The organism is Acinetobacter bereziniae LMG 1003 = CIP 70.12, from assembly GCF_000368925.1.
Taxonomy (GTDB): Bacteria; Pseudomonadota; Gammaproteobacteria; order Pseudomonadales; family Moraxellaceae; genus Acinetobacter; species Acinetobacter bereziniae.
On sequence record NZ_KB849756.1, the window covers coordinates 1,183,285 to 1,240,955 of the forward strand.

Here is a 57,671-nt window from a genome sequence, read left to right on the forward strand (position 1 = left end):
CCCTGCACCAATTGCTCTGAAACTTGTCTGCTATGTCGAACCAATTGCTGAATATCAAACTCAACTGCACCCAAACGAAAACCAAATTGCTCCGAATGTTTAAACTGTTGCGCCAATCCTGCTCCACTTAACAATGCTTTCGTGGGAATACACCCCCAATTGAGGCAAATCCCACCCAAATGTTGTTTTTCAACAATTGCGGTTTTTAAGCCCAGCTGTGCTGCACGAATCGCAGCAACATAACCACCTGGACCTGCACCAATCACGATAAGATCAAATTGTGTCTCTGACATATTTAATCTCCTACACTAAAATCAATGCAGGATTTTCAACAAACTGCTTAAATGCTGCCAAGAATTGCGCCCCCAATGCACCATCAATCACACGGTGATCACAAGACAAGGTTGCGGTAACCATTTGACGAATCACAATCGAGTCTTGTTCAATGACCGCACGTTTTTCTGCTGCACCTAACGCCAATATTGCACCCTGAGGTGGATTGATAATGGCATCGAATTGCTGAATGCCGAGCATGCCTAAATTAGAAATACTGAAACTCCCCCCCTGAAATTCATCAGGCGCTAATTTTCCAGTTTTGGCACGTGTCGCCAAATCACGCATTGCATTTGAAATTTGTGCCAAAGACTTACTATCGGCCGCTTTAATAATCGGTGTGATTAATCCATTCTCGATCGCCACTGCAACTGAAATATCGGCTTGTGCAAACTGTAAAATCTGTTGATTCTTTTCATCATATTGTACGTTGACTTGCGGTACTTTCATCAAAGCAGCGGCAGCAGCTTTAATCAGCATATCGTTAATCGACAACTTCACTTGGGGGACAGTGCTATTGATTTGCTGGCGTAACGCTTGGATTGCTTCAACATTGAGATCTACAGTTAAACGGAAATGTGGTGCATTACGTTTTGCTTCCTGTAATCGTGATGCAATGGCTTTACGCATACCGTTCATGGCAATTGTGGTAGGTTTTGCTGATTGCGTTATATTGTCCTGATCGCATTTTTGTGTCTGTACAGGGTTTTCACGCTGATAAACGGCTTCTACATCTTCTTTACAGACTCGACCTCTGGTGCCTGATGCGCGACAATCATGCAGATTTATGCCCCATTGTTTAGCTAAACGGCGTGCAACAGGTGTTGCTAACACTAGACTGTCATCTGCTTTAGATTTCGCTGCTTTAGCACTGGCTTGCTGGCGAATATCTGGCCATGAGCCTCCAGCAGCTTGAACGGCTTGTTGAATATCATGGACACTGATACGCCCTTGTCGTCCTGTACCAGTAATTTTTGCCAAATTGACCTGATGCTTTTCAGCCAATTTCAAAGCATGCGGTGTCGCAAAAATCTCTTCACGCTGTTGATAACCTTGCAATACGACGGGAATTGAATAACCACCTTGAGCAATAGATTTCTGAGTATTTACAGCATTATTCTGTTCAGTCAAATTATTCGGTTGAGTCACAGTAGCGACTGTTGTTTCAACCTGAGTCGCAGATACTTTTTCTGATATTCTTTCTGATGCATTTGTATGGGATTGCTTTTCACTGACTGTCGATGTGCCCGTTAAAGATTGGGCAAAAGCATCAATTTCTGCATCTGAAACTTGTGAATCAGCACAAATCGCAATTAATCCGCCCACCAGCAAAGTATCGCCTGCTTTGGCAATGATTTTACGCAAAGTACTATCAAAGGGCGCTTCAAGCACGTTGACGATTTTGGTGGTTTCAATTTCACAAATTTCTTGTCCTTTGCTAAATGGCGTCCCCTCTTCAATCAGCCATTGCGCAATCGTCCCCTCTTCCATGGACAAACCCCATTTTGGGATTTCTAAAGTTTTGATTTCGCTCATCCTAAGCCTCCAACGTTTTACGTACAGCCTGTTCGATACGCTCTACACTTGGTAACCATTCTTTTTCCAAAACGGGTGAGAAAGGTACAGGAGAATGTGGTGGTGTCACCAACTCAATCGGTGCTTTCAAATAATGAAAACCTTTTTGCGCGATCAATGCAGCAACATCATGCCCAAAACCACAGCGCGCAGCCGACTCGTCCACAATGACCACACGACCTGTAGACGCGACTGACTCTAAAATCCCATCCTCATCCAAAGGTGAAATCGTACGTGGATCAACGACTTCAACAGAAATGCCTTCTTTTGCTAATTTATCAGCAACCTCATTGGCGCGATGTACCATTAAACTCAACGCAATAATGGTAATATCCGTCCCTTCACGTGTGTAGTTGGCTACACCAAATGGAATGCTATATGACTCGTCTGGCACTTCTCCCTTGATGTCATAAAGCAACTTATGTTCACAGAAAACCACTGGATCATCATCCCGAATGGCTTGAATCAGCAAGCCTTTCACATCATAAGCACTGGATGGTACAACCACTTTTAAACCCGGCACAGCGGCAAACACGTTGTAAGGTGATTGTGAATGTTGAGCAGCCGCAGAAAAACCTGCTCCGATCATGCCTCTTACCACTAAGGGTGCTTTGGCTTTTCCACCAAACATATAACGGAATTTAGCGGCTTGGTTATATAACATGTCATGACAAACGCCATAGAAATCCATAAACATCAGATCTGCTACAGGGCGTAAACCTGTTGCTGCGGCACCTGCTGCCATTCCAATAATGGCTGACTCAGTGATTGGCGTATCAATTACACGTTCTGAACCAAACTCAGTCCATAAACCTTTGGTGACACCCAACACACCACCAAAACCTTCAAGCTTATTGTCATCTGTGTTTTTGCCACCATGACCACCACGTACGTCTTCACCTACCACAATCACCGTGGGATCACGACGCATTTCTGATTCAATCGCTTCTTTAATCGCGTTTCGATAACTTTTATTTGGCATTGTTTTACTATTCCTTTAGTAAGAGACGTAAACGTCAGTGAGAAGTTGAGAAGCTTCTGGATAATTGGCTGCACGTGCTTTTGCTACCGCTGCATCCACATTGGCTTTTGACTCTGCATCAATCGCATCCAGTTTGGCGTCCTCTATTTTCCCTTTGACTTTTTCACGAAAAATTTTCAGTGGATCTTTATGCTCTTTGACATAATCAAGTTCTTCTTTTGAACGAATTAAGCCAGGATCACCTTCAAAGTGCCCGTAAAAACGATTGGTAATGGTTTCGATCACACTCGGACCTTCGCCACGACGTGCACGCTCAATGGCTTTTTGAGCGACTTCATAAACAGCAAAGAAATCTGTACCATCAACTTTTTCAGCAGGCATGCCAAAAGCAGCTGCACGACCCGCAATATCCTTGCTACCAACGGCATAGTCATGTGCTGTGCCTTCACCAAAACCATTGTTTTCAAAAACAAAAATAACAGGTAATTTTAAGACCACTGCCATATTCATGGCTTCAAAAGTTAAACCTTGGTTAGAGCCTCCATCACCTGTAAAAGACAAACCGATTCCACCTGTTTTTAAAGTTTTAGCAGTCAAAGCTGCACCAATTGCCAAAGGAGGTCCTCCGCCCACAATACCATTGGCGCCAAGCATGCCTTTGTCTAAGTCAGCAATATGCATTGAACCGCCCTTACCTCGACAAAGCCCATCATCTTTGCCAAAAATTTCCAACATCATCCCGTGAATATCACAGCCCTTGGCAATACAATGCCCATGCCCACGATGTGTTGAGGTAATAAAATCTTTGTCCGTCAAGTTTTCACATATTCCAACGGCTACAGCTTCTTCACCACTGTAAAGATGAATAAAGCCGGGAATATCACCTGTATTGTTTTCATCGTGCAGTCGATCCTCAAACTCACGAATATCTCGCATCCGTCGGTATGCTGCTAGCAATTGCTCTTCCGTTAATTGCATATCCTTAATCCTTAATGTTCACGTCTAGAAGTAAAAAACCAGATATTTAAAATTAAAAATCGGTATTTAAAACCTGTATATTTATATAAAATTATTTCAATAAAAATTAATATTAGACTAAAAAAAATTAGTTTAAATCCAACACTAAAAAACATTAAAAACAATGACTTGAAAATCAAAAAATATTTGTAATTTTTTATAATTTTCAAAAACTTAAAAAACCAAACCTTTAACCAACCTTTATTTTATAATATTAGTATTTTGCATATATTTATTCACAGTTAAAATATTATAAATATAGTTGACATATTAAATAAAAATGTCACTTTATATTTATTATTTCATTTAATGGACTATTTAAAATGGATTTAAAGCGTTCAATCACCACAGGTGAAAAATTACGAGGTGCTGATAAACTGGCACGTATTCCAGTTAAAATCATCACTACAGAACAAATCCCTCAGAAACCAGAATGGATTCGTGCCAAAATCAGCCATCCAGAAGAAATACAACGCATTAAAGACTTATTACGCCAACAAAAGTTGCATACTGTCTGCGAAGAAGCCGCTTGTCCCAACCTACCGCAATGCTTCGGAGGTGGAACAGCAACATTTATGATTATGGGAGACATCTGTACACGCCGATGTCCTTTTTGTGATGTTGCGCATGGTCGCCCAAATACTTTAGATCCTGATGAACCCAAACATTTGGCGGAAACTGTTAAAAACTTAAATTTGAAATATGTGGTGATTACCTCTGTAGATCGAGATGATCTTAAAGATGGTGGCGCGCAACATTTTGTCGACTGTATTCAAGAAATTCGCCAAAGTAGCCCAGATACATTGATTGAAATTTTAGTTCCTGACTTTCGTGGCAGGCTAGATCTTGCACTTGAAATTCTCAGTGAAACACCACCAGATGTATTTAATCATAATATTGAAACTGTACCACGCTTATATCGGGCAATGCGTCCAGGCTCTGACTATCAACATTCTCTTGAGTTGCTTAAAAAGTTTAAACATTTGCGTCCTGATATCGCGACTAAATGTGGTTTGATGGTGGGATTGGGAGAGGTAGAAGCAGAAGTCATTGTTCTACTCAATGATCTCAGTGATCATTTGGTTGATTATGTGACGATTGGTCAGTATTTACAGCCGTCAAAGTCCCATGCCCCCATTCACCGTTTTGTGTCGTTGAAAGAGTTTGAACATTATCAGACACATGGACAATTATTAGGATTTAAAAATATCTGGAGTGCACCTATGGTGCGTTCGAGTTACTTTGCCGATCGTCAATATAAAGGCGAGCCTGTTCCTCAGCCATTTAAACGTGAAAATATCTTAAAAAGTGGCTAAAACTCAGCATCTTTGATCAAAGTTGAATAGCTTTGGATGGGTAACTTTATTTAACATTTATGCGCAGAAAACTCATTTTAAATTGAGCCCTGACATTTTAAAGTGGATGCAGATCAAGACAAAAATACCCGAATTTTAATGCCATCATTTTGCTGGATTTAATATGTCTTAAATGTGATGTCAAAACCAAACTATACAATGAATACAACATATTAATGGCGATAACCGCGCATCATAAAGGAATATGATATGAAGCTATTGAATCAATCGCGTAATCAAACATCAACATTACAAACCACACATTTATTCAATATCGCGCCAATGAATGCTGCGCCACTTTTAAGCCTGCCCATGGAGCAGGAACAATCATTATTTCGCCGTTCAATCCAACATAACTATGCAGATTTATTGAAAATTGCAGATGACTCAGAAATGGCGATTGGGATCACTGACCATCATGGAACATTATTATGGACATGGAGTAGCCGTTCTATGCTTTCGTCCGCAGAACAAGTCCATTTTGTTGAAGGGGGTCATTGGTCAACTCAAGCTGTTGGTACCAATGCAATCGGTCTAGCGCTGAATAATCATATTTCCAGCTGTGTGTATTCTCATGAAAATCAAATGAATAGCGTACAAGATTGGGTTTGTTATGCAGCGCCAATCGTTGACCCTGTTTCTGGTCAATTTCACGGCATTATTAATTTATCCACCAAATATAAAAAACATACCTCGCTTGGTGTATTGGCTGTCGAGCGATGTGCCGAATTGGTTCAACGCGCAATCCAGTTTGAACAAAAAAATATGCTGTATCTGAAAGTTTTTGGTACACCTAAAGTACAGTTCAATCAACAACTTCTAACACTGACTCACAGACAAATTGAAATTTTGTGCATTCTCATTTTGCATCCAGATGGAATAAATTTAGATGAATTGCATTATGCACTGTATGGCGATCGTGACATCAGTGAAAAAACCTTAAAGGCAGAAATGTCACAACTCAGAACCTTGCTTCCGAATTGTATTTTATCACGTCCCTACAAACTGATTTGTGAAATTCAAACTGACTTTATCCGAGCAGAACAGTCACTCAATGCTGGTTTTCTAGCCAGCACATTTTCATTGTACAAAGGTAGTTTCCTCGCAAAATCAGAAAGTCCATTATTGACCACATGGCGAGACTGTTTCGATGCTCGCTTAAGTCATTTGATCTATCAAATGCAAGATATTGATCCATTACTCAAAATTATTCGCCATATGCCAGAACGAATTGATGCCATACAACGAGTACTGGAGTTATTGCCACAGGAAAGCCAACACCGTGATCGTTTTTTAAAACTGCTTTGACCTGACCTGTATAACATCAATATGATTCAATATGCTGTGCTAAGCGTTGAATATTAAAGCGGATTTCCTCAGGGCTATGCGCAGCATAGCCAAATAAAACTGCTGCTTTTTGAGGAGGACTTTGGCAGTAACGAGATAAAGGCTGTACAGCTAAATCAACTTCTGCGCATATTTTTAGGAAATCTTGTTCTGTCCATCCTTGATTGAGCCAACACACCAAATGAATCCCGGAATCTGTTGGCTGTACAGTCAAGACATTCGCAAGTCGTTGTTGGATTTCTGCAATAAGCACCTGCTGTCGTTCATAACAAGCTTTGCGTACTTTTCGTACATGCCTCGCATAATGCCCCTCTTGAATAAACAATGCCAAAGCAACTTGTTCCAGATAAGCGCTTCGTGTATCGGTGTAGTACTTGGCGAGACTAAATGTCTCAATCAATGCTTCTGGAACGACCATGAATCCTAAACGGAACTCTGGAAACATCATTTTTGAAAATGTTCCAGAATAAATCACTCGTTGATGTTGATCTAAACCTTGTAAAGCCTGAATAGGATGCGTGCCATATCTGAACTCGCTGTTATAATCATCCTCAAAGATCCATTTTTGCTGACTCACTGCCCATTCCAGCAACGTCAATCGGCGACTCAAACCTAAAGTTCCTCCAAGTGGAAACTGATGTGATGGTGCCGTATAAATAAGCTGACTGTCTGGATAATGTTGAATGATTTCATTGATCTTCATTCCATCATCGTCACTCGCTATTGGATTTACAGTCATGCCAAAGCTGCGGAAAATATTCAATACTGCATCATAACCAGGCTCATCCAAACAGACTTGGTCTTGCGCTTGCAATAAAGCATATGCAGCCAAATGAATCGCCTGCTGTGTGCCATTGACCACAATAATCTGCTGTTCATGGCAGTTGAGTCCTCGAGTCGAACGGACATAGTCACAAATGGCTTGGCGTAAAGGTAAATAGCCTCGACAATCATGAAACTGCCCCAACTGTCGGTAAGACTGACGCCATGCTTTTCCCAGCAACTTTCCCCAGAGTCGGTGTGGAAATAAATCAGTACAGCCCACACCGACATGAAAGATTTTCTCTCCCTGTCCAGAAACATTTTGTTTTTGCCATGCGGGCAACAAATTTGCGATGTGCGGATTAACCTTTAATTGCTGAGGAGGCTGGACTGAAGTTGAATTTGTATCCAAGGGTAAATTGATCAAATGATCAGGGATAATTTCAACAACATAGGTTCCAGAACTCGGTCTGGTCTGCAAATAACCTTCATCCAGTAAACGTTCTATCGCAGCCAGAACTGAGTTTCTAGAAATAGACATCATCTCTGCCAAAGCACGGCTTGAAGGCAGTTTGCTTCCTGCCCGCAAACGCCCATCCAAGATAGCATCACGCAAAACACGATATAAGCCATCTTTGATCTGTCCTTCTGGCAAAATCAAATGTGGAAAAACAGCTGAAGATGGTGAACGCATAAGAAAACTGGTACTGTCAAAAATATCAAAAGTGTACCTTATAAAAATACCACAATCAAAACTACACTCAATCGGACCATTCCAAATCATTGAGAAAAAAGACATCTTTTACTCAAGTGATTGGGCTCTAAACACATGATTAAAAATCTTTGGGGTTGACTTATGCACGCTCAACAGCGCCCATTTCGAGTATTTTCTTCTGATCTGATCCATCCTGTTGTCGCAGGATTGATTTCGGTGATTGTCAACTATGGTGGTACTTTTATTCTAATCTTTCAAGCTGCACAAGCAGCAGGATTAAGTGCTGAACTGACTGCTTCATGGGTTTGGTCTATTTCCATTGGTGTTGGGATTTCAGGCATTCTACTAAGTTGGATCAGTCGAGAACCGATCATTACGGCGTGGTCGACACCAGCAGCCGCCTTTTTGATTACAGCATTAGTCAGCATTCCTTATGCTGAAGCTATCGGAGCTTATCTGATTTCTGCACTGGCTTTTGTGATTTTAGGCATGACAGGATATTTTGAAAAACTGATTGCTTATATCCCTCCAAGTATTTGTTCAGGTCTGCTCGCTGGAATTTTATTACAATTCGGCATTTCTGCATTTTCCAATATCAGTATTGATCCCGTCTTAGCGATCAGTATGCTATTTGTTTACATGCTGACTAAACGAATTTCTGCTCGCTATGCTGTTGTCAGTGTACTTGGGCTAGGTTTGATATTTTTAATTTTACAATCCCGTATTGACTTCTCAGCATTTGAACTGCAATTGGCTGCGCCTGTCTTTACCGTACCTGCATTTTCAGTCAATGCACTTTTGAGTGTGGCACTGCCTTTATTTTTAATCACACTCACAGGTCAATATATGCCGGGCATCTTGGTACTTAGAAATGATGGTTATCAAACCAGTTTAAAACCGATATTTACGATCACTGGTTTGGGCTCTTTTTTAATGGCTCCTTTTGGTTCTCATGCATTTAATCTTGCCGCAATCACTGCAGCGATTTGTACAGGGAAAGCATCTCATACTGATCCGTCTAAACGCTGGATTGCAGGTATTGCTGCAGGTATATTTTATATTTTGGTTGGAATATTTGGGCTAACGCTTGCAAGCCTCTTTAGTGCTTTCCCGAGTGTTTTTATTGCAACGTTGGCTGGACTTGCTTTACTGGGAACGATTGCAGGAAGTTTGGCAAATGCAATGCATGATCAGGACACACGGGAGTCTGCACTGATCACCTTTTTAGCCACTGCTGCAAATATTCATCTGTTGGGCATTGGAGGGGCTTTTTGGGGACTAGTCATTGGATTAATGTCCTATGTGATCTTAAATGGAAAATTTAAAAGATAAACCATTGTTTTACCATTACACTTTTATCGTGCCCACTATTTGCCATAGTTGTGATTTAGACATTATGGAATTCTATGACATACCTGACTAAAACAAGGGAGACTAAGACTCCCTTTTTTAGGTCTCAAAGCAACTGGTACTCTCAAAAAGATCAAAACTGTATCTTATGAAGATACCACAATAAAATTACACTACTTTCTCTGCTTTCAAACTTATACCGACTGGAGAATACCTGTGGAAAATTTATCAATTCAAATTGTACCTGTCACCCAAGTGGACTACACACAGTGGTTAGGGTATTGGTTAGCCTATCAAGAATTTTATCAAGTCAGTTTATCAAGTGCAGTCACTCAAACCACATGGCAACGTTTTTTTTCTGATGCCGAACCTGTTTATTGTGCTGTAGCAAAACATGGAGACACTGTATTTGGCTTCGTTCACTATGTCATTCACCGCTCGACATGGGCTGAGCAGGATTATTGTTATCTTGAAGATCTCTATGTTTCACCAAAATCCAGAGGTCAACAGATCGGTAAACCCCTAATTGAAAATTTTTACCTAAAAACTAAATAATCCCGTTGTATACGGCCGTATCGGAACCCTCAACAGGGTAAACATATCGTTCATAAACTGTATTTTTGGGTGGCAGTGTGCCTTGGAGTTATTGAGTACCGTATGCTTTTTATTTCTTTTATAATGCTTTCTGTTCAATTAAGACATGAATCAGTTCAAAACTAATCAGTCTATTTTCATCCTTCCCTCACTGACTTACGATATTTAAATTATCGACGAAGCTGTAATTGGTCTTGCGGCAATCGTTCATGCGGGCTGCGGTAAGCTCCGGGTGCTCCACCATCAATATATATTCATCGATCATGACTTAATAAATTTAGGCGTTTTCTAGGTGGTTTGCGCATCTATAATTAGTACTGCCAAGCTTTTTCGCGAATGTGCAAAGTTCTCGCCGAGTGCGATGATCCACTATTCATACAGGAGTTTCGACAATAGGCTGTCGTAGAGCGAGGGGATCAACCGCTATCCTCGCTAAATATGGAGACAACCGTGTAGCCTAGCAGGGTAGCCAGGCATTAGCATTCACAAAGGAGCAGATACATGACAGGCCCATATCCCTTGTCTGACTAACCTGACGGGTTCTGGGTATACGCTCCCATCAAGGTTTGTCCTGGGGCTCAGTTGCAAACATCCTATCCATAAATAAGGTACTTTGTAGAAGCCCTAACTGTGTGATTCGGTTATTCATCGTGCTGCTTTGGTTTGCTCTAAACACTATACGTTTGTCGCTTTAAAAATCTAATGGCTCACTGTTGAGTAATCACAATCAGCGTTTTGACAGCCAGTCGTCAAAGGTTGATTCCGACTCACTGAATTCTAAATTGTGCAAATTTAATGTAGGATCAGCACTAAACATCTGGATACTCCAGTGAAAAGCGTGGTCCTTAGTCCCCTAACTGTAAAATCCATTAATGTTGATTAGTTCTCCAAGACAATCTCGGTTGTCACGAGGGTGATAATCGTACTTCATGATCTAGGAATGAGGTTTCAATATGCTCGATGCGACCACGCTAGAACGCAGGATGTCTTGTGGAAAATTGCATCCAAGTAAGATGTTGGGCTTTTGCCGCGCGAAAGTGGATCAGTATACTTGGAGTTGCAATGATACAATGTTGAGTCACTTGTTGATGATTTCATCTGAAAGGTTGATATTCGAGATTAGGCCATGAGCGTAAGTCGCCAACTAAACGAGATCAACATTCTACTTTATTTACAAGGCGTGTCAGTACTGCCGCTCTGAGTTAAAAAACAGCTGAGCTACCTCGTTGTGAGCGACGCGGTGATCGCGGAATTGGTGCTCTAACTACAAGCGTTTTTGCAGTTTACCCAACCTGAACATTTACAACTCAAAGCTTCCGTTTATGTGCCATAAAAATAGAGTATTCCAACAGCGCAGATATTTAATTTGGAGATATCTGGCGTTCATCTTTTCGGCCTGAAATGTGAACTGCGCATATGTGCTTAGCGGTTTCTGCTAAAAAAGAAGGCGCTTTACTAAATCGTTGCGTTATATGTTACCTTTTAATTAGTAAGTTCACATACACGTACCTATCAACTTTCGATAAACAGATCGATTCGACAAAAAGGCTGTCGTACTTTTCAACTAGCAATCTCTTCCAAGTACAACAAAATCCAACAAAATCACAGCTATAGATAATATAACCCAGCAAAACCGTGTACTATGATCTGTTTAAAGTTGAAATACCGCTTGTAGTCAACAGTTTTTTACCAAAAATTGAATTACATCTGTTAGGCTTTTCAACTGAATTAACCCTGTGCTGTTACTTATTAAAGTTTGAAGATTGCTGATTTCACTTACATTTTTCACATATCAATTTTGTTTTCTCATCGGACGATCATAAGAAATACAGTACATAATGTTGCAGAGAATAATGGGAAGATCAATCGAACGATAAATTTCCGAAAGAAAATCCGGCTCAATCTTATAGCCTTTGACTTGGCGAATTGGATTTCGTTTCCTTAGAATGTACTTTTGAAGAAGCGAAATGAAGCTTGAATTTGGCAATTCTTGGGGGAATGAGGCGAAAATTTATGAGTCATCGTCGTTAGATGATACAGCGACGGTTACAGGCACAACAGTAAAAAGAAAAATTGATCAGTACGTTGTTCTTTTATACGTCTACACAACGAAGTGTAATGATCAGAATTACAAAGATTATGATTAAAAGTTGAATTATTCTGAGCGCTAACCTTGTAGGTATCCGGATTACCGCAGGCGGCTCTACGACTGTTGCTAATTAAAGTTTGCAAGTGCGGTCTTTAACTTTATGACATGACTATAAAGCATTAGTATATTTGAATCACTTTTATGCAGGGAAAGTGTCTTTAACTCAATGCGAGCATAGACTTGATGCAGTTGGTGAATCATCTGTAGGAATATTGTACTTAGAGTTATTGTCTGATTGAGTAAAACAGGGAGGTCTTGTTGATATATATAGGAGCGATCGATTTTAGTATTGAACTATATAATTATATAAACGAGTTGGAAGTTTTGATCAGTTTTTGACCCAAATGTACGTTTCAACACAGCAGGTGCCTAAGCATTTACTCAATAGGGCTTTATTGGTTTGGCTGCAAACTCGTCCGACACAATCCTTTGGGACATAACAGAATCATTGTCTTGATATTTTTCATTAATTATAAAGTATCTGGTTTGCTTCTATATATAAAATTTATATATCATCTCACAACTGCTATTATCTTTATAATTAAAATCAAAAAGACATAAATTAATGGGGTGAGCAGAGTGGTTGTCAATTGTATACAGATCATTGATGGCTCGAAATTCGCTCATACCTTCCCTTTAAAAATAACAGGTTATAATAACGTAAATATAAAACTCATTCTTTACGACAAGGGTCCGTTTCTTGCGACACTAACAATTAAAAGGGGTTTCGAACATGAATGTATTATATGATAATTATTTTCTATATGTATGGTAAGCTGGTTTATCTGTTTTCCTCTAGTTTTTTTCCGAACTTTGGCGATCTAGTTTACTGGTATATCTTCAATCATGGTCATATCAACAATTACTTAGACTTGGACGGAATTAGATAGCATCTATTACTAACATGATTTTTAACTTACGGGCCACGGATGCAAGGATAAGTATTCAATTATGCGACTAAACAATAGACGCTAACTTCAAAAGGCAGTGTACTCAACATTCAACCTCAATCAGTCAATTTCAGTGAGAATCTCCCAGCACGTGTACAAGCATTCCGTACGGCTGAAATTCGCCCCCAAGTCGGTGGTATTATTGAAAAAGTGTTATTCACTCAAGGCAGTGAAGTAAAGGCAGGACAAGCACTCTATAAAATTAATTCGGAAACATTCCAAGCGGATGTAAACAGCAATCGTGCATCGCTCAATAAAGCAGAAGCGGAAGTGGCACGTTTAAAAGTCCAGTTAGAACGCTATCAACAATTGCTACCGAGCAATGCCATCAGTAAGCAAGAAGTCAGTAATGCTCAAGCAGAATATCGACAGGCACTTGCAGATGTAGCACAAATGAAAGCCTTACTCACACGTCAAAATCTCAATTTACAATATGCCACTGTTCGCGCACCGATTTCAGGTCGAATCGGACAATCCTTTGTCACTGAAGGAGCCTTGGTTGGTCAAGGTGATAGCAATAAAATGGCTACAGTACAGCAGATTGATAAAGTCTATGTCGATATTAAACAGTCGATCAGTGAATATGAACGCTTACAAACTGCATTGCAAAATGGTGAACTGTCTGCAAATGATCAAAAGACTTTCCGAATTTCCAACAGTCATGGTCAACCCTATAACGTTACAGCAAGAATGTTGTTTGAAGACATCAATGTAGATCCTGAAACAGGTGATGTCACTATTCGTATCGAGGTCAATAATCCTGAAAGAAAATTACTCCCTGGCATGTATGTTCGTGTAGACATTAACCGCGCTTCTGTTCCACAAGCTTTACTGATTCCTGCTCAAGCCATTCAACGTAATATCAACGGCGAACCGCAAGTCTATGTGATAAACGCCAAAGGTACAGCTGATATTCGCCCAATCGAGCTGGGACAACAATATGAGCAATATTACATTGCCAATAAAGGTTTAAAAGCCGGAGATAAAGTGGTGGTTGAGGGTATTGAGCGTATCCAACCTAACCAAAAACTTGAGCTAAGCGTATGGAAAGTTCCTGTCAATACAACAGCGAATACCTCTGTACATGCCGAATCAGCTGCAACACAAGGAGCTCAATGATGATGTCACAATTTTTCATACGCCGCCCTGTGTTTGCATGGGTGATAGCGATTTTCATTATTCTATTTGGGGTACTGAGTATTCCTAAATTGCCGATTGCACGCTTTCCAAGTGTTGCTCCGCCGCAAGTCAATATCAGTGCGACCTACCCAGGGGCTACTGCCCAAACCATCAATGATAGTGTCGTCACTTTGATTGAGCGAGAATTATCGGGGGTCAAGAACCTGCTTTACTATAGTTCAACAACCGATACTTCGGGTACAGCTGAAATTTCTGCAACGTTCAAACCGGGTACTGACGTTGAAATGGCTCAAGTGGATGTACAGAACAAAATCAAGGCGGTGGAAGCGCGGTTACCACAAGTTGTTCGTCAACAAGGTTTACAAGTAGAAGCTTCTTCATCAGGCTTTTTAATGCTGGTCGGTATCAACTCACCCAATGGACAATACTCAGAAGTTGATTTGAGTGATTATCTGGTACGTAATGTGGTTGAAGAACTCAAGCGTGTTGAAGGTGTTGGTAAAGTTCAATCTTTTGGTGCTGAAAAAGCCATGCGAATCTGGGTTGATCCAAATAAATTAATTTCTTATGGTTTATCGATCAGCGATGTAAATACGGCAATTCGTGAAAACAATATTGAAATTGCACCGGGACGCCTTGGAGATCTTCCAGCGACAAAAGGACAATTGATTACCGTTCCTTTGTCAGCTCAAGGTCAATTGGGCAATGTAGAGCAATTTAAAAATATCAGTTTAAAAAGTAAAACCAGTGGTAGCGTGATTAAGCTTTCAGATGTTGCAGAGGTTGAAATGGGTTCACAAGCCTACAACTTTGCCATTTTAGAAGATGGTCAACCTGCTACAGCAGCTGCAATTCAGCTCAGCCCAGGGGCGAATGCAGTCAAAACTGCTGAAGGTGTAAGAGCCAAAATTGAAGAATTAAAATTGAATTTACCTGAAGGTATGCAGTATAGCATCCCGTATGACACTGCACCTTTTGTTAAAATTTCGATTGAAAAAGTGATTCATACATTACTTGAAGCCATGGTTTTGGTGTTTATTGTGATGTATTTATTCTTACACAATGTCCGTTATACCTTGATTCCAGCCATCGTTGCACCTATTGCCCTACTCGGGACTTTCGCAGTGATGCTCCTTTTGGGCTTTTCCATCAACGTTTTGACCATGTTCGGGATGGTGCTTGCTATCGGGATTATTGTCGATGATGCAATTGTGGTGGTTGAAAATGTCGAACGGATTATGGCGACAGAAGGCTTGCCACCCAAAGAAGCTACCTCTAAAGCAATGAAAGAAATCACCAGCCCAATCATTGGGATAACACTGGTGCTAGCTGCGGTATTTTTACCAATGGCCTTTGCCAGTGGCTCTGTCGGTATTATCTATCAGCAATTTACACTGACCATGTCTGTGTCGATTTTATTCTCTGCACTCTTGGCATTGATCTTAACACCTGCCCTATGTGCCACGATTCTAAAACCAATTGATGGTCACCATCAAAAGAAAGGCTTTTTTGCATGGTTTGATCGGAGTTTTGATAAAGTCACCAAAAAATATGAATTACTGTTACTCAAAGTCATTAAACATACCATTCCAATGATGGTGATCTTTGTGGTGATCACAGCAATCACCTTTGCAGGCATGAAATATTGGCCTACCGCATTTATGCCAGAAGAAGATCAAGGCTGGTTTCTGACCTCCTTCCAACTTCCTTCAGATGCAACAGCAGAACGTACTCGCAACGTTGTCAATGAATTTGAACAGCATCTAAAAGACAATCCCAATGTAAAAAGCAATACAGCAATCTTAGGTTGGGGCTTTAGTGGTGCTGGTCAAAACGTTGCGATGGCATTTACTACGCTTACTGATTTCAAAGACCGTACTTCTACGGCAACAGAGATGACCAATTCAGTCAATGCTTTCATGGCGAATAGCAAAGAAGGCGCAACCATGGCGGTGCTACCTCCTGCCATTGATGAATTAGGTACGTTTTCAGGTTTTAGTTTACGTTTACAAGACCGTGGAAATTTAGGTATGCCTGCATTACTGGCAGCTCAAGATGAGCTGATGGCAATGGCAGCCAAAAATAAAAAGTTCTATATGGTCTGGAACGAAGGTTTACCGCAAGGGGACAATATTTCTTTAAAAATTGATCGTGAGAAACTCAATGCTTTGGGCGTGAAGTTTTCTGATGTCTCTGACATTATTTCAACCTCAATGGGTTCAATGTATATCAATGACTTTCCTAATCAAGGACGGATGCAACAAGTCATTGTTCAAGTGGATGCTAAATCACGGATGCAATTAAAAGATATTTTAAGTCTCAAGGTAGCAGGCTCAAGCGGACAATTGGTTTCTCTGTCTGAAGTGGTCACACCTCAATGGAGTAAAGCACCGCAACAATATAATCGCTATAACGGACGACCATCTTTAAGTATTGCAGGTATTCCAAACTTCGACACTTCCTCAGGTGATGCAATGCGAGAAATGGAACAATTGATTGCTAAATTGCCCAAAGGTATAGGCTATGAATGGACGGGTATTTCTTTACAGGAAAAACAAACCGAGTCTCAAATGGCATTTTTACTGGTACTTTCAATGTTGGTCGTGTTCCTTGTATTGGCTGCACTTTATGAAAGTTGGACGATCCCGCTTTCTGTCATGTTGGTGGTTCCTTTGGGCATTTTTGGAGCAATTGTTGCGATCATGTCGAGAGGTATGATGAATGATGTGTTCTTTAAAATTGGCTTAATCACCATTATCGGTTTGTCGGCAAAGAATGCCATTTTGATTGTTGAATTTGCCAAGATGCTCAAAGAAGAAGGCATGAGTTTAATTGAAGCCACAGTTGCAGCAGCTAAACTCCGTTTACGCCCTATTCTGATGACTTCACTGGCGTTTACCTGTGGTGTGATTCCTTTGGTGATTGCATCAGGTGCAAGTTCTGAAACTCAACATGCATTAGGAACAGGTGTATTTGGAGGCATGATTTCTGCGACGATTTTAGCGATTTTCTTTGTCCCGGTATTTTTTATTTTTGTCTTAGGCGCAGTAGAAAAAATATTCTCTGCAAAATCACCATCAAAACAAGACCCGCAACTTTAATACAGCACAATAGATCAGAAGAAAACTGATGTTTTCCTCTGATCTTGCTGATGTTTTCACCTTTTATAAATGGGTAAAAATCATGCCTAAATCAACACTCCTATTGCGTGGATTGATTGCCTCCACACTATCCATTGCTTTGACCGCTTGTATGAATTTACAAGCACCAAAGCCTGTCATTCAATCTAATATTCCTGAAAATTTTACTCAAAATTCTGCTCTAAATCGCTCAGAAATCTCAATTGCCCATCAAGGCTATTCAGATTTCTTTTCGGATACCCGTTTATTGCAAGTCATTGAAATGAGCTTAGCGCATAACCGTGATTTGCATACAGCAACGCTCAATATTCAACGAGCGCAGCAACAATATCAAATCACTAAAAATGATCAACTTCCGACAATCGGTGCCAATGGCAGTGCGCTTAGACAAGTCAACCCAACGGTTAATCCCAATAATCCTTATTCATCATTCCAAGTCGGACTGGGCATCACAGCCTATGAAGTTGATTTTTGGGGACGTGTAAAAAGCTTAAAAGATGTGGCTTTAAATCAGTATCTTGCCACTCAAAGTGCGCAACAATCCACCCAAATTAGCTTAGTCAGTCAAGTGACTCAAGCTTGGTTAGATTATGCTTTTGCACAATCTAATTTGAGCTTAGCCAAGCAAACACTAATCGCCCAACAGGATTCTTACCATCTGAATAAAAAGCGATTTGATGTAGGGATTGAGAGTGAAGTTCCTTTACGTCAAGCCCAGATTTCTGTGGAAACAGCTCGAAATGATGTTGCCACCTATAAAACGCAAGTCGCACAAGCCCAAAATCTGCTGAACTTATTGGCAGGACAAAGCGTTCCTCAAAGCCTACTCCCCAATCAAGCAGTTGAACGTATCAGTACACAAGCTACTTTTGCTACGGGTTTGAGCAGTGATTTACTCAATAATCGACCTGATATCAAAGCTGCCGAATACCAACTTCTTGCCGCAGGTGCCAATGTGGGGGTGGCAAAAGCAAGACTGTTCCCCACGATTAGCTTAACGGGTTCTACTGGCTATGCTTCAACAGATCTTCAAAATTTATTTAAATCAGGTGGCTTTGTTTGGTCAATTGGACCTAGTCTGGATCTACCCATTTTTGATTGGGGGACTCGAAAAGCCAATATAAAAATTTCTGAAACAGATCAAATGATTGCACTTGCAGATTATGAAAAAGCCATTCAATCAGCATTTCGTGAAGTTAACGATGCTTTAGCAGCACATGCTCATCTAGACGAACGTTTAGATGCGCAACGTCGACTTGTCTCGGCAACGCAAACCACTTATCGACTTTCTTCGGCTCGCTTTAAAGCAGGAATCGACAATTATCTTTCAGTTTTGGATGCTCAACGTTCTGCTTATACTGCTCAACAAGGTCTACTCACATTAGAGCAAAGCAAATTGAACAATCAAATTGAATTATATAAAGCTTTGGGTGGAGGATTAGATCAAAAATAAAAAATGTTGGCTCAAGTAAAGTACGAAAATTAAGTACTAGAACGATACTTTCGCCATAAAAAATTCGGTATGGCTCAAGCCTTATTTTATTAATAAGGCTTGAGAAAATCAAAAGCTTGGTGAATAGATTAAATACATCTCTATGAATATCCATAAAAGCTAATAGTATTGATCATTTAAATAAAAAATTTATTTCGCTTAGAACCAGCAATATTTTGAATTTTAAAAACATCAACTTTACTGATCATTTTTTAATTTTAAAAGCAGAAAAATTAATGTTACAGTATATCATAACACTATACCTTATCTTTTCTTTATGTCTACGTCCCCTTCCCAGCGCTTACAAGCCATTGATGCATTAAGAGGTTTAGTTATCTTAATCATGATGGTTGATCATGTCAGAGAAACCTTTTATCTGCATCATCAAGTTCCAGATCCGATGATTATTTCAGCAACAGAAGAACCCTTATTCTTCAGCAGAATTTTGGCTCATTTATGTGCGCCTGTCTTTGTCATTTTGACGGGTTTATCGGCATATCTTTATCAAGCAAAAAATAATAGCCTTCAGATGACCCGTGAATTTTTAATCAAACGTGGGCTTTTTTTAGTTTTTCTGGAACTGCTAATAATCAACTTTGCATGGACTGGGAAATTTCCACCCGATGTCATTTATCTACAGGTGATTTGGGCAATTGGCATAAGTATGCTTGCTTTGGCAGCACTGATTGGATTACCGCAAAAACTGCTGTGGTGTATCAGCTTGATGATTATTTTTGGTCATAACCTACTTGATCAAATCTCTTTTGAAAATATCCCAGTTTTACACCAACTTTGGCTCATCTTACATGACCGTGGATGGATCGAAATTGGAGACATCGTTCGTTTAAGAACCTCTTATCCTGTTTTGCCTTGGATTGGTGTGATTACACTGGGATATTGTATTGGTCATCAGGTTTTTGCCCCATCCAATGATACGGCAAAAAGAAATCAGATCTTGCTCCGCTTTGGTTTATCCAGCATTGCACTATTTTTCATACTGAGAATCATCAATCTCTATGGTGATCAAGCATGGCAAGTTATGCCAGCATTCTCAGAAACATGGATGAGCTTTATGAACCTCACCAAGTACCCACCGTCGTTACTGTTTATTCTTTGGAATGCAGGTATGGGGCTTATTCTTTTGGTACTTTTACAAAAAGTTGAAACACAAAAATGGGTTAAACCGTTAATTATTTTTGGTTCAGTTCCAATGTTTTTCTACATCGTTCATTTATATCTTTTAAAAGTGTTGTATCTGGTTGCAGTGCAAATTTTCGGTACGACACAAGGTCAATACTATGGTGTAGATCAGGTCTCTACCTTATGGTTGATCTCCATACTATTGAGTATTTTGCTCTATCCATTGATGCTCAAATTTTCCAAGTTTAAACATCAAAACAAACACATCCCCATTTTAAAATATTTATAAAATGCGTTTGGGTTAAATCAGCACATATACATTCAACACACTGATGCTAAATGATTTTAGCATCAGTTTTTCTTAAAATACCACCAACGCATTAGAATCATAGCATCCCTTAAATATGGGACTCATCATGTTTCAGTGTTGGTTCGGATTTTAATTTCTGGGCGAGAAATTGAATAAATACTTCTATTTTTGGCGCTAAATAGCGTGTCGGTGGATAGAGTAACCACGCAGCACCACTGTAATAGGTTTTAAAATACCATTCTGGCAGAACTTGCAGCAAAGTATGGTTTGCCAAAGCCTGACGGGCAACAAAGTAAGGTAAACTTGCAATCCCCATATGATTTAATGCTGCATCTAAGCGTATACCAGTATGATTTGCAGAATATCTTCCTTTAACAACAACACTGGTGGTTTTATTGCCTTTTTGAAACTTCCACTTTGAGTCGCTGGCTTGCTCACCCAAATAGATACATTGATGATCCACTAAGTCCTGAGGCTTTCGTGGAATGCCATAACGTTTGAGATACTCTGGAGTTGCGACCAGTACATGATCAATCTGAATTAATTTTCTTCCCTTTAATCCCAATGCTGGCTCATTGGTAATCCGTATCGCCAAATCAATCTCATCATCAATAAAATCAACAATGCGATCTTCCAATAACAGTTGAATATCGACTTTGGGGTATCGCTCTAAAAATTCAGCAAGATGTGGATGAATCATATAGTGTCCCACTGCTTTGGGTACGCTGATTCTTACTGTACCACTGGGTTCACTGTTTAATTTTCCTGTGTTATCGATTACAGCCTGAGCAGCATTGAGCATTTCGAGACAATGTCCATAAATTTGCTGACCACTTTCGCTCAAACGTAATTTTCGTGTAGTTCTTTGCAACAGTCTGGTTTCTAGTGCCTGTTCAAGTCGAGTAATGGCCTTACTGATCGCAGAAGGTGTATTGCCCAGTTGTCGTGCTGTTTCTGAAAAACTTCCTGTCTCCACAACCTTGACGAAAATAGCCATTTCCTGAAGTAATGCAATGCTTTGATTTGTGCCCATGAGGAAAAAGTAAATTCATTTTTTACTAGATTATCATCAATAGGATTGCTTCATATAATTCTTTCTTAGAAATTTGCGTAGAAGTTAATATGACTCAGGCTTTATATTTATCTGACCAGACCAGTGCAGACGTTCAGGTTTTATCCTGCGAATTAAATCAAGATGGCTTATTTGCAGTTCGGCTAGAACAAACACCTTTTCATCCTCAAGGCGGTGGACAACCGAGTGACTTAGGTACAATCAATGATGTGAATGTCGTGCATGTTGTACAACAGGATGGTGATATTATTCATTATTGTCAGGGTGAAATTGCTCTGGGTCTGGCTTTTGCCCAAGTTGCCCAGAAACAAAGACATTTTTATAGTCGTCTCCACTCCGCAGGTCATTTGATCGGGCATATCATGCAAAGCTTTGGGTGGCATCCTGTGAAGGCACAGCATTGGCCTGAAGATGCAAAAGTGCAATTTACGCAGTCAGAAAACGCTCAAGATATCGATCAAATCCATCTTCAAGAGATATGTCAGCAATACATTCGCCGTGATTTGCCCCGTATGATGCAACAAAATGACCAAGGTTATCGTGAGGTTGGTTTTGGCGACCTGCCTAAATTTCCTTGTGGTGGAACACATGTTCAATCTTTATCAGAAATTGGCAATATCGAAATTACTGGCTATAAAATAAAAAAAGGCAAACTCACTGTTGCCTATAAAGTTACAGAGATGTGCCTATAATATTTAGGCATTTTATAAGTTGGCAATATTTTCCCTAAAAATACACCCCTCTAATTAGATCGATAGTATCCAATTTTCAGGCTGCAATTCATTCAAGCTTTCTTGGTCTATACCTTGTTCATCTACATACTTACCAATATCCAACATCATACGTGGAGTATCGAGTGAGGCTAAAAATTGTAAATGCGAAATGATAGGTAACTTACGTACATTTTCCAGCTTGGCTTGACCGCCTAAAACAAGAGCAGGTTCAAATCCAAACATTTCATTTTTCGTAAGTACTCCATATTTTTTTACAACACGTTCAAATAAAGGTTTATTTCTATAATCTTTTAAATCCAAATATTTTTTATTTTGTGTAGCAAAAAACATTTGAACCAAAAAATCCTCTTCATTTTTTTTCATTTCTTCCATATTTGGAAATATTTGATTCATTATGGAGGAAATTGTAAGACATCTTCCATGTAGAGTTCCCCATACCTCTAAATCTCCAAATGCACTTCGAGCAATGACAAAATATTCCTCATGTGGTTGGGTTTCGATATTTTCTAACCATACATCCAGTACATCTTGATATTCATCAGGGTTAACCAACCAAAATAAACCATTTCCCCAACCTGAAAAACCAAATGCTCTCCAATACTCTAAGAGTTGGGTTGGTAGTTTTCCTTTATATTTATTAATAATGCTATCTGAAACAGGTTCTGAAAATACAGGTGGACCAAAACCTTTATCATTATAAAAATAGTCAAAATCTTCATCTACTATAAATTCACTCATTTTTTACACCTTTTCAAATTTGCATTCATACTTTTACTAGCATTGATCAAATGAAGACTGACTGAATCGTTTGATGTTTAGTGTATATTGTTTGAGATAATTTCACTGTTTTTTAGAAAAAACTAGAGATTCATCTTTTCAGACTTACCACTTCAAGCATAGCTCTCGTCTTGCGCTCGTGCAAAGCGTTGCTTTGCTGACACGAGCTCACCCCATGCCTTTATATTCAGCTTTCCAAATGATCAAACCTGTATGGTCGGTCATTTCTTGCAGTGTACCCATTAAAAATAAGTGGTTACAAAAATAAACATATATAATTAATTTTAGTAGTGAGGATTCAGCGGATGCCCATGATATGAAAAAATGGTCAGGCTATTATCATAAAAGTTTAGTTGAAACCAAGATCAGGATTGTTAGGCACTATTAATACTTAGACTATAATTATATTATTAATTTAGACTAGCTTTCAAAAAAAAGATAGTTTTCTCTGAATCCATATTTAAACTTAATATATTCCAAAGCAGCCACATAACTAAATTGGCTTAATTTAAAAATGAGCTCAATCAAATCAGGCATATCAAAATTTTTATTAACAATATATATTTCTTCTTTATTCAAGCTATATATTTCCAAAAAAATACCAGCATCAGTATTCTTAATATTAAAGCATGGTGAATCAGCCAAGTCTTCTTGTTGAACAACAACAACTTCTTTATCCATTAAATTTCCACTATTCAAAAATGGATTCAGTTTAATACCATATTCATTGTTAAAATCTTCACCAGCTAAAATATAATAAAATTTATTAGACTCTGTTTGATATTTAAACTTTTTCCAAGGTTTATTTTTCATTAGTATTTTTTTCCATTAACGATTAGCCCCTTCTTATATAACAAATACACATTCTCTACTCCTCCTAGCTTATTCCAAGCATTCAAATGAGATGGTATTTCGGTTTTACCATTTTTATCGTTAAATGAATGACCTGGTGAATCATCTCGCCAACCAGAGCAAGGATTATCTCCTCCACTATTCTTTCCGATTACACCATACCATTACAAGACTTTGTTGCATAAATATGTAAACAATTTATTTTAATAAACTCAATTTCAGATCAAGAATAAAAATTTAAAATCAAATAGTTATGAAATTTTTATGCAACAAAGCCGTGAAAAATTAGAGATAACTACATAATTACAACCTGTAATTCGTATTACTAAACCTTTATTATCTTTTCACCTAGATTCAGTGAATTAACAATACCTTCTAAAGCAATACTAATTTTAAAATCATTACTTTCAATATGATTTACCAAATCTAGCGATACATGAGACATAAATTTATCAATTATTTTTGATAAATTACTTATTTTTTTCACTTCAAATTCAATCGTATCTAAACTTTCATTTTTTTTATTTAAATTAATTAAATTTACTGTAAGCTCATACTCAAAATCTAAATATATATCATTTTCAATTATAGGAATAATATATACATCTAAAATTAATTTATATCTAACTGATTTCACATCAACTTCACTTGACGCATAAAAAATATTTGTATAAAAGTATGCATCTATTACATCAAACTTCTCATCATCATCTAATGAATTCAACCATTGTAAATCTACGTTATATAGATAATTTTTTACAATCATCCAGTTTCTAGTCACTTTTAATGGAAGCAAAAAATTTTCATTTAAAAAAGCTTCATAACTCATACTTATTTAATCCTTTTACGATAATAACCATTATAACGTGCTTCTGATATTGGATGCCCATGAAAATCGTTAGTACTTGAAGAAGCTTCAATACGCATATATTGTTTTGGTTTTCCTTCATTGTAGCCAATTATTCTTCCGGCATCATAAATATAATAATGTGAACCTTTACCATCATTCTCATATTCTATGCCTTGTGATAAGCCTTCTTTTTCAATTTTATTTCTGAAAGCTGTAACTTGTGGTGTTGTCGCACTACAACCTAAACTATTCCCCAGTATTGAACAGTTTTTCCATAACTAGAATATTTTATTGCAGTATCTTTACATTTTTGCTTGTATATGTTTTAAATACACTCCTGATTTAGAATTTTCTCTACGTCGCCTATCTGCTTTTATTTCATCTAAACTTCTTTGTTTCAATCCTAGAGGGTCAACCCAATCTATAGGGTTATGTGTGTATTTATAAAAATTAAGACCACCAAATAAACCCACTGGATCTTTACTAACAAACCTCCCTACATAAGGTAAGTAATAACGATAACGGTTATAGTGTAAACCCGTTTCTTGATCCTTGCGCTTCAGACAGAGCAATGCTCTGTCTTTGCTCATGCACCTTGGAAGCGAATATTGTTTGAAATAATTTCACTGTTTTCAAAGAAATTCGACTTGGCTTTTTCAGCCTTACACTCACCCCAAGCCTTATATTGCGCTTTCCAAATGATCGAACCTGTGTGGTCTGTCATTTCTTGTGGTGTACCCAAATGGTCACAGTGGTAGAATCTTACGTCATCGAAACCTTTGCTTTGCTTAGTAGTTTTCGATAGCAAATTTTGGCGTACGTTATATGAATCATTAAAATAAAAATAAGCTCAATGAAGCTATCATTGAGCTTTGTATAGTTTGAAATAACTTAACTGATTTTAAATTTTATTGATTAGAAAAAACTACAATTTTCCCTTCAGGTAGATGGCCATCCCATCCACAAGAAAAACCACCATTTAAATATACTTCTAAAATTTCTTTCCAGATTGTAGGAAAATAGTCATTTGCATAACATTGAAATATTATACCTATATCTCTATACATTAACTCTACTATCAGACAAGCTTCACCCGTTATCCATTTTTCTTTAGCTCCGTTAAAGTCTTGATTTTCAAATCCAAAATAATTTTTTTGTTTTAGTTTATATTTAATCCGATCGCTCCATTCAAAGCTTTCTGGAAAAATATCGGGGGTATCAGTCACAGTTTCCCATTCATCAAAATCATCAAAATCATCAAAATCATCAAAATCATCAAAATCATCAAAATCATCAAAACTATCATTAGTCGCATAATCTATCCCTAAATTAGCATCAAAAATAATCTTGTAATCTTTTTCAGTACTAAACTTAGTATTATAAAAATTACCTTTTTCCAAAAAAGATATAAATTCAACTGCACCTTCTATTACTTGATCCCAAGTCTTCATTTATGTTCCTTTCACATGGTCTCTTATCGTATTATTGCCTTTACTCCTCTTCAAAAATATCAAATGAATGTAAATTTAAATTATCTAAACTCGCTAATTGTTTTTTCATAAATTCATACTTACTTTGTTTTTCTTTATTTTTTCCATTAAAAAAGCCCAATTTCAAAATAGTTTCTATTCCACCGTCATTTATTTGCAAGTCACCATCAGGTAACTTATTTTGCAATATTTTAAAATTATCACAAAATAATCCCTCATAAGAGTAATAATTTCCCAAATAATCGCTGCTATGTTCAATAAAAGAAATATCAAATTTTTTTTCAAAAATTCGAACTAAATCAATTGGGTTTAAGTTTGTCGTATATGCTAAAAAAAACTCTTTTTCATTTTACACCTTACATACAGTTTGCTGGAATTCTTGTACCTTCCGCTTTAGCTTTGGCACTTTCTAGACTATCAAATATCATAACATTTACATCCCGTCCTCCCGCGAGTTTTGACATCTTTTGAAGTACACCATTAATACCCTGATCCTAGCCAAAGTAATGGACACACTGTCCCTCTGAAGATAATGTAACGTTAACTTTGGAGATGTACACATGGCTAAACGCTTTAGTCCAGAATTTAAACAGCAAGCAATTGATTATGCACTTGCGAACTCACATGAATCATTAGCATCAATTGCGGTAAAGCTTGGTGTTGGTTACTCGACACTTGATAAATGGATTCGTACTGCTAATCCAGAAGGATCAAGCAAACGTCAGTTAACACCTGAGCAACAGCGAATATTAGATCTAGAAAAAGAAGTCAAACAACTCAAAGAGGCAAATGACATACTAAAAAAAGTGCATGTGTATTTCCTCACCGATCAAGGCAAGAGAAGTACACGGTAATCAAAGACTTTGCAATGGAAAAGGTTAAAGTCACTGTACTGTGCAAACAATTAGGTGTCAGTACTTCGGGGTTCTATGCATGGAGAAAACGTCAGGTACGTATAGCAAAGCAGTATGATGATTTACAAGCGGTGTATTGGCAGCACCACGCTCGTTTAGGTGCACCATCCCTCGTTCATGATATGCATGACCTAGGTTACAGCATGAGTGTGCGCACAATAGGTCGAATGCTTAAAAAACCAGGATTACACAGTAAAATTGCCCGTAAATATAGGCATACGACTGATTCAAATCATCGTTTGCCAACAGCACCAAATTTGTTAGATCAACAGTTCACTGTAACTGAGCCAAATAAGGTCTGGACGACTGATATTACGTATATTCGAACGAAGGAAGGCTGGTTATATTTATGCGTGATACTAGATCTATTTAGCCGACGTATCGTCGGTTGGCAGACAAGTACACGAATAGATCGTCAATTGGTATGTGATGCGTTTAACTATGCACTTGCACGTCAGGGTTATCCAACAGGCTTGATGATTCATTCGGATCAAGGCAGTCAATATTGCAGTCGCGATTTCAGAGCTGTATTACTGACAAATAAGGCAATACAAAGTATGTCACGTAGGGGAAATTGTTGGGATAACGCAGTAACAGAAAGTTTTTTCCATACATTGAAAGGGCATGTGGTACATGACAGTGTATTTTCTACAAGAAAAGAGGCAAATTCGGTCTTGTTTGAATATATTGAAGTTTACTACAATCGAATCAGAAGGCATTCTGCAAATGGTTGGTTAAGCCCTGAAGCTTTTGAGCAGAAATATTTTAAGAATTTAGAGGGAAGTACTGTCCACGATAGTGTCTAGGATCAGAGTTTCCCTAGTCAGGTGAATGAGATTCATGCACGCGTAGCAGTCTTGAATAAATTCACAGAATTAGGTCGCCCTCATACTCAAGTTATGCCTTAAATTTGAGTGACTTGGGTAAATATTAACTTTTAAATCTTTGTGCAACAAAGCCATTCAGAACTAATTTGGTGAGGAAACTTCATTTAAAACCTGAATCTACCAAAGGATTATCTCCTAAACATCAAAGTCTTTTCCTTTAATTTTTAATAAATAATATACAAATTTTCATTATTTTTTTTTGTATCCCCCATAATAAATATTAAATCTTTAAGTATTTTTTTCTCTTCAAAAAATTCATCCTCACTAAATTCTTTTAAATAATTATTTAAATTTTCTAAGATAACATTCATTTCATTGTTGAAAAATGTAATTGTTTCATAATCATCATTTTTATCTAAAAAAAATTCTCTTTTAATAGAAGGATATTTTTTTAGATTAATATGATTAACAAATATGGATTCATAAATAAAATCATCAATACTTGACTTCAAAGTTAAATTAGAATTTTCAAAAGGATTTGTCCCACTATAAACAAAATACATATTAGAACCTCAACTCTATAGGCATTAAATCACCAGTAGCAAAAGTACCTCCACCTTTTATTGCTTTTGTATCAGAATCAGTATTCTTTAATCTGAAGAAAGGTGCAACAGTTTTTCCTTTTGGTGGATAGCTTGCTTGTTTTTTGCATGTTAATAGTAATCATCACTACCTTTTCTATTAAGTATCCAATCTGTCTATTTAGTTAAAATACTTTCCAAAACTTCAAAAATACTGCGACAAAAATCATTTTCTAAAGATTCAGGTAAAACTAATGTATACTGAAATGAATTCTTTAATAATATCTTGTAAGAATTATATTCATCATTATCAAATTCTAAATCATCAGTATCTAAAGAAATTTTTCTAGTATTCACGTCCATAGAAATATTTTCATAACTATTTGAAATCAGTGAAAATGGACCATCCCCTTCTCTTGTTATTGAGTAAGCATGTTCATCAAAAAAAACTTCCATTTCATTATTTTTGATATATGTAATAAAACAATTCTCATCATTTAACTCTTCCATATAATGAGTTTGAACATTGTTCCACATTGATTTAATTCTATGATTAAACTCAATAACAGCAATATTTGGTGAAACATTAGATATAATTACGTAATCATAACCTGTAATCTGCATTATGCCCCCTTATTTATCAGTTTTCCCATGTGAAATAACACTAGTACGTGGAACTATTAAATCATGATCTATATAGTTTACATGTGAACTTCGTCCACCCTTAATTTTTTTCAGCTTACATTTCTCTATCTTAAATTTAAAATAATATTCCGATTTATCACTAGTTAGACCTAAATAGCTTTTAAAGCCACCAGGTTTATGCAAAAGTTGTTCAGGTGACATCGTAGTTACATAAACTCCTTTTGGATGACCTTTATCTGGTGCAGAAGATTTAAAAATATAAGGAGATTGTGAAGAAATAGCATTGTATCCTTTTTTGTCAGTATAGTGATAAACATCAACCATTTCAGGTAATTCACATACTTCTTGCTTTTGTTGCTGTCGCTGTAGACCTGAAGGATCAATCCAAAATATACTATTAGGAGCATATTGATATAAGTTATTGCCTCCATCAAGCCTAATTGGATCTTTACTTACAAACCGCCCCACATAAGGCGAGTAATAACGATAACGGTTATAATGGAGCCCTGTTTCTTCATCAAAATATTGACCTTGGAAGCGAATATTGTTTGAAATAATTTCACTGTTTTCAAAGAAATTCGACTTGGCTTTTTCAGACTTACCACTTCGAGCATAGCTCTCGTCTTGCGCTCGTGCAAAGCGTTGCTTTGCTGACACGAGCTCACCCCATGCCTTATATTGCGCTTTCCAAATGATCGAACCTGTGTGGTCACTCATTTCCTGTGGTGTACCTAAGTGGTCACAGTGATAATACCAGACATCATTAAAGCCTTTGCTTTTCTTCGTTGTTTTCCACAATGGATCACGATAAATGCTATAAGGTTTATCATTCCAATCTACACTCTGATGTACTTCTACCTTACCCAAATAAACCGCTTGAACTAAAGGAATAAAACTGCCTTTTTCATAAATATAATGTTTGGTGTAATCTTCAGTGGATTCAAAAGCAACTGAGTCACCATCCCATCCATAAATCACATTTTGTTCAGCGCCTGTATGATGATGCTTACTACGTTTTTGAATACGTCGACCTAAGGCATCATAACGATACTCTGCCGTATATTCAGAATTACGGCTTTTAATCAAACGACCAAATACATCCCATTCAAGATGTAAATCACCCTGAGCAGTCTTTTGACGAATGAGCTGCCCAAACTCATCATACTGATACTGTTGTTCTAAATATTCTTTAACAACGTTATTGACCAGACGGTTATAGCCATAATGTCCTTCTTCTGTATTTTGCTTAGATGACTTATCAGAAGCCATATTATAAGGGTCGATAATATTGTTGGCAGGGTCAAAACGGAATGTTTCCTTGCCTAATTTGCTCGTTGCATCCAATAAACGTCCGACAGGGTCATATTTGTAGTTAATATTCCCGCGACGTGTATCTTGAATACCTGTAAGCTGTCCTGTTTTATCGTACTGATATAAACGCTGAATCAGTTGCTGGGTTTTATTGATTGCATTATTTTGCTGTTGGGTAGGAGATTGATAACCAAATTCATGACCATTGACAATCCTTTGCTGTGTTAAGCGTCCGATATCATCATATTTCTGTTCTTGGCTAATTCCATTGGCATAGTGCCGTGTGGTTTCTCTGTGTAAATCATCACGCTCAAAGCTAACAACATCTTCACCATTTAAGATCAGGCTTTGAACATGACCACTGCCATAAGTGAGCCAGTCGATATTTTGCCCATCAGGTCGAATCGTCTGAATCCGCACATTCAGCTCATCGTAAGTATGTTTCCACACGGCTGTTTTATTGGTTTTTAAATCCTGATGATGTTCACGGATTTGATTACCAACCGCATCATAGAACCAGTGTGCAGCACTGTCTGCATTTCTTGCTAAGACAAGTTGCCCATTGCTGTCATAGGCAAACTCTTCTATTTGTTGCTGTTCAACTTCATGAGAGTCGTAGCCATAACCTGCAGTACGCTGTTCAAGTCGTCCCATACTGTCAAATACAAATTGCTGTATACGGTCTTTCTGTGCAACACGGTCTTTTAAATCCTGACCATAAGCAGATGCAACTTCGATACTGGTTGTCAGTTGTTTAGTTCTGTCATCGTATCTATAGACTGTTTCTTTTCCATCGAAATCAATTTCTTTCAGCAAACGCCCCATGACGTCATAGAAGAACTGGTAACTTGCACCATTTTCATTAATTAACCTTTGCAGGCGACCAAGCTGATCCCATTTGTACTTAAGCTTATGACCTAATGCATCTGTTCGCACAGTGATTAGACCCGACTCATCATACTCGTATCGGGTTTGTTGTTGATTTGGATCAAGGTGCGCAAGTAACCGCCCTTCGGCATCATGTACAAAATGTTCTTCAGTGCCATCAGCATGTTTGATTTTTTCAAGTTGTCCTAAAGCATTTAATGGAACGCCTTTAATAATGACCATTCTTTGTTCAGTGTCTGATCCAGTATAAAAGTATTCAACTTTTTGTTTTAATGCATTCTCGGCAAACTTAACCCGACCACGCTCATCATATCCCCATTTGGTTTCTTTGCCTGAACAATCCTGATAACTGAGTAAATTACCCTGTGCATCATATTTAAATGATTTCGAGCCACCTTTAGCATCAATAATACTGGTCGGTAATCCTTGAGCATTATAACAGTATGACGTTTCACGCTGTAACGGATCAATCTCTTTAGTTAATTGATCTTTGTCATCATATTCATTTTTCCAGATAGCCCCTTCAGCATTTTTAATTTCTACTGGATTACCATTTTCATATTTATATTCGACTGAACTGCCATCGGGATTGATAGATTCTAATAAATCCCCTTGATCGTTATACCGATAAATATAGACTTCGCCAGTCGTTGTAAAGTGCTGAGTGATTTTTGAATTACTATCACGGATAAACCATTCTTCTAGTTCATCAGGGTAAACAATACGATAATTATAACCTTCAATATCATAATGATACTGAGTTACGTTACCTTCGCCATCAATCACTAAGGTACAACGCTTATCATCTAGCCATACTAAAGATAATTCTTGGCTACCGTCGTCTGCCCATTCATGAAATGCTCTGGCTTCATATGTTTCACCATCCCATTCTAGATTTATTGCTCGATTTGTTAAGTCCGTATAACGGGTAAGTAAGTGTTTATGATAAGAATAGTGATAATTCGCATGATCCCGAGTGGTTGCCTGTATTAAATCACCTTGCTGATCATAAAAATAACTTGCTATATCCAAGCACTTACCATCTTTGTTTAGAATCAGCTTTTCAATTTTTTGATTTGAATTTTTTATGCATTCAATATAACAGTCCAGTTTTTTATCATAAAAAAACTCGATCTTATGTAATATACCTTCTTCATGCCCAATAAGTATGGTGCTTTGATCAGATTTTACAATTGCTTTCAGAATGTAGTGATCTTTATATTTTTCAAATAAATATTGTTCCTTATTTTTATACTCAATGACCAAATTATTACCAAGATTGGTAATATACAAATTTTCAGCAACTGATAAATAAGTTGTATTTTCAGCGAGTTTAGGAAGATGAATAATTCGCCCTGTCTCATCGACAAATAAAAATTTGTCATCTTCAACAAAAATTTTCAGTGTCCAAGGTGTAAGCCATCTTGCACCAAACTCACTCTTATCATAGCCTTCCAAATTAGAAGCGTAGCTTCGAGTTTGGAAAATTCCTCTTGTTGAAAATATGTCAGCATCAAGATGAGTGAGAGATTCAACACCAGTTATGAAACTAATACTTTTTTTACTTGCGACAGCCCCACCACAATTACATGGATTTGGATCTTTTTTAGGTTTTGTAACTTTTGATTTACTTTCCAAAGGCGACGCGGGTGTAACACTTTTAACTTGTGTTGTTGTATTTGGTTTTACAGCACCACCTTTTGGTCTTCTTTTTAATACTGATTTTAATATTTCAATAAATTTTAATAGATAAACCTTTGCTTTTGCCTTAATTGCTTGAGCAGCTTTTGCACCAAATGTTTTTATTTTAGTTGCAACTGCTAAAAGTGCTGCTTTCCCGGCTGCACCCAATCTTGCCAAGATTTTTTGTAAAACTTGATTTGCAACTTGTCCTACTTGCGCTGAGGCAGATAAGGTGAGTGCTTTAAACAAATTATCAAAAGTATTTTTAGGGTCTCGGATTAAACTAGTTGTAGTCACCTTGCTAAAACTTTTCTGTGCATCTTTTTGAGCATTTGCAATCGCTATAGGGTTAACAGCCTGACCATTTGCAATATTGATTAAGCCCGATGAAAAATCATTAGATATTTTCATCGCATAATCCGAACAGCCATTAATTAAAGTATCAATTTGCCCTGTCGCTTTATCTACGAAAGGTTGTATTTGACCCGCAAGAACATCATTTAAACTAGCTTGTATTGCACTTTCCACAGCCAAAGCTAAAGTTGTTTTACCTGTAGATACTGCATTTCTTGCCGCCATGACCATCGGCCTTAGGGTCATACGAGCTGTATTCATTCCTGGAGGGACTGGGATAACACCAATCAAATTAATACAAAGATCTACCCAATCTAGTATGGCTGGATTTGGATTGTTAACCAAATTGATAATACCTTCGACCACATCAACAAGAGCAATAATATTACCGACTACAGGAATAACGCCTGCAACTTGAGCAAGAGTATTTAAATCAAAATCAGGACTAATATTTTGTTTTAGCCAATCATTGATGCTATTTCGACTTGATACAATATCTTGAGGTGCAATACTTTGAAGTGGGGCAACCACTACTTGTGTTTTTAAACTATTTGCTAATGTTATTATTGCTTGTTTTTGTTCTGGAGTTTGGTTTCCTGGCTTTGAAGGAACCATGCCTAATAGACCCATGTTTTATTCCTTATTTTTTTAATTTATGAAGATTAGCTACCAAACTTGAAGCATTACTAAATGCCTTAGACACATCTGATCTTGTATTTTTCATTTTTGAAATTGAATTAAATATCATATCTGGATTAAAACCTTGCAATTGTTGTGCTGTTGGCCATTCAGCTTGTCTTTTTAAATCACTAGTTTCAGCCCAAGGGTCTCTTTGATCCCCCTCAAAAAAAACTTTCACAGAACCAGGAATAATTCCCGAAATGCGTGCAAACCCTTTATCATCAAGAACACCTTGATGTTCTTTACCTTGCACATCTACTACTTTAAATTTACCTTGTTTAATCGCTTCACCATGAATGTAATTATTAAATAGTTCCAACACACCTTTGGCATTGCTTGATTTCAATGCTTGTTGTGAAACATTGACATGCACACCGGGTTTAAACAGATGCTGCCCAGCATTGACCTCAAACTTTCCACCCGTTTTGGGGAAAATTCCAGAATTATTCAATGCGATTTGCGATGAACCACCTGTAATCACAACTTCTTTAGGGCTACTAATCACAACTTTATCATCGGTCGATGAAATGGTAATACCTAACTTGGCAAATACATTTAAAGCATCTGACTGCGCTTGAATCTCTACTTTACTTTGCGCTGCAATCGCTTTAATCCCACCTTGCGCAGCAAATAAACTCAGTTTGTTTTGCGCATGTGCAATCCAATTCTTTTGCGTACTTAGATTAATACTGTTTCCTGCAAATTGATTTATTTGAGCATCTGCAGAAATATGAATGTCTTCTGCGGTGCTCAAAGCGATCCCATCTTGCGAACTTAATAAAAGTAGCGATTTTTTGAATATCGCAATTTTTTGTTCAAGCTGTTCTTTAAATTCTTTCAGCTGCTCAATCGACTCAATTTCATCGGTCTTTTGGTTCTTGGCAATATCACTTAAAGCTTTGCTGTTGGTCTGACTGCTTTCAAGTTGCTTTTTGACAATCTCACTCTCTAAGTGATCACCTTTGGCTTGATCTTGAGCATAGGTCGAAATCAGTAAGCCTTGCCCTGCTCTTACTGCACCCCAATGATCAGTTCTTAGTTCAAAGCCTTCACCACGATCATCACTTTCCGCTTTATCTTTTGGATGACTAAGCTTTCCGAGATTCAGTTGACTCGCGCCATGACTACTGTGCAACTGGCTGCTGATCTGATTGGTCGTATCGTCAAATCTCAGTTGGTTGTAGCCACTACCCTGATATTCTTTACTTTTAATGCCTGAAAGTTTTTTGGTCTCTGGTAGTTTGCCTTTGTCATCAAACTTAGTCGGATGGCGGTGTCCTTCATGGATACGTCCCACCACGAATGGTCTATCAAGGTTACCATCAAAGAAATCTATAACGACCACCTCTCCTGCTCTCGGTAGGAACCGTGCCCCATAGCCTTCACCTGCCCAAGGGGTGAGTACATCGACCCAAGCTGAATCTGTGTCATTGTCGTTAGAACCTGCACCACCATCATGGCTATGATCTTCACTGCGAGTAAATAGGAAGCGAACTTTAATCCGTCCCCATTCATCAACATGAATTTCTTCCCCACTTAAGCCAACAACTCTGGCACGCATTGGATGGGCAGTTGGTCTTTGAGTTAAGGGATTATATTCAGGAACAATCTTAATATTGCGTCGTTGTAGAACCAATTCATTGGCTTGGCGTTCTTCACTGTTGTTTGTGATGATATTGCTGGTTTGCCAATCACTTTGTTTGAGTAAAGTTTCAACTTGGTGGGTCAAGTCTTTCGGTAAATTATTCTGATTATAAAAGCGCTTCGATATGATCAGAAACTGCTTATCATGGGACTCTAGTTGAGATATGGTTGGATGTTTATCTAGCTCAAAAAAATAACCAACATGTGCATCTCGAACAGTGGAAGTAGCTGTAAATCGTTTGGCTTGTGAGTCGTAGTAGTTGCTTAGGTTTTCATTGAATTTTTCAATCTGACTGTTGCCTGATTTGGTTGCACCATCTTCACCATTCAAGTCTTGTATCCATGCTGGGCTAAAGTGCCAAGCTTGTTCTAAACCTAAACTGGTGTTGTCGTAGTTTTCACTGTGCTGATGGTTACTTTGAACTGAGCCTGCACCCTCTTCTGTTTCCAATGCATCTGCTTGCCATCGTTGGATATGCACTGCCGTCGGTTGGATTGAGCGTTGTCCGATAAACGTCGTAATACTGTCCGTGAGTTCTGTCGCGGAACTGCGATGAAAACGGATGTTCTTACGATCTAAACTTTTATATTGGGAATTATCATCGATTAAACGTAGCTTTTGAGGTTGGATTTGTTCACTTGAATTAGAAACTTTAAGCTGTGCTTCATCGATTAAAGTTGTAATCCCTTCCTCAGAAAGAAGTCTTTGAATGAATTCGCCATCCAGTTCATTATTCTGCATAATGAATGGTCTGACGTCATAGACTTTAGTTAGTCCACTCAGATCTAAAGTGAGACTTGAAGCAAACAGCGGACTACGTTGCACCCATTCCTGAAATACGGTTTGAATTACCTCAATAGCCGACTTCGCCATAAATACCCGAGAATTTCTACGCTGTTTCCATAAAGCAGTTGGATCTTCTACAGTTAAACGATAAATTGTAAGAGAGCCATCAGAGACACCCACATCGGCTTTGGTCACAATGCCTGAAATTCGATTTAACTCAGACCGATCATTAACAATATCAATGGCAACTTGAGCACCTATAAACTGTTTTAACGGTATTGCTCCATTCGTTGAGAGGCAAATAAGTTCTAGATGAACACCTTTATTCAGTTCATGTGTTCCATTAATACGTTGCAGAAAAACTTGATCGTTTAATAACGAATTTGAAAAAGACGCATGGATCGCACGTTTTTGGGAGCTTAGTCCTATTTGATCCAAGGCAGCATAAATATTGTTAGACATAGTTTATTATTGGATTTTAAATTGTGATGTAGTGTACTAAAAATTACAATCCAAGTCTAGACAGACCTGTCTAATTCATCTCTATATAGATATTAAAATAAACATGCATATCTTTGATTTCACGCATAGTTTGATGACTGACTGATAGAGTTATCACATCTCAATAAAGCATCCATATTAATCAAATATTCATTTTCAAATTGGCAAGCCTTTTTAACTGCTTTCTTGCAATCACAATTTTTTCTTTGGTGGTTTGCAATTGTTCAGCAATCTGTTGCATGGTCATTGTTGAGCTGGTAATGATTGCTTGATTTGCCAAAAGCCAACGCTTATTTTCGATACGTTGTGGATGAGGTTTTTTGACTTTTGCATAACATCTTAAATAGCGAGCATAACTACTGACTTGATCTTTGTTTAAACCATATTGTTGATACAAATCTTCAAAACCATCCCCCAATAACTCATCTTTATGTTCGATTGCCCATTGATGATTTAATACCACTTTTTCCCGTTGAATATTCAATTCTTTTCGAAGTCGAGAAACTTTGATGCCTGAAAAATTCAATTGCTTCATCACAGCTTGACGGGAGTTTTGCCGTATAAAATCTGCCAGTTCTGGTGTTAGGATGCAGGCATAACTGCCACGGGTCGTACTATACGCCCGACCTTTGTAAATGATTTGACCGATCTCTGTCTTATATTCTTCATAGACATCCCAATCCTCACCTTGCCAATCTTTAATGACTTTAATAGGGTTAAGTTTAGGTTTATATTGAGAAGTCATCACAGCAGCCTTTTTTAATACGACTATACTGTTTTATAAGTTTACCTTTATAATTTCAAGATATATTGTCTAAAAAATGAATTATTATTTTAATTTTTTTTAACAATTTGCTATTTTATGAGACAGTTTAGTAGAAATCATCCAATATCTTGAAAATCTTCCGTTCGCTTTAATATTGAAATGATCTCAAGCAGAACTGCTCAATCGCGAAACAAGTACCCGCCATACCCTAAAATTTAAATTGAGTACCGTCAAAATTACCCACAAATTTCCTAAAATAAGTATAAGTTAAATCCATTGTTATTAAATAACTAATTGATTTATAAATTAATAATAACTTGATAAATCTGTTCAAATTGTTGGCAAAAGTCTTTCATCTGTTGTTCTGTCATATCAGCCGTACTGATTCTTATGCCTTCAATTTCTTGATTGACGCTAAAATCTCGTCCTGAACGTACCAACCAACCTCGTTGCGATAAAATCTTGCTGATTTTGTCTGCATGTGGCAATTCAAGCCAGATATTTAGACCATCATAATGCATCGCACAAGGGATATTAAACTGTTGTAAATACTGCACAATTTTTTGATTCTGTTGTTGGTAATAAGATTTTGCCTGATTTAAGTTGACTGAAAATTTTTCAGCACTGAACAACTGGAACACCATTTCTTGGATGATATGACTGACCCATGTTGAGCCTGCATTCAATTTTCGTCGCAATCTATCTGAAGTTTCAGCATCACAACCAACAAATGCAAAACGAAAATCTGGCGATAAGTATTTGGATACTGAACGTACTACAGCCCAGTGCTTCGTTGTGGTTGGAATGATATGTTGGTAACAGGTTTGAGAAAGCACTGAAAAATGGTCATCAACAATCACCAATACATGTGGATAGTTTTGCAATAGTTTTGAAATTTTCTCAGCCTGAGTGCGATCTAAACTATAACCTGTTGGATTTTGCGCACGTGGCGTAATAATCAATGCTTGCGCGCCTGCATATAAGGCTTGTTCAATTGTATCAAGAACAAAACCATCGCTCCTGACTGTAAAAGGTTGCATTTTAAATTGCTGATGTTCAATTGCAGAGATACTGGTGATAAATCCTGGTTGCTCAACAGCCACTAAATCGGAAGGAACGAGGTAGGCAGCGAGTATTCGCTCAATCGCATCGACTGCACCGTAGGTAAATTCAATTGAAAATGGTTGAGGAAGATCTGCAAAAACCTGTTGTTGGGCAATATTTAATAATTCAGCATGATAGATGTTTTCACCATATAAACTGCTGTTCAGATGACCAAAATTGATTTGACTTAGAGTTGGTAACCATTCTCGGTGGGGATTACCATGAGCCAAATCGACTGTGCCCTCATTTAATGCTTGAAAGCCTTCTGATCTGCGACAAGATTGTTTTGATTTGACTTGTGTGCCTAAACGTCCTTTAGACACCACAATGCCCATCGACACTAAACTTTTATAGGCAGCAGCCACCGTATTTCGGTTCAGCCCAAGTTGTTCTGCTAACTCACGGACACTGGGCAAGAAGTCGCCTTCATTTAACTGCCCTTCATTGATCAGTGTACGAATATTATCTTGAATATCCTGAGCGCTGTTGCCTTTAATTTTCATAAAAAAATCTATATCGAGTTTTATACAGGAATGAGGTGATTAAGCCAATCACGTAATAACAGCTTGGCTTTGTCCTGTAAGGATTGCCCATATAGTACATTTTCTTGACGTAACTTTAAAATATCAATCTTCGCCTGATTGAGTTCAGTCGCATGTCCAATCAACCAACGCTCTAATGTTTTTGGATCAACTTCAACATGAAATTGCAATGCCAGAATATTGAGACCCACAGCAAAGGCTTGGTTAGGATAGTAAATTGAACCTGCTAAGCGTTTAGCGGATTCAGGTAAATCAAAGGTGTCGCCATGCCAGTGTAAAACCTGAACATTTTCCAAATGCTTTAAAACTGAGGCAAAGCCTTGACTGGTAATGGTTAATCGACTCCAACCTATTTCTTTGATATGCCCCTGATACACCTTTGCACCTAAAGCCGTTGCTATTAACTGAGCACCTAAACAAATACCCAGTGTTGGATAGTGATGAGCGAGACGGGTACGTAGTGCATGAATTAAATCCGATAAATAAGGATAATTAGCCGTTTCATATACGCCGATCGGTCCACCCAATAAAATAACAGGATGTTTTGAAGCAAGAGCCTCATCCACGGCATCGACACCTAACTGTAAATACTGAATTTGATAATTTAAGTCATTCAGCGTCTGTGCAAAACTGCCTAAATCTTCAAATGCCAAAGTTTGAATTGCATAGATTATTTTCATTGTGCTCACTCTACTTGTCACTTAGATAACAGGCTTTCAGCAAGCCGTATATTTGCTGGGCTAAATATTCAATTTGTAGATCAGTCATGATCAAAGGAGGCAGTAAACGAATAATTTTTCCCTGAGTAACATTGAGCAATAGATTAAACTGTTCACTGGCAATTTTTGTCAGGTTTTCAATCGGATGAATCAGTTCAATTGCAATCATCAACCCCACACCACGTACAGATTTGATGTTGTGTAACCCTGTTAATTTAGATTGCAGTAAATCGAGTAAGTGATATCCTTTTGCAGAAACTGACTGTAAATACTGCGTTTCGAGTAAATCTAAAACACGATAAGCCACTCGACATGCCAACGGATTCCCACCAAAAGTTGAGCCATGTAAGCCAGACTGCAATAAATGCCCCAACTTAGGATGGGTTAAACAGGCACCTATCGGTAATCCATTGCCTAAACCTTTTGCAATGGTAAGTACATCAGGACAAATTTCAGCTTGTTGATAATAGAACCATGTTCCTGTGCGCCCCAGTCCACATTGGATTTCATCTAACATCAACAACCAATTCTGTTGATCACATAGTACTTTGAGCTGCTTGAGATAAAATGTTGAAGCAATATTCACCCCAGCTTCACCCTGAATTGGCTCGAGTAATACTGCCACAACATCGGGATCATTTTGATAAGCTTCGATCGCAGCCAAATCATGAAATGCAACAAACTCAAAACCTGTTAATAAGGGACCAAAAGCCTGACGATAATCTGGCTTAGCTGTTGCAGATAACGCTCCTAATGTGCGTCCGTGAAATGCGTGTTGCATGACGATTATTTTGGGACATTGAATGCCTCGCTGATGACCATATAAACGAGCTAATTTAATTGCCGTTTCATTGGCTTCTGTGCCTGAATTACAAAAAAAAGTCTGGGTTAAACCCGTAATCTGTGCCAGTTTTTCAGCAAGACGTTCATTCCAAGTATGTTTAAATAAATTGGAAAGATGTAAGAATGTTTGGGATTGTGCCACGATTTCCGTATGAATATCAGGATGAGCATGCCCAAGTAAGGTGACACCGACACCTGAAATAGCATCCAAATAACGCTTATCTTGGTGATCCCATAGATAGCACCCTTGACCACGTTGAAATTCAATGGCTAAAGGTTGGTAAACGGGCATTAAATAACTCATGTCATCTCCTGCGACAAAATATTCATCGAACAGGGCTGATAGATATATTCACTTCCCAAGAGCTGCATCGTCCCCTCTTTTTGCATAAGAAAACGCGAATCTTCAATCACTTGATGTAACTCATAGCTTAATTCGGTTGTATGCTGTAAATAACTCAACAAAGTATTAATTTTCATTAAAGCGTGCATAGAACGGCTTTGAAAATGTCCCAATAATTTGCCCTGTTGATAGATGGTTAATTGAAAATGTTGACTCATCTTGGCTTACTCCGCCCAGTAATAATGATCAGGCAGTGCTCTTGCACCAAAAATAGCCTGCCCAACGCGAATATCCGTTGCACCTTCTTCGATGGCAATTTCAAAATCTCCAGACATCCCCATAGATAAACGCTGGACATCAGGATAAATTTTTTGAATTTGATCTCTTAGTACACGTAAAGTCTGAAAACATCGCCTCACCTCAACAGCATCTTGACTGTGAATAGCCAGGGTCATTAATCCAATTATTTTGAACTGCGTAAACTGCTGACACTGATCAATTAAAGCTAAGGCTTGTTCAGGTTCAACACCAAATTTACTGTGTTCATTGGAGGTATTTACCTGAATAAAAACAGGAATTTTACGTTGTTCGAGTAATAAGCGATGATTTAGTTTTTCTGCAAGTTTTAAACTGTCTAAGGCATGAAACTCATCAATAAATTTGGCAACATACTTCACTTTATTGCTTTGTAAATGCCCAATTAAAATCCAATGAATCGGTAAATGTTGTAGCGCTTCATATTTGGCTTTCGCCTCTAACACTTTATTTTCACCAAAACTACAAAAGCCTAATTGATATGCCTGTTCAATTTTTTCAATCGCTAAAGTTTTGGTCACAGGCAATAAGCGAATCTCTGCGGGATTACGTCCTATTTTTTGGCATATCGCTGTAATCTGTTGCTGAACCTCACTAAAGTTTTGCTGCAACCCAATTAAATTGCTCGGCGTAACAAAGTGCTCCATAAAAAACCCATGACAAATTAATTTTGTCCTATGACAATAATATGGTTTAAAAAATTGCGCAAGCTTTTTATCGTCTTGCTCGACAAATTAGCTTGCGCTTACTCAATAAAACCCATTCATCACCGTGACTAAATCACGCGCTAAGAATTAAAGTTATTGCCATTTTTTACATACCCAATGCTCATATTATTGAGCAGGTTTCCAAACAAATTGTGCAGCTTCAATTTGATTAGGAATCAACTTTTGACTATAGAAGAGGTCTGCAATCTTTTGTTGAGATTGAATAGCCTCTGAACTTAAAATCGCAACAGGATTTGGTTTTGGTTTTTTAGCAATCACTTTTTGCGTCACTTTGACATCTAAACCAGTGCTCTTCGCCAAAATCTCAGCTGCTTCTGATGGATGAGCATTAATCCACTGATCACTTTGATTTAATACAGCCAATACTTTTTCTGCATCCTTTGGATGGTTTTTGACAAAATTAGGCTGCGCCAAATAGTAGCTATAGGTCGTTGGCAAATCTGTAGACTCGAATAAAATCTTTGCATTTCCATCAATTTCGGCAGCGCTAATATAGGGGTCCCAAACAGCCCAAGCATCAATTGCCTTTTTATCCAAAGCAGCACGTGCATCTGAAGGCGTCAGCCAAACAGGTTGGATATCTGCCCATGATAGATGAGCTTGCTTTAAAGTTTCAGCCAAAAAGTTATGCGCACTTGAGCCTCGGGTTAATGCAATTCGTTTTCCTTTCAAATCCGCAAGACTTTTAATCGAACTCTGATTCGGCAATAAAATCGCATGAGCCTGTCGTGAGGATTGCTCATAACCTAAATAATTCAATTGTTTCCCCGCGGATAATGCAAATACAATCGGTGCATCACCGGTATAACCGAAATCAATTGAATTGACAGATAAAGCCTCTAAAGTCTGAGGACCCGCGGGAAATTCTTTCCACTCAATTTTTACATGAGGGAATTGTTTTTCAAACAATTGATTCTGCTTCGCCACGATCAATTTTAATGCTGCTTTTTGATAACCTATATTGAGTGTACTGATCTGATTGCTATCAATGGATTTTTTATCATCCTGTGTCTGTTTTGAACAACCTGAAAGCAGTAACCCTGTACTAAAAATGGTAATCAATCCATATGCTAATAACTTATTCATACTCACTCAAATCATCTAATATTTCATCGAGTGTATACAGACAATAAAATATTGATAAATATATAATCTTTATATATTTATCACATAATATTCACAAAGGTTTTTAACGCTTCAATGTTCTATTTTTTATAGCGAATACAATTACGTCCTTCTGCTTTGGCTAAGTATAAATATTCGTCAGCAGCTTTAAATACCTTATGAATATCTGTAGATATTTCAGGCCAGTGTGCAATACCAATTGACACAGTCACTGCGGGAATATCATCAATTGGACTTTTTTCCAACAGTTGGCGAATTCTTTCAGCAATATTGATACTTAAATTTTGGCTATCTATCGGACTTAATATGACAAATTCCTCGCCACCAATTCGACAACAAATATCAATATTTCGTACACAGTCCTTGATATGCTGTGCCGTACGCTTTAACACCATATCCCCCTTTTCATGCCCATATTGATCATTGATTTTTTTAAAGTAATCAATATCTACAGCAATAATGGCAAAAGGAATATTGGATTTCATCAAGCGTTCAATATGCAGCTCCATCCCACGACGGTTATACAGCCCTGTCAAAGGATCAGTATTCACATAATGGTTGAGTGTGGAAATTCGTTTGCTAAAATTTGAAGAACTTTGCAACAAGGATCGTTTAAAATTCCTGACTTCATAATACAGCGCATCAACATCTTTAATTTGGTTGGCTGTTTCTGGATTGTTTAAATGGCTCGCCATCGTTGCCAAGCGGTTTAATGGCGCAGAAATATAATAGGAAATTTTCCAGATAATTAAAAAAATTAGAATATAAAAAACAAGCATATATGCAATAATTTTATAGATAAGGTTGGGTACTTTTTCTAATAGTTTATGCGTGGGTTGTTGCGAAACAATAATCCAATCGGTGTGTTTCACTTTTGCAAAACCCGCTAAATTATCAACCCCCTTACTATTGATCAATCTGATTTTTCCTATCGAATGTTTCTCCATATAATCCAGACCTGTATTGTCTGTTGCATATGTTCCTATTCGATGAACATCAGGATGAAAAATGATTTTATGCTGGCTATCGAGCACATACATATAGCTGTCTTTATAATTAAAACTAATCGTCAATAACTCATTGATAATATTTCTTTCTTTTAAATAAATCGCACCACCTACAAAACCTAGATAGTTCTTATGCCGATCAAAAATTGGTTGTGAAATAAACACAATCAAATTCTTTTTGACTGAGTAATACGGACTTGTAATCACGGTCTTTTGGGTATCTAAAGATTCAGTAAAGCCCAATGTTCTATTGATTACATTTTTATTCAATGCAATTTTCGATGGTGAAAAATTCAGGATTCGACCATGTTTATCAGAAATAATCACACTATCAAAAAAGTTAGACTGAAATTTGAGGCGGTCTACTTCTGATTGTTTAAATTTTTCGTCATCAAATGATTGCCCCAATAACATGGCACTGTAATCAAGTTGTTTTAATACCGTCTGAATTTGAGAATCTGTTTTTTGCGCAATCTTCGTTGCATACTCCATATTCACAGACAAAGACGTATCTAATAATTCTTTTTTTTGAATAGAGTAGTTTACGAATAAAGATGCAATAAAGAGGATAACAATACTGAAAACAGCCAAAAATAGAATAAGTTTCCTTAGGTTTAATTTTAAACAAAATATGAATTTTTTTAGTTTCATTGAGTCAATTGCAAACAGCATTTGCTTGAATTTTATGCTCTTTTAATCATTATTACTACAATATTTTTATTATTATTAAACTTATTTCCAATCTCCTTCAAATAAGATGCGCATAATATTATCAACAAATTATAAGGGTCATTCCATATAATAACACTTAAAAATAATTATAACCCTCTGTAATATAAATAAGAAATTCAATTCACTTACTCATTATACAATATACTCAGGGGATGTATTTTTTACCTTCTAGATTTAATGTAAAAATATATTATTCTTATTAACATGACTTTAATCATATATTAAGCTCTACTTCGCATATTCTTTATATCAACTAAATTAATAGATTTTACAACGACAGCAATTTGCCTAATTGTCTTGAATTGATGTCTGATCAAGAGTCATAACATTACTATGTTTATCGAATAAAAAATATTTAATCAATCAGTGATTTGACCGACACGAATGTTTATCAATCAAAAGCAATCAACAAGTGACTGCCATGAATATAGAGCATCCTTGGCAATCAAGTTGATTTTCATGGTGATTTAAGCTGCTTAGATACTTTTGGAATTATTCGACTTGCCAAGCAAAAAATTTAAATGTTGTCGTACCGCAGCCCATTCACTTTTTAAAATACTATACACATATGTATCACGCAAAATATCATCTTTCACAATTTGATGGCTACGCAATATGCCATCGAGTTTTGCACCTAAACGTTCAATCGCGGCTCGACTTTTGAAGTTAAATGAGGATGTGCGAAACTCAACTGCAATACAATCCAAGTGATCAAAAGCATAACTTAGCAGTAACTGCTTACATGCTGTATTGATATGTGTTCGTTGCACAGATTGTCGATACCAAGTTGAACCAATTTCGACACGGCGATGGACCGCTTCGATATTCATAAAACTGGTCATGCCTAAAACTTGAGCTGTTTGTTTTTCAATGACGGTATAAGGCAACATCTTGCCTTGAGTCTGTAAGTTCAATCGTCGATGAATCTCAGCCCCCATTTGCTCAGGCGTTGGGATATGTGTAAACCATAAGTTCCATAGTTCTCCGTCACATACAGCTTCTATCAGCGCTTCCATGTGTTGTATTTCAAGCGGTTTTAAAATGACATGATCATTTTCTAAAACCTGAGACGTTAGCCAAGTCATTCAATTCTCCTTCTACCTACATAGAGATAAGTATTTATTTATTTTTCTCTGCTGCAACCTGATACATTGCATCAGCAATTACACCATCCTCCGTTTGAGATAATGCATTGGCAACGCCAACAATATCTCGATGATCTTTGTTCTGACCGAGTTTTGCTTTGCCTTGCAGTCTCGTGATTTCTATTTCAATACCAACAATTTCCTGAAGCATCGGTTCTAAATAATCTTTGGGAGCATCAGACATTTTCCACGGGGTAGGTTGAGTTGCTTCATGTGTCCGAGTTAAACGAGCAACTACACCTCGTACATAACGCTCGTCATCATGAATACGGATTTTGCCATGCGCATGTACAACCCTGTAGTTCCATGTTGGCACCTGTCGCTGGTGTTCATGTTTACTTGGATACCATTGAGGTGAAATATAGGCATCTCCAGCACGGAATACCACCAACACCTCATCACCGTCATGAAGCTGCTGCCAGATAGGATTCTGTCTTGATACATGGGCATGGAGTGTACCCAACTCTGACTGTTCTAACTGTAGTTCAAAAGGTAAATGGTTAGCATCTAGACCCTGTGTGCTATGACTCAACAGTATTCCCAGCGGATATTCACACATCAGTTGATGCATCTCTTTCACTTCAGTGATTTCAAAATCTTTAGGGATATACATGGTCGACTCCTCTCACTCTCAATCATTAAAACTGTCATTAAACATGAACTTTCTGTTGTAAATTTTCTGATTTAATTGGATTATTCAAAAGTACCAGTTTGTATTTATTTAAGTAGTCCAGAATTATGGCGAGAATGGCAAAAGTGGTTGAGCTTCCTTCAATTTCGAAGCTCAACAAACAGCAAGGCAAAGTGACTGCGCAACTGATACAGATCCTCAGAGAAGCTGTACAACAAGGAGATTTAAAGGCAGGTGATCCTTTGCCCTCGTCACGTGAATTGGCGCTCAGCTTAAGTGTTTCCCGTGGAACGATAATTGAAGCATATGATCAATTACTGGCCGAAGGTGTTTTAGAGGCACATCCACGTAAGGGAACCTTTGTTGCACAGTCTTTAATCAACACGCCACATCAACAACATCAAAAAGACATTGTTACCAATACATTTAAATCAAATCTGACAGCAGCCGCACAAGCCTATGCCGAGATATTAAAAGAATTTAAACCTTTGCCCCATTTACCCTTTGCGATATCTGTTCCTACCGGACGTACTCAACCCAATGATGTCTGGCGCAAATTTGGCAATCGCTATCGCGCTCAAGGAGAAGGCTTACCCTCAGGCTATGATGATCCTCAGGGCGTATGGTCATTGCGAGTTGCAATTGCAGCGTATGTTCGTCGTTCTCGTTCAGTTCATTGCCAACCTGAACAGATTGTGATTACCAATGGCATACAACAAGCTTTATATATTTGCAGTCAAATTTTATTTGAACCGAAGGATCAGGTATGGCTCGAAGATCCTGCTTATCGTGGAACGTCAGCCATTTTAGAAAATGCTATACAAAACATCCAAATTATTCGTGTTCCTGTTGATGAGGAAGGATTGCAAGTCAATACAGCCATCAACCTTGCTCCTCATGCACGAGCAGCTTTCGTTACCCCTTCTCACCAATACCCGATGGGTATGCCAATGAGTTTATCTCGTCGTCATGCCTTATTGGCATGGGCATCACAACAACAAGCATGGATTATTGAAGATGATTATGACAGCGAACTACGTTATCACGGGCAACCTTTTCCAGCCTTACAAGGTTTAGCACCTGAACGTGTCATCTATTTGGGTACTTTTAGTAAAGTGCTTTTCCCTTCACTTCGACTGGGTTATGCGATTTTACCGCAAGCCTTAGTTGCACCTTTCTGTGGTTTAAGAGTGTTGATCGACCGTCACCCTGCTTCAGCAGATCAACATGTGCTCGCCAAGTTTATTGAGCAAGGGTATTTAGAACGACATATCCGTAAAATTCGCCAAGTTTATGCCGAAAATCGTCAACATTTGATGACGATAATTGCAAGACATATCCCTGAACATCTCGGTTATTTAGAGTCAGGAGATCAAGGCATGCATATGGTGCTTTGGCTCGCAGAACATATCAATGACCTTGCCATTGCCCAAGCAGCCGTAGACATGAAAATTGCAGTGAAAGCTATTTCTCCAACTTTTTCAGCACAACGAAAACGTTCAGGTTTAATTCTTGGCTTAGGTGATTTTAATCTCAAGCAAATGGAAAGTGCGGTCATAATTTTAGCTGATCTTATTCAACAAGCTAATGTTAAATCAGCATCCATCTAGTCAATCAGTTAAAAACATGTATCGCAAAATCGAATTTCTGTTGATCAATATGAATCTGCGCATATCGATCTATACAGACCAGTTTAGATCTAAACCCAACTGCACAGAGTCAATTCTTTACAGTTTAGTGCTGTTCTTCTTGATATTCCTGAATAGCTTCTTTGGCTATACGAAAACTGTCTACCGCAGCAGGTACACCACAGTAAATTGCAACTTGTAACAGCACCTCACGAATTTTGTCTTTTGGTACACCATTTCGTAATGCGCCTTTAACATGTAATTTTAGCTCATGTGGACGATTTAATGCAGAAATCATGGCAAGATTAATCAGACTACGCTCAGGTTTGCTCAGTTCTTCACGTCCCCACACTGCGCCCCAACAATACTCAGTGACCAACTCCTGTAAGGGTAAATTAAAATCATCCGCATTGTTGATCGATTGATTGACATAATCTTCACCCAGTACTTGTTTACGAATCACAAGACCTTTTTCAAATTTTTCATTACTCATCTGTTTAATCCTCCAAATAAGGTATATTTAATTTCAAGGTAATCTTCAATGCCATACTTTGAACCTTCACGCCCTAAACCTGATTGTTTGATTCCGCCAAATGGTGCAACCTCATTAGAAATCAATCCTTTATTGATACCTACCATGCCGTATTCCAATTGTTCACTCATACGCCAAGCACGTCCAAGGTCTTTGGTATAACAGTAGGCTGCTAAACCAAACTCTGTTGCATTGGCCATCTCTAACACCTGTTGCTCGGTTTCAAACTTAAATACAGCGGCAAGCGGACCAAAAGTTTCCTGAGTTGCCACATCCATGTCTGCGGTCACATCTGCAATAATGGTTGGCTGATAAAATAACTCTCCTGCGCTGTGACGTTGCCCCCCTGTCACCAAACGAGCAGCTTTGGATAAGGCATCTTGTACATGGGCTTCAACTTTCTTCACAGCATTCAGATTAATCAGTGGACCAATTTCACTACCAACATCCAAACCATTGCCAATTTTAAAAGCACTGACTTTTTCACTTAATGCGTTGATGAATTTATCGTAGATGCCTGCTTGAACCAAAAAGCGATTTACACAAACACAGGTCTGCCCTGCATTTCGATATTTTGCAATCAATGCGCCTTCAATGGCGTCATCCAAATCTGCGTCATCAAAAACAATGAATGGTGCATTACCACCCAATTCCAAAGAGACTTTTTTTAAGGTTTGTGCAGAACGTTGATAAAGCATTTTTCCCACAGGTGTAGATCCTGTAAATGTAAACTTTCGCACCACATCACTTTCAAAAATAGCATCTCCAATCGTGACTGCATCCCCTGTAATCACACTGAAAATTTCGGCAGGAATCCCAGCTTGCACAGCTAAATCAACCAACGCTAAAGCTGTAAATGGTGTTTCAGGTGCAGGTTTAACAATACAAGGGCAACCTGCCGCCAATGCAGGCGCTACTTTTCGTGTAATCATCGCTGCCGGGAAATTCCACGGCGTAATCGCTGCAACGACTCCGATCGCTTGTTTTTGTACCATAATACGTGCATCTGGATATGGGCTTGGCACGATATCCCCATATACACGCTTTGCTTCTTCAGCAAACCACTCCACAAAACTGGCAGCATACAAAATCTCTCCTCTCGCCTCTGCCAATGGTTTGCCCTGTTCACTGGTGAGAATAAAAGCAAGTTCATCTGCCTGCTCAACCATCAATTCAAACCAACGTTTTAAAATGATTGAACGATCTTTTGCTGTTTTATTTTTCCAAGCTGACCAAGCATTTGCAGCAGCTTGAATTGCTCGTTCTGCTTCGGTTTTCCCCATATTGGGTACTGTCCCAATAAGCGCTTGAGTTGCAGGATTATAAATATCTGTTCTTTGAAGGTTGTCAGCATCGCACCATTGCCCAGCGATGAAGGCTTGTTGGTGAAAGAGAGACATGTCTTTGAGTTGCATATGGATCATCCTGTTTAGATGCAAACATCCGTATGTGCTTATAACGCTATGGTTTGTATAAGCAGATACTTAGTCTTGTATTATGGCATACCAAGAAAATGATGAAAAAAATTTTCGGTTGCCCGAATGTTATGATTCAACGTTAAAAATAATAGAATAAAGTCAAATTCAATAGCTTATTCCACTTATTATCATCCCCCAATGCCAATGATGCTGCATTGCCACCGATAAAAGGATCATTTTTACTCATGATATATTCAGCAAGCAAAGAAAGCTTTTTATGATCAATGGAGACACCCAAGATATTTCGAATGGAATCCTTTGCTTCAGCCTGATCTTTGTTATATCGGCTATGCATGAGATAAGGGGTAATATTGCCAATTTTTCCGACATCTTTAAATGCATACCCCAGATCAGCCGTGTAATAACTGGCTTTGTTGGCGACGGCATATTCAGTGTCATAAGACCCCATGAGCGAAGTGTCAGGTTGAATTAAATCTTTATTGTTGACATCATTTTTGCCTCCAGTCAAAGTCAACCCAAGCAGCCCATAATTTACTTTGGTAAATACTGACCAAGCATTACGTCGTCCAGTCTGGTTGGTTTTCTTATTGTCTATTTGCGAGATCCAGTAAGACGCACCAAGCTGCGTATCTAAACCATCGATACCCAAAGGAATATCTTGACTCACCCGCCCCACCCACATGTTTTTCTCTTGTAAGTTGGTTTGTGTCACATCATCGGAACGTACATAATTGGCTGTGTAACGACCTGAATCTGGCGTATAGGTCCCTGAATAATGACCACCATCAATCGCAAAATAACCAAAATCAAATTTGGTCGCTGACGATAATTCAGCATGATAGTTCACACCAACATTATGCACATCTTCCAAACCCGCAGTAGTATTAATACTACCATACAAGCTATTACCCCAGAAACGTCCGGGTCCAAATGGAATGGCTTGCATACCCACCACAAGTTGATCTGTTTTATTCAAACGATAACCTGCATAAGCATCAATCATGCTGGAAAAATCACAAAACCGCTCATATTGATAACAACGATATTCTGCGTGTCCAAACAGATTTCCACGTTCATAATCCAATTTAAGTTGTGCTGCATCGAAACGGATTTTCTGATCATCAGCATTCTCACCATAATCTTTGACTTGGTAATTGCCCCGTACATAACCAGATACAGTGAGCTGACCTGTTTCACTATTGGATTCACCAAAACTGATTCCAGCATAACTTGGTGAAATATATTCAACCAAAATTAAAGCGATAACCCATTGTAAATTATTATTTTTCATCGTGAAGATTCCTTTCACATCACATTTTAATGTTAAACTTTGATATCCAAAGCTGAGTCTGCGTATTTAATCTTGCTGAAATTAAACAGGTAATACACGATAAAACTCACCACCAATCCAATCACCCAAGAAACATCAACATCAGGGATCACATTGGCAAATGGTCCTGTAAAAAAGGCATTGGTCAAGAAAGGAATCTGAATCATAATCCCGATAAAATAGGCGATCAGCGCTTTGGCATTAAACTTGCCGTAAATACCACCATCTTGGGCAAAAATAGACTGAATATCATAAGATTTCTTGTTGACCACATAGAAATCCAAAAGGTTGATCGACACCCAAGGTACTAAGATAAACAACAAGGCAAAAATCACATTCAGGAAGAAACTGATAAAGTTGCTCGAAGCCCATAATGCAGTGAAAGTTGCCAGAATCAGTACCACAACTGACAGCACAATTCGAATATTCTTACTCGGTATCCATTGTCCTGCAAAGGTTTGAATCGAAGTAATGCATGACAACACTGCACCATATAGATTCATGGCATTGTGACCGATAATATTACAAAGAAATAAAATCATCAGAATGTAGCCAAATATGCCTGTGCCTGATTTAACTGCTTCCATCGCATCTGTTGTGGAACCAATACTGACCGCTACAGTTCCAAAAGCCATAGCAAAAATTGTACCGAGAGATGCACCCAAATAGGTGTAAATAAAGGGTTTATAAATGCCAATACTTTTAGGTAAATATCTTGAATAATCTGAGGTATATGGAGAAAAACTAATTTGCCAAACCGCACATAAACCAAACATGGCAAACCAGCCTTTCAGGTTGAATGTTCCTTTTGCCAAAACCTCAGCATTGATATGCGGCAGCATAATGATTAGACCAATCAACAGCGAACCACCCATAAACCAAGTCCCAATCTTATTGAACTTATGAATCAGGTGATAACCGATGATCCCAATGGTCGTTGCGGCAATTGCTCCGATCACGGTTGCTGTAGGTACAGGAATTGCAGGCACAACCGTGTGCAAAGTTTTACCCGATAAAATAATATTGGAAATAAAGAATCCAAGGTAAATCAGGGTCGTAAATAACACCACCAACAAAGCCCCATAGCGCCCAAACTGCGCACGGCTTTGAATCATTTGTGGAATACCCACTTGCGGTCCTTGTGCCGAGGTTAGTGCTAAAATCGCTGCACCAAAGAAATGTCCTGCACAAATTGCCACCAAAGCACTGATTAAGCTTAGCTTAAAAGTGAGCATCGACATTGCACCTGTAATCACAGCCAAAGGCGCAATATTGGTACAAAACCATAAAGTAAAAAGATCCCGAACCTTGCCATTGCGTTCAGAGGGATCTACATAATCAATCGAATGGCTTTCTATCGCAAAAGCATTTTTTTCATTTTGACTCATATCCTTAATCTCTCTTTGAGGAATTCATTTTCCTCAATCTGAATTTATTTGTGAGCGTAAATGTAGATTTCACAACCTACTTTGTCAGCATCCTATTCAAATGACCTGACCACGATATTGACGATAAGGCTGACTAATACGCTGTCGTTTGCGTGAATTCAGCCTAAAAAAGATAAAAGACACCCCATGTGAGACTTTTTTCAAAGCTCAACAATATTTATCCTTTTCAATTACAGTAAAAATTTATAGAACTTTAGTGTTCTGCATATATTTTCATCCTTGAAGTTAAATTCCTTGAATTAAAGTTTGATCATTTACCACATGACCATCATCTATTTCATGATCATCATTTATCTCATGACTATTATTTATCTCATGATAAAGGGATCATCAATCGGTTGATCAGAGGTACGTAACCAAACCGTTTTGGTGGTGGTGTAGTCAAATACCGCCTCAAAACCACCTTCTCGACCATGTCCAGATAAACCATGACCACCAAAAGGTGCAAGTGGTGACACTGCACGATAAGTATTGAGCCAAACAATTCCGGATTGAATCGCTTTTGTCATGCGGTGTGCGCGACTTAGATTTGTAGTAAACACGCCTGCGGCAAGACCATAAGCGGTATTGTTTGCCGTGTGTATTGCCTCAAGCTCTGTTTTAAAACTGACCACAGACAGCACTGGACCAAACAACTCATTCATTACACAATCGGCCTGAGTCGCATCACTACAATCCAAAATAGTGGGTGGATAGTAATAGCCTGCACGGTCAATACTCTCCCCACCTGTCAATAGCTTTGCCCCCTGCTGAATTGAACTGGCGACAATCTGTTCAATTTTTTGCCGTTGGCGTAAAGTACACAATGGACCGAACTCAGTTGCCATATCCTCAGGCAGACCAATTTTGATGCTTTGCACACGTTGTACCAAGCGCTGTACAAATTCATCTTTGATGCTTTCTTCGACCAATAAGCGAGAACCTGCCACACAACTTTGTCCAGTTGCAGCAAAGATCGCTGCGACTTGAGCATTTACAGCACTTTGTAAATCAGCATCTGCGAACACAATAAATGGAGATTTCCCCCCTAACTCAAGAGATACTTTGGCAAGATTTTCAGCAGAATTTCTGACAATATGCTGCGCTGTTTCAGGTCCGCCTGTGAATGCCACATGTGCAACGTCAGGATGACAGGTTAAAACAGCACCACATTCAGCCGCAAAACCTGTAATCACATTTACCACACCCGCAGGGAAACCAGCTTCATGTACTAAGCGTGCAAAAGCCAGCAAAGGTGCTGGACCTTCTTCCGACGCTTTTAAAACCACGCTACAGCCTGCTGCCAAAGCAGGACCAACTTTAACTGCGGATAAAAATAACTGACTGTTCCAAGGTACGATTGCTGCAACAACACCTACAGGCTCTCGAATAGTCCAAGCTAGCATATCAGGCTTATCAATCGGTAAATATCGACCTTCAAGTTTGTCAGCAACACCAGCATAATAGCGGTAATACTCGGCTACATATGCAATCTGGCTCGACGTTTCACGGATAATTTTACCGGTATCTTGTGTCTCAAACAGCGCCAACTCTGGTGCTGATCGTTCAATCAAATCCGCAAGTTTATATAGCAACTTACCCCGCTGAGATGCGGTTAAATCGGCCCAAGCTGAATCTTTTAATGCTTGTGAAGCAGCTGCAACCGCACGATTCACTTCATCTGTACGTGCTTCAGGCATTTTTGCCCAAACTTGTCCTGTTGCAGGATTGATACTGTCAAATTGTGCAGCACCATCCTCAAACTGACCATTGATATATAACTGAAATGGAGAAGTCATGGTCTTCTCTCCTATGCAAAAGCTGGCATCACTTCGTTGATCATACGTTCCAATGAGGCTTTTTTACGTTCAAAGCTCATTCCTGTATCGATCCAGAATGAGTATTCGTTATAGCCCATTGCCTCATAAGCTTTTAAACGATCAATCACTTCTTGCGCTTGACCAATCACATTATTTTTACGCATAGCTTCTGGACTATAGAAAGGATGTTGCGCCATTTCTTCCTTGGTCATCGGTGCGATCAGCCCTTGGCTAATTTCACGCTCATTTTTAAACCATGCACCAAAATAATTATAGAATATATTGATTTCATCTGCGGCGAGTTGAGCATCTTGCTCACTGTCAGCGACATAGGTATGACGAAGTAACATAATTTCAGGACGTGGAATGTCTGCAAATTTCTCACATGCTGCATTAAAGTTGCCCATCAATTTCTCAACTTCTTCATCACCCAAATGTAATGGTGTCACTTGCACATTACAGCCATGCTGAACTGCAAATTCATGACTATTTGGATCACGTGCTGCAACCCAAATCGGTGGATGTGGCTCTTGTAAAGGTTGAGGAGCAGAGGTTGTTTTCGGGAATTGCCAAAACTCACCTTGATGCTCGTAATCGCCTTTCCACAAGTTTTTAATGGCAGGAATCATTTCACGCAAACGTTGCCCTGCACTCCATGCATCCATACCCGGTACCATGCGCTCATATTCGAAAGAATAAGCTCCACGGGCAATACCAATATCCAAACGACCATTGCTGATAATATCTGTCATCGCTGCTTCACCAGCCAATTTGATTGGATGCCAAAACGGTGCAACGACTGTACCTGTACCTAAGCGCACATGTTGAGTTTTGTTGGCCAAATCAGCCAAATTGATAAATGGATTAGGCGCAATGGTAAAATTCATCGCATGATGTTCACCTGTCCAAATCGCATGCATTCCGCCTCGATCTGCAATCTGACAAAGTTCAACCATTTCATCATAAAGCTGTTTTTGTGTTTGCTGATCAGAAACACGTTCCATGTGTACAAATAATGAAAAACGCATAGTTAAACTTCCTCTTTAACAATTTGACGAACTGTACCTGTTGTTTGATTACCGTAATACACCCCATAAGTTTTGAGGTAATTTTCTTTACGATAACGCATCAACATACTTTCCAAGGCACTATCAACAAAAGTAAGCTGCTCAAGATCATTCAAATCTATAAACTGCCCCTTATGTGCTTGAAGTACTGGGGTATTACATAAGAAGGCAATATACTGTTGCTGTGTGGTGATATCGTCATATACAGAATATATAAAGCTTGGCGATGCCTCAGGTTGATAGACACTGAAGATTTTTTCGAGGGCTTTTTCAGCACCGTCTTTGTTGACGAGCAAATGCGGCAAAGTCCATTTGCCATCAGCAGTTTGTTCAAGCAAAATCTGGTTTTCATGACCGATTAACGCCATCATCATGACTTTCATACTTGAAATCACATCTGTCGATGATTTAGCTGGTGTGAAATAAGCACCACGATAATAACCAAGACCTGCAAAGCCTGCTGAAGCAAAGTTTTCTACTTGACCAATCAAAATCGCATGGTCACCTGCATCTACAATTTGATAAGTGGTGCAATCAAACCATGCACTCACGTGGTCAATAATTGGATTTTGATACTGACTCGTCTTCCAAGACAGATTTGCAAAACGATCATCACTTGGTCGTGCAAAAGTATTGGAAATATCTTTCTGCTCTTCGGCCAAAATGTTAATCGCAAAATGCTGAGCCTTGGCAAAATGATGATAATTGCTCGATGTCTTGGCAATGCTGACCAGTAGCAATGGTGGGTCCAAAGACACCGAAGCAAAAGAGTTTGCAGTAAAACCGAGCGCAGTTCCATCATCTGTACAGGTTGTGACTACGGTAACGCCGGTCATAAATGATCCAAAAGCATCACGTAGTTCACGTATTTTATTTATCGTATCCATTTCACTCATTGCTATATCCCTTCATCAAGCAATTTAGACGCTGGTTTCCAACCATGCTTGCATTGCATTATTCACTTTGTCTGGTGCAGTTAAATTCACCATATGTCTTTCATTTTCAATCACAATTGCTTTTGCATTTTGTGCTTGCTGAGCCATTTGTACTGCCATTTCAGCGGTTGAGTTGGGATCACCTGTTCCTGTTAAAATCAAAGCAGGACATGTGATTTTTGACCAATCATCTGCGTAGGTTGAATCTCCTTGGGCAAATGCTGAATAAGCTGTAGCGTAGCCAGCCATGTTCACATTTTGCAGCCATGTTTTTACCTTTAATGCTGCTTGGCGTTCTACTTCGCTGTCACCAAACCAACGTTGCAATGGTGTATCAATGTCGATCTTTCCTGTTTTCAGTGCTTCAGCACGCTGAAGTACTGCATCTTTGGCTTTTTCTGTGCGTTTATAAACACCATTTAAAACAGCCATTCGTTTAACTAAATCAGGACGTGTTGCACTCACGCCTGTGGTAATCAAAGAACCCATTGAGTGCCCTGCTAAATTCACAGCACCCACATTCAGTTGGCATATAAACTCAATGGTCCAGT

At 38.3% G+C, this 57,671-nt stretch carries 42 protein-coding genes and 5 pseudogenes (2 of these 47 only partly in view); 12 read left to right on the plus strand and 35 right to left on the minus strand.

The window, feature by feature from the left end; all coding sequences use genetic code 11:
* The 4 genes in view from lpdA to F938_RS15465 are tightly spaced (at most 15 nt apart) and all read right to left on the minus strand, a layout consistent with a single transcriptional unit that may run on beyond the window.
* Positions 1-293, minus strand: the beginning of a protein-coding gene (lpdA, locus tag F938_RS15450) for a dihydrolipoyl dehydrogenase (RefSeq protein ID WP_005033210.1). It extends 1,108 nt beyond the left edge of the window; 293 of the gene's 1,401 nt are visible here — the first part of the coding sequence; the start codon lies at positions 291-293; the stop codon falls past the left edge of the window.
* Between the two features lie 10 nt (positions 294-303).
* Positions 304-1,869 (minus strand): 2-oxo acid dehydrogenase subunit E2, encoded by a 1,566-nt coding sequence (locus tag F938_RS15455; protein WP_005033212.1) that lies wholly within the window; start codon positions 1,867-1,869, stop codon positions 304-306.
* Position 1,870: 1 nt separating this feature from the next.
* Entirely contained in the window at positions 1,871-2,890 is a 1,020-nt protein-coding gene (locus F938_RS15460; RefSeq protein ID WP_004829597.1) for an alpha-ketoacid dehydrogenase subunit beta, read from the minus strand.
* A 15-nt stretch (positions 2,891-2,905) separates the two neighbouring features.
* The gene (locus F938_RS15465; RefSeq protein ID WP_004829598.1) at positions 2,906-3,868 is read right to left on the minus strand and encodes a thiamine pyrophosphate-dependent dehydrogenase E1 component subunit alpha; all 963 of its coding nucleotides are present in this window, start codon (positions 3,866-3,868) and stop codon (positions 2,906-2,908) included.
* A 362-nt stretch (positions 3,869-4,230) separates the two neighbouring features.
* Here F938_RS15465 and lipA point away from each other — a divergent pair, with 362 nt between their 5' ends.
* A complete protein-coding gene (lipA, locus tag F938_RS15470) occupies positions 4,231-5,223 on the plus strand; it encodes a lipoyl synthase (protein ID WP_004829599.1) in 993 nt (330 codons plus the stop codon).
* 249 nt (positions 5,224-5,472) lie between these two features.
* Positions 5,473-6,570 (plus strand): helix-turn-helix domain-containing protein, encoded by a 1,098-nt coding sequence (locus F938_RS15475; RefSeq protein WP_004829600.1) that lies wholly within the window; start codon positions 5,473-5,475, stop codon positions 6,568-6,570.
* A 16-nt stretch (positions 6,571-6,586) separates the two neighbouring features.
* Here F938_RS15475 and pdxR (F938_RS15480) read toward each other — a convergent pair whose 3' ends face one another.
* Entirely contained in the window at positions 6,587-8,065 is a 1,479-nt protein-coding gene (pdxR, locus tag F938_RS15480) for a MocR-like pyridoxine biosynthesis transcription factor PdxR (protein WP_026040299.1), read from the minus strand.
* 162 nt (positions 8,066-8,227) lie between these two features.
* Between pdxR (F938_RS15480) and F938_RS15485 the strand changes: the two genes are divergently transcribed.
* The 6 genes and pseudogenes from F938_RS15485 (at position 8,228) to F938_RS15515 (ending at position 20,330) form a co-directional block, all read left to right on the plus strand.
* Complete coding sequence (locus tag F938_RS15485) at positions 8,228-9,418, plus strand: benzoate/H(+) symporter BenE family transporter (protein ID WP_005033217.1); 1,191 nt, start codon at positions 8,228-8,230, stop codon at positions 9,416-9,418.
* Between the two features lie 234 nt (positions 9,419-9,652).
* Positions 9,653-10,156: pseudogene (locus F938_RS15490) on the plus strand (N-acetyltransferase family protein).
* Between the two features lie 3,018 nt (positions 10,157-13,174).
* Positions 13,175-14,248, plus strand: a pseudogene (locus F938_RS15500) (efflux RND transporter periplasmic adaptor subunit); the annotation flags it as partial.
* Entirely contained in the window at positions 14,248-17,370 is a 3,123-nt protein-coding gene (locus tag F938_RS15505; protein ID WP_005033224.1) for an efflux RND transporter permease subunit, read from the plus strand. The pseudogene F938_RS15500 and the gene F938_RS15505, both read left to right, overlap by 1 nt.
* A gap of 82 nt (positions 17,371-17,452) precedes the next feature.
* Positions 17,453-18,862 carry an AdeC/AdeK/OprM family multidrug efflux complex outer membrane factor gene (gene adeC, locus F938_RS15510; protein WP_026040293.1) on the plus strand — a complete coding sequence of 470 codons (1,410 nt, stop codon included), beginning with the start codon at positions 17,453-17,455 and terminating at the stop codon, positions 18,860-18,862.
* Between the two features lie 316 nt (positions 18,863-19,178).
* Positions 19,179-20,330: an acetyltransferase domain-containing protein gene (locus tag F938_RS15515; RefSeq protein WP_005033226.1), complete on the plus strand. Its 1,152-nt coding sequence runs from the start codon at positions 19,179-19,181 to the stop codon at positions 20,328-20,330.
* Positions 20,331-20,439: 109 nt separating this feature from the next.
* Here F938_RS15515 and F938_RS15520 read toward each other — a convergent pair whose 3' ends face one another.
* Positions 20,440-21,384 (minus strand): LysR family transcriptional regulator, encoded by a 945-nt coding sequence (locus F938_RS15520; RefSeq protein ID WP_004829611.1) that lies wholly within the window; start codon positions 21,382-21,384, stop codon positions 20,440-20,442.
* A gap of 89 nt (positions 21,385-21,473) precedes the next feature.
* On the opposite strand from F938_RS15520, the gene F938_RS15525 reads away from it, so the two are divergent.
* Positions 21,474-22,115, plus strand: a complete 642-nt coding sequence (locus F938_RS15525; RefSeq protein WP_005033227.1) for an alanyl-tRNA editing protein — start codon at positions 21,474-21,476, stop codon at positions 22,113-22,115.
* A gap of 54 nt (positions 22,116-22,169) precedes the next feature.
* Here the strand turns inward: F938_RS15525 and F938_RS15530 are convergent, their stop codons facing one another.
* From F938_RS15530 to F938_RS24250, 7 genes and pseudogenes are all read right to left on the minus strand, one after another.
* On the minus strand, positions 22,170-22,895 hold the full coding sequence (locus F938_RS15530) for a GAD-like domain-containing protein (RefSeq protein ID WP_005033229.1): 726 nt from the start codon (positions 22,893-22,895) through the stop codon (positions 22,170-22,172).
* Positions 22,896-23,105: 210 nt separating this feature from the next.
* Positions 23,106-23,201: pseudogene (locus F938_RS25030) on the minus strand (RHS protein); the annotation flags it as partial.
* Positions 23,202-23,354: 153 nt separating this feature from the next.
* Entirely contained in the window at positions 23,355-23,747 is a 393-nt protein-coding gene (locus tag F938_RS15535; protein ID WP_005033231.1) for a hypothetical protein, read from the minus strand.
* Positions 23,748-24,111: 364 nt separating this feature from the next.
* The gene (locus F938_RS15540; RefSeq protein WP_005033232.1) at positions 24,112-24,615 is read right to left on the minus strand and encodes a hypothetical protein; all 504 of its coding nucleotides are present in this window, start codon (positions 24,613-24,615) and stop codon (positions 24,112-24,114) included.
* 386 nt (positions 24,616-25,001) lie between these two features.
* Positions 25,002-25,462, minus strand: a pseudogene (locus tag F938_RS15545) (RHS repeat domain-containing protein); the annotation flags it as partial.
* Positions 25,463-25,544: 82 nt separating this feature from the next.
* Complete coding sequence (locus F938_RS15550; protein WP_005033236.1) at positions 25,545-26,087, minus strand: hypothetical protein; 543 nt, start codon at positions 26,085-26,087, stop codon at positions 25,545-25,547.
* 40 nt (positions 26,088-26,127) lie between these two features.
* The gene (locus tag F938_RS24250) at positions 26,128-26,364 is read right to left on the minus strand and encodes a hypothetical protein (RefSeq protein WP_005033238.1); all 237 of its coding nucleotides are present in this window, start codon (positions 26,362-26,364) and stop codon (positions 26,128-26,130) included.
* Positions 26,365-26,686: 322 nt separating this feature from the next.
* Between F938_RS24250 and F938_RS15565 the strand changes: the two genes are divergently transcribed.
* Together F938_RS15565 and F938_RS24255 are read left to right on the plus strand one after the other, a co-directional pair.
* Positions 26,687-27,846, plus strand: a protein-coding gene (locus F938_RS15565; protein WP_100250477.1) for an IS3-like element ISAbe12 family transposase whose coding sequence is annotated in 2 segments (ribosomal slippage) — positions 26,687-26,924 and positions 26,924-27,846 — 1,161 coding nt in all. Because the reading frame shifts where the segments join, the coding sequence is not laid out codon by codon here.
* 3 nt (positions 27,847-27,849) lie between these two features.
* Positions 27,850-27,948 (plus strand): annotated as a pseudogene (locus tag F938_RS24255) (IS5/IS1182 family transposase); the annotation flags it as partial.
* A 143-nt stretch (positions 27,949-28,091) separates the two neighbouring features.
* Here the strand turns inward: F938_RS24255 and F938_RS15570 are convergent.
* The 14 genes from F938_RS15570 to F938_RS15635 all read right to left on the minus strand — a co-directional run bounded on the left by F938_RS15570 (position 28,092) and on the right by F938_RS15635 (position 46,924).
* Positions 28,092-28,430: a hypothetical protein gene (locus F938_RS15570; RefSeq protein WP_005033244.1), complete on the minus strand. Its 339-nt coding sequence runs from the start codon at positions 28,428-28,430 to the stop codon at positions 28,092-28,094.
* A 195-nt stretch (positions 28,431-28,625) separates the two neighbouring features.
* Positions 28,626-29,072 (minus strand): hypothetical protein, encoded by a 447-nt coding sequence (locus F938_RS15575; RefSeq protein ID WP_005033246.1) that lies wholly within the window; start codon positions 29,070-29,072, stop codon positions 28,626-28,628.
* A gap of 9 nt (positions 29,073-29,081) precedes the next feature.
* Complete coding sequence (locus tag F938_RS15580; protein WP_005033247.1) at positions 29,082-33,959, minus strand: RHS repeat-associated core domain-containing protein; 4,878 nt, start codon at positions 33,957-33,959, stop codon at positions 29,082-29,084.
* A 10-nt stretch (positions 33,960-33,969) separates the two neighbouring features.
* Complete coding sequence (locus F938_RS15585; protein ID WP_005033249.1) at positions 33,970-36,903, minus strand: type VI secretion system Vgr family protein; 2,934 nt, start codon at positions 36,901-36,903, stop codon at positions 33,970-33,972.
* A gap of 181 nt (positions 36,904-37,084) precedes the next feature.
* Positions 37,085-37,687, minus strand: coding sequence for a hypothetical protein (locus tag F938_RS15590; RefSeq protein WP_005033250.1), 603 nt, complete (start codon positions 37,685-37,687; stop codon positions 37,085-37,087).
* A gap of 320 nt (positions 37,688-38,007) precedes the next feature.
* Positions 38,008-39,315, minus strand: a complete 1,308-nt coding sequence (locus tag F938_RS15595) for an aminotransferase class I/II-fold pyridoxal phosphate-dependent enzyme (protein ID WP_005033251.1) — start codon at positions 39,313-39,315, stop codon at positions 38,008-38,010.
* A gap of 20 nt (positions 39,316-39,335) precedes the next feature.
* Positions 39,336-40,034, minus strand: a complete 699-nt coding sequence (locus F938_RS15600) for a glutamine amidotransferase (RefSeq protein ID WP_005033254.1) — start codon at positions 40,032-40,034, stop codon at positions 39,336-39,338.
* Between the two features lie 10 nt (positions 40,035-40,044).
* Positions 40,045-41,220 carry an aspartate aminotransferase family protein gene (locus F938_RS15605; protein WP_005033256.1) on the minus strand — a complete coding sequence of 392 codons (1,176 nt, stop codon included), beginning with the start codon at positions 41,218-41,220 and terminating at the stop codon, positions 40,045-40,047.
* Positions 41,217-41,477, minus strand: coding sequence for a hypothetical protein (locus tag F938_RS15610; RefSeq protein ID WP_005033258.1), 261 nt, complete (start codon positions 41,475-41,477; stop codon positions 41,217-41,219). Before F938_RS15610 ends, F938_RS15605 begins: the two co-directional genes overlap by 4 nt.
* Positions 41,478-41,483: 6 nt before the next feature.
* Positions 41,484-42,221, minus strand: coding sequence for a YggS family pyridoxal phosphate-dependent enzyme (locus F938_RS15615; protein ID WP_005033259.1), 738 nt, complete (start codon positions 42,219-42,221; stop codon positions 41,484-41,486).
* 186 nt (positions 42,222-42,407) lie between these two features.
* The gene (locus F938_RS15620; protein ID WP_005033261.1) at positions 42,408-43,388 is read right to left on the minus strand and encodes an aliphatic sulfonate ABC transporter substrate-binding protein; all 981 of its coding nucleotides are present in this window, start codon (positions 43,386-43,388) and stop codon (positions 42,408-42,410) included.
* A 119-nt stretch (positions 43,389-43,507) separates the two neighbouring features.
* Positions 43,508-45,106: a sensor domain-containing diguanylate cyclase gene (locus tag F938_RS15625; protein ID WP_005033263.1), complete on the minus strand. Its 1,599-nt coding sequence runs from the start codon at positions 45,104-45,106 to the stop codon at positions 43,508-43,510.
* Positions 45,107-45,642: 536 nt separating this feature from the next.
* On the minus strand, positions 45,643-46,251 hold the full coding sequence (locus F938_RS15630) for a GNAT family N-acetyltransferase (RefSeq protein WP_005033266.1): 609 nt from the start codon (positions 46,249-46,251) through the stop codon (positions 45,643-45,645).
* 34 nt (positions 46,252-46,285) lie between these two features.
* Positions 46,286-46,924, minus strand: a complete 639-nt coding sequence (locus F938_RS15635; RefSeq protein WP_005033268.1) for an FMN-binding negative transcriptional regulator — start codon at positions 46,922-46,924, stop codon at positions 46,286-46,288.
* 125 nt (positions 46,925-47,049) lie between these two features.
* Between F938_RS15635 and pdxR (F938_RS15640) the strand changes: the two genes are divergently transcribed.
* The gene (gene pdxR / locus F938_RS15640) at positions 47,050-48,552 is read left to right on the plus strand and encodes a MocR-like pyridoxine biosynthesis transcription factor PdxR (RefSeq protein ID WP_005033270.1); all 1,503 of its coding nucleotides are present in this window, start codon (positions 47,050-47,052) and stop codon (positions 48,550-48,552) included.
* Between the two features lie 124 nt (positions 48,553-48,676).
* Here the strand turns inward: pdxR (F938_RS15640) and F938_RS15645 are convergent, their stop codons facing one another.
* The 8 genes from F938_RS15645 to F938_RS15680 form a co-directional block, all read right to left on the minus strand.
* A complete protein-coding gene (locus tag F938_RS15645; RefSeq protein ID WP_004829624.1) occupies positions 48,677-49,063 on the minus strand; it encodes a carboxymuconolactone decarboxylase family protein in 387 nt (128 codons plus the stop codon).
* Complete coding sequence (locus tag F938_RS15650) at positions 49,060-50,517, minus strand: NAD-dependent succinate-semialdehyde dehydrogenase (RefSeq protein WP_005033271.1); 1,458 nt, start codon at positions 50,515-50,517, stop codon at positions 49,060-49,062. The genes F938_RS15645 and F938_RS15650 overlap by 4 nt, the downstream gene beginning before the upstream one ends.
* Positions 50,518-50,659: 142 nt before the next feature.
* Positions 50,660-51,832, minus strand: coding sequence for a hypothetical protein (locus tag F938_RS15655; RefSeq protein ID WP_005033273.1), 1,173 nt, complete (start codon positions 51,830-51,832; stop codon positions 50,660-50,662).
* A 32-nt stretch (positions 51,833-51,864) separates the two neighbouring features.
* Positions 51,865-53,259 (minus strand): purine-cytosine permease family protein, encoded by a 1,395-nt coding sequence (locus F938_RS15660; RefSeq protein WP_005033274.1) that lies wholly within the window; start codon positions 53,257-53,259, stop codon positions 51,865-51,867.
* Positions 53,260-53,627: 368 nt separating this feature from the next.
* Positions 53,628-55,097: a (Z)-2-((N-methylformamido)methylene)-5-hydroxybutyrolactone dehydrogenase gene (gene tgnC, locus F938_RS15665; protein WP_005033278.1), complete on the minus strand. Its 1,470-nt coding sequence runs from the start codon at positions 55,095-55,097 to the stop codon at positions 53,628-53,630.
* Between the two features lie 11 nt (positions 55,098-55,108).
* Complete coding sequence (gene tgnB / locus F938_RS15670) at positions 55,109-56,146, minus strand: flavin-dependent trigonelline monooxygenase oxygenase component (RefSeq protein ID WP_005033280.1); 1,038 nt, start codon at positions 56,144-56,146, stop codon at positions 55,109-55,111.
* A gap of 2 nt (positions 56,147-56,148) precedes the next feature.
* The gene (gene tgnA, locus F938_RS15675) at positions 56,149-57,081 is read right to left on the minus strand and encodes a flavin-dependent trigonelline monooxygenase reductase component (RefSeq protein ID WP_005033283.1); all 933 of its coding nucleotides are present in this window, start codon (positions 57,079-57,081) and stop codon (positions 56,149-56,151) included.
* Between the two features lie 24 nt (positions 57,082-57,105).
* On the minus strand, positions 57,106-57,671 hold the 3' portion of the coding sequence (locus F938_RS15680; RefSeq protein WP_005033285.1) for an alpha/beta fold hydrolase. Its footprint extends 226 nt past the window's final position; only the last 566 of its 792 coding nucleotides appear in the window; the start codon falls outside the window, past its right edge; the stop codon is at positions 57,106-57,108.

Bases quoted from the DNA above. Each gene is read 5' to 3' on its own strand.
- tgnA (WP_005033283.1), bottom strand. From the start codon at position 57,081: ATGAGTGAAATGGATACGATAAATAAAATACGTGAACTACGTGATGCT.
- tgnB (WP_005033280.1), bottom strand. From the start codon at position 56,146: ATGCGTTTTTCATTATTTGTACACATGGAACGTGTTTCTGATCAGCAA.
- F938_RS15575 (WP_005033246.1), bottom strand. From the start codon at position 29,072: ATGCAGATTACAGGTTATGATTACGTAATTATATCTAATGTTTCACCA.
- F938_RS15540 (WP_005033232.1), bottom strand. From the start codon at position 24,615: ATGAGTTATGAAGCTTTTTTAAATGAAAATTTTTTGCTTCCATTAAAA.
- F938_RS15515 (WP_005033226.1), top strand. From the start codon at position 19,179: ATGTCTACGTCCCCTTCCCAGCGCTTACAAGCCATTGATGCATTAAGA.
- F938_RS15595 (WP_005033251.1), bottom strand. From the start codon at position 39,315: ATGAAAATTAAAGGCAACAGCGCTCAGGATATTCAAGATAATATTCGT.
- F938_RS15650 (WP_005033271.1), bottom strand. From the start codon at position 50,517: ATGCAACTCAAAGACATGTCTCTCTTTCACCAACAAGCCTTCATCGCT.
- F938_RS15590 (WP_005033250.1), bottom strand. From the start codon at position 37,687: ATGACTTCTCAATATAAACCTAAACTTAACCCTATTAAAGTCATTAAA.
- F938_RS15460 (WP_004829597.1), bottom strand. From the start codon at position 2,890: ATGCCAAATAAAAGTTATCGAAACGCGATTAAAGAAGCGATTGAATCA.
- F938_RS15455 (WP_005033212.1), bottom strand. From the start codon at position 1,869: ATGAGCGAAATCAAAACTTTAGAAATCCCAAAATGGGGTTTGTCCATG.
- F938_RS15475 (WP_004829600.1), top strand. From the start codon at position 5,473: ATGAAGCTATTGAATCAATCGCGTAATCAAACATCAACATTACAAACC.
- F938_RS15625 (WP_005033263.1), bottom strand. From the start codon at position 45,106: ATGCTGTTTGCAATTGACTCAATGAAACTAAAAAAATTCATATTTTGT.
- F938_RS15655 (WP_005033273.1), bottom strand. From the start codon at position 51,832: ATGAAAAATAATAATTTACAATGGGTTATCGCTTTAATTTTGGTTGAA.
- F938_RS15530 (WP_005033229.1), bottom strand. From the start codon at position 22,895: ATGAGTGAATTTATAGTAGATGAAGATTTTGACTATTTTTATAATGAT.
- F938_RS15660 (WP_005033274.1), bottom strand. From the start codon at position 53,259: ATGAGTCAAAATGAAAAAAATGCTTTTGCGATAGAAAGCCATTCGATT.
- F938_RS15610 (WP_005033258.1), bottom strand. From the start codon at position 41,477: ATGAGTCAACATTTTCAATTAACCATCTATCAACAGGGCAAATTATTG.
- F938_RS15605 (WP_005033256.1), bottom strand. From the start codon at position 41,220: ATGAGTTATTTAATGCCCGTTTACCAACCTTTAGCCATTGAATTTCAA.
- lipA (WP_004829599.1), top strand. From the start codon at position 4,231: ATGGATTTAAAGCGTTCAATCACCACAGGTGAAAAATTACGAGGTGCT.
- F938_RS15550 (WP_005033236.1), bottom strand. From the start codon at position 26,087: ATGAAGACTTGGGATCAAGTAATAGAAGGTGCAGTTGAATTTATATCT.
- F938_RS15620 (WP_005033261.1), bottom strand. From the start codon at position 43,388: ATGAATAAGTTATTAGCATATGGATTGATTACCATTTTTAGTACAGGG.
- F938_RS15585 (WP_005033249.1), bottom strand. From the start codon at position 36,903: ATGTCTAACAATATTTATGCTGCCTTGGATCAAATAGGACTAAGCTCC.
- F938_RS15505 (WP_005033224.1), top strand. From the start codon at position 14,248: ATGATGTCACAATTTTTCATACGCCGCCCTGTGTTTGCATGGGTGATA.
- F938_RS15635 (WP_005033268.1), bottom strand. From the start codon at position 46,924: ATGTATATCCCTAAAGATTTTGAAATCACTGAAGTGAAAGAGATGCAT.
- F938_RS15525 (WP_005033227.1), top strand. From the start codon at position 21,474: ATGACTCAGGCTTTATATTTATCTGACCAGACCAGTGCAGACGTTCAG.
- F938_RS15645 (WP_004829624.1), bottom strand. From the start codon at position 49,063: ATGAGTAATGAAAAATTTGAAAAAGGTCTTGTGATTCGTAAACAAGTA.
- adeC (WP_026040293.1), top strand. From the start codon at position 17,453: ATGCCTAAATCAACACTCCTATTGCGTGGATTGATTGCCTCCACACTA.
- F938_RS15600 (WP_005033254.1), bottom strand. From the start codon at position 40,034: ATGAAAATAATCTATGCAATTCAAACTTTGGCATTTGAAGATTTAGGC.
- F938_RS15580 (WP_005033247.1), bottom strand. From the start codon at position 33,959: ATGGGTCTATTAGGCATGGTTCCTTCAAAGCCAGGAAACCAAACTCCA.
- F938_RS15465 (WP_004829598.1), bottom strand. From the start codon at position 3,868: ATGCAATTAACGGAAGAGCAATTGCTAGCAGCATACCGACGGATGCGA.
- pdxR (WP_005033270.1), top strand. From the start codon at position 47,050: ATGGCGAGAATGGCAAAAGTGGTTGAGCTTCCTTCAATTTCGAAGCTC.
- F938_RS15570 (WP_005033244.1), bottom strand. From the start codon at position 28,430: ATGTATTTTGTTTATAGTGGGACAAATCCTTTTGAAAATTCTAATTTA.
- F938_RS15615 (WP_005033259.1), bottom strand. From the start codon at position 42,221: ATGGAGCACTTTGTTACGCCGAGCAATTTAATTGGGTTGCAGCAAAAC.
- F938_RS15485 (WP_005033217.1), top strand. From the start codon at position 8,228: ATGCACGCTCAACAGCGCCCATTTCGAGTATTTTCTTCTGATCTGATC.
- F938_RS15535 (WP_005033231.1), bottom strand. From the start codon at position 23,747: ATGAAAAATAAACCTTGGAAAAAGTTTAAATATCAAACAGAGTCTAAT.
- pdxR (WP_026040299.1), bottom strand. From the start codon at position 8,065: ATGCGTTCACCATCTTCAGCTGTTTTTCCACATTTGATTTTGCCAGAA.
- tgnC (WP_005033278.1), bottom strand. From the start codon at position 55,097: ATGACTTCTCCATTTCAGTTATATATCAATGGTCAGTTTGAGGATGGT.
- F938_RS15630 (WP_005033266.1), bottom strand. From the start codon at position 46,251: ATGACTTGGCTAACGTCTCAGGTTTTAGAAAATGATCATGTCATTTTA.
- F938_RS15520 (WP_004829611.1), bottom strand. From the start codon at position 21,384: ATGGGCACAAATCAAAGCATTGCATTACTTCAGGAAATGGCTATTTTC.